General features: G+C 31.0%; 36 protein-coding genes and 8 pseudogenes (2 of these 44 running past the window's edge). 16 read left to right on the plus strand and 28 right to left on the minus strand.

Annotated features, from left to right (window positions below):
* Positions 1-4906 carry the 5' portion of a non-ribosomal peptide synthetase gene (locus ACXKY9_RS31495; RefSeq protein WP_016090564.1) on the minus strand. The gene continues 2693 nt to the left of window position 1, outside the view, so the window shows 4906 of its 7599 coding nt (coding positions 1-4906); it begins with the start codon at positions 4904-4906; its stop codon lies off the left edge, out of view.
* A gap of 365 nt (positions 4907-5271) precedes the next feature.
* Between ACXKY9_RS31495 and ACXKY9_RS31500 the strand changes: the two genes are divergently transcribed.
* The 3 genes and pseudogenes from ACXKY9_RS31500 (at position 5272) to ACXKY9_RS31510 (ending at position 9085) form a co-directional block, all read left to right on the plus strand.
* Positions 5272-6198, plus strand: coding sequence for an aldo/keto reductase (locus ACXKY9_RS31500; RefSeq protein WP_016090563.1), 927 nt, complete (start codon positions 5272-5274; stop codon positions 6196-6198).
* 486 nt (positions 6199-6684) lie between these two features.
* A pseudogene (locus ACXKY9_RS31505) lies at positions 6685-8340 on the plus strand (pyridoxal phosphate-dependent decarboxylase family protein).
* A 100-nt stretch (positions 8341-8440) separates the two neighbouring features.
* Positions 8441-9085: a GNAT family N-acetyltransferase gene (locus ACXKY9_RS31510; protein ID WP_001019438.1), complete on the plus strand. Its 645-nt coding sequence runs from the start codon at positions 8441-8443 to the stop codon at positions 9083-9085.
* 309 nt (positions 9086-9394) lie between these two features.
* Here ACXKY9_RS31510 and ACXKY9_RS31515 read toward each other — a convergent pair whose 3' ends face one another.
* Together ACXKY9_RS31515 and ACXKY9_RS31520 are read right to left on the minus strand one after the other, a co-directional pair.
* Positions 9395-9805 (minus strand): hypothetical protein, encoded by a 411-nt coding sequence (locus ACXKY9_RS31515; RefSeq protein WP_016090561.1) that lies wholly within the window; start codon positions 9803-9805, stop codon positions 9395-9397.
* A gap of 126 nt (positions 9806-9931) precedes the next feature.
* Positions 9932-10150: a helix-turn-helix transcriptional regulator gene (locus ACXKY9_RS31520; protein ID WP_001105580.1), complete on the minus strand. Its 219-nt coding sequence runs from the start codon at positions 10148-10150 to the stop codon at positions 9932-9934.
* Between the two features lie 145 nt (positions 10151-10295).
* Here ACXKY9_RS31520 and ACXKY9_RS31525 point away from each other — a divergent pair, with 145 nt between their 5' ends.
* Positions 10296-10622, plus strand: coding sequence for a helix-turn-helix domain-containing protein (locus tag ACXKY9_RS31525; protein ID WP_016090560.1), 327 nt, complete (start codon positions 10296-10298; stop codon positions 10620-10622).
* Positions 10623-11330: 708 nt separating this feature from the next.
* Here the strand turns inward: ACXKY9_RS31525 and ACXKY9_RS31530 are convergent.
* The 8 genes and pseudogenes from ACXKY9_RS31530 to ACXKY9_RS31565 form a co-directional block, all read right to left on the minus strand.
* On the minus strand, positions 11331-11897 hold the full coding sequence (locus ACXKY9_RS31530; protein ID WP_033679622.1) for an acyltransferase: 567 nt from the start codon (positions 11895-11897) through the stop codon (positions 11331-11333).
* Positions 11898-12036: 139 nt separating this feature from the next.
* Positions 12037-12429 (minus strand): annotated as a pseudogene (locus tag ACXKY9_RS31535) (IS4 family transposase); the annotation flags it as partial.
* Between the two features lie 143 nt (positions 12430-12572).
* Positions 12573-13880, minus strand: a complete 1308-nt coding sequence (gene ltrA / locus ACXKY9_RS31540) for a group II intron reverse transcriptase/maturase (RefSeq protein ID WP_000169371.1) — start codon at positions 13878-13880, stop codon at positions 12573-12575.
* A 513-nt stretch (positions 13881-14393) separates the two neighbouring features.
* Positions 14394-15443 (minus strand): annotated as a pseudogene (locus ACXKY9_RS31545) (IS4-like element IS231C family transposase); the annotation flags it as partial.
* Complete coding sequence (locus tag ACXKY9_RS31550) at positions 15421-16038, minus strand: hypothetical protein (protein ID WP_016090558.1); 618 nt, start codon at positions 16036-16038, stop codon at positions 15421-15423. The pseudogene ACXKY9_RS31545 and the gene ACXKY9_RS31550, both read right to left, overlap by 23 nt.
* A gap of 9 nt (positions 16039-16047) precedes the next feature.
* A complete protein-coding gene (locus ACXKY9_RS31555; RefSeq protein WP_016090557.1) occupies positions 16048-16473 on the minus strand; it encodes a hypothetical protein in 426 nt (141 codons plus the stop codon).
* A gap of 438 nt (positions 16474-16911) precedes the next feature.
* Positions 16912-22551 (minus strand): TOTE conflict system archaeo-eukaryotic primase domain-containing protein, encoded by a 5640-nt coding sequence (locus ACXKY9_RS31560; RefSeq protein ID WP_016090556.1) that lies wholly within the window; start codon positions 22549-22551, stop codon positions 16912-16914.
* Positions 22552-22928: 377 nt separating this feature from the next.
* Positions 22929-23073: pseudogene (locus tag ACXKY9_RS31565) on the minus strand (IS200/IS605 family element RNA-guided endonuclease TnpB); the annotation flags it as partial.
* A gap of 443 nt (positions 23074-23516) precedes the next feature.
* Between ACXKY9_RS31565 and ACXKY9_RS31570 the strand changes: the two are divergent.
* The 3 genes and pseudogenes from ACXKY9_RS31570 to ACXKY9_RS31580 all read left to right on the plus strand — a co-directional run.
* On the plus strand, positions 23517-24608 hold the full coding sequence (locus ACXKY9_RS31570; RefSeq protein WP_016090555.1) for a Rap family tetratricopeptide repeat protein: 1092 nt from the start codon (positions 23517-23519) through the stop codon (positions 24606-24608).
* Positions 24605-24736: a hypothetical protein gene (locus tag ACXKY9_RS31575; RefSeq protein WP_016090554.1), complete on the plus strand. Its 132-nt coding sequence runs from the start codon at positions 24605-24607 to the stop codon at positions 24734-24736. The genes ACXKY9_RS31570 and ACXKY9_RS31575 overlap by 4 nt, the downstream gene beginning before the upstream one ends.
* A 97-nt stretch (positions 24737-24833) precedes the next feature.
* A pseudogene (locus tag ACXKY9_RS31580) lies at positions 24834-25233 on the plus strand (DUF5123 domain-containing protein); the annotation flags it as partial.
* A gap of 394 nt (positions 25234-25627) precedes the next feature.
* Here ACXKY9_RS31580 and ACXKY9_RS31585 read toward each other — a convergent pair.
* From ACXKY9_RS31585 to ACXKY9_RS31595, 3 genes are all read right to left on the minus strand, one after another.
* The gene (locus ACXKY9_RS31585) at positions 25628-25969 is read right to left on the minus strand and encodes a hypothetical protein (RefSeq protein WP_016090553.1); all 342 of its coding nucleotides are present in this window, start codon (positions 25967-25969) and stop codon (positions 25628-25630) included.
* 328 nt (positions 25970-26297) lie between these two features.
* Positions 26298-26453, minus strand: coding sequence for a hypothetical protein (locus ACXKY9_RS31590; RefSeq protein ID WP_153580446.1), 156 nt, complete (start codon positions 26451-26453; stop codon positions 26298-26300).
* A 649-nt stretch (positions 26454-27102) separates the two neighbouring features.
* A complete protein-coding gene (locus ACXKY9_RS31595) occupies positions 27103-29142 on the minus strand; it encodes an ATP-dependent helicase (RefSeq protein ID WP_153580447.1) in 2040 nt (679 codons plus the stop codon).
* A gap of 303 nt (positions 29143-29445) precedes the next feature.
* Between ACXKY9_RS31595 and istA the strand changes: the two genes are divergently transcribed.
* The 3 genes from istA (at position 29446) to ACXKY9_RS31610 (ending at position 33305) form a co-directional block, all read left to right on the plus strand.
* Entirely contained in the window at positions 29446-30741 is a 1296-nt protein-coding gene (istA, locus tag ACXKY9_RS31600; protein ID WP_000275580.1) for an IS21-like element IS232 family transposase, read from the plus strand.
* The gene (gene istB, locus ACXKY9_RS31605; protein ID WP_000798699.1) at positions 30731-31483 is read left to right on the plus strand and encodes an IS21-like element IS232 family helper ATPase IstB; all 753 of its coding nucleotides are present in this window, start codon (positions 30731-30733) and stop codon (positions 31481-31483) included. Before istA ends, istB begins: the two co-directional genes overlap by 11 nt.
* A gap of 997 nt (positions 31484-32480) precedes the next feature.
* The gene (locus ACXKY9_RS31610; RefSeq protein WP_016090551.1) at positions 32481-33305 is read left to right on the plus strand and encodes a hypothetical protein; all 825 of its coding nucleotides are present in this window, start codon (positions 32481-32483) and stop codon (positions 33303-33305) included.
* A gap of 190 nt (positions 33306-33495) precedes the next feature.
* On the opposite strand, the gene ACXKY9_RS31615 is transcribed toward ACXKY9_RS31610, so the two are convergent.
* Positions 33496-34194 (minus strand): HNH endonuclease, encoded by a 699-nt coding sequence (locus ACXKY9_RS31615; RefSeq protein ID WP_016090550.1) that lies wholly within the window; start codon positions 34192-34194, stop codon positions 33496-33498.
* Between the two features lie 780 nt (positions 34195-34974).
* On the opposite strand from ACXKY9_RS31615, the gene ACXKY9_RS31620 reads away from it, so the two are divergent.
* The gene (locus tag ACXKY9_RS31620; RefSeq protein ID WP_016090549.1) at positions 34975-35808 is read left to right on the plus strand and encodes a hypothetical protein; all 834 of its coding nucleotides are present in this window, start codon (positions 34975-34977) and stop codon (positions 35806-35808) included.
* Positions 35809-36127: 319 nt separating this feature from the next.
* Here ACXKY9_RS31620 and ACXKY9_RS31625 read toward each other — a convergent pair whose 3' ends face one another.
* On the minus strand, positions 36128-38839 hold the full coding sequence (locus tag ACXKY9_RS31625) for a KAP family P-loop NTPase fold protein (protein ID WP_016090548.1): 2712 nt from the start codon (positions 38837-38839) through the stop codon (positions 36128-36130).
* A gap of 532 nt (positions 38840-39371) precedes the next feature.
* On the minus strand, positions 39372-40472 hold the full coding sequence (locus tag ACXKY9_RS31630) for a protein NO VEIN domain-containing protein (protein ID WP_016090547.1): 1101 nt from the start codon (positions 40470-40472) through the stop codon (positions 39372-39374).
* 942 nt (positions 40473-41414) lie between these two features.
* Here ACXKY9_RS31630 and ACXKY9_RS31635 point away from each other — a divergent pair.
* A pseudogene (locus ACXKY9_RS31635) lies at positions 41415-41840 on the plus strand (right-handed parallel beta-helix repeat-containing protein); the annotation flags it as partial.
* Between the two features lie 261 nt (positions 41841-42101).
* On the opposite strand, the gene ACXKY9_RS31640 reads toward ACXKY9_RS31635, so the two are convergent.
* Entirely contained in the window at positions 42102-42227 is a 126-nt protein-coding gene (locus ACXKY9_RS31640; RefSeq protein ID WP_000709205.1) for a hypothetical protein, read from the minus strand.
* Positions 42224-43297, minus strand: coding sequence for a Rap family tetratricopeptide repeat protein (locus ACXKY9_RS31645; RefSeq protein WP_016090545.1), 1074 nt, complete (start codon positions 43295-43297; stop codon positions 42224-42226). The genes ACXKY9_RS31640 and ACXKY9_RS31645 overlap by 4 nt, the downstream gene beginning before the upstream one ends.
* Before the next feature lie 507 nt (positions 43298-43804).
* On the opposite strand from ACXKY9_RS31645, the gene ACXKY9_RS31650 reads away from it, so the two are divergent.
* Positions 43805-45223: a right-handed parallel beta-helix repeat-containing protein gene (locus ACXKY9_RS31650; protein ID WP_016090544.1), complete on the plus strand. Its 1419-nt coding sequence runs from the start codon at positions 43805-43807 to the stop codon at positions 45221-45223.
* Between the two features lie 252 nt (positions 45224-45475).
* Here ACXKY9_RS31650 and ACXKY9_RS31655 read toward each other — a convergent pair whose 3' ends face one another.
* The 8 genes and pseudogenes from ACXKY9_RS31655 to ACXKY9_RS31690 all read right to left on the minus strand — a co-directional run.
* Positions 45476-45913 carry a GNAT family N-acetyltransferase gene (locus tag ACXKY9_RS31655; RefSeq protein ID WP_016090543.1) on the minus strand — a complete coding sequence of 146 codons (438 nt, stop codon included), beginning with the start codon at positions 45911-45913 and terminating at the stop codon, positions 45476-45478.
* 32 nt (positions 45914-45945) lie between these two features.
* Positions 45946-46134, minus strand: a pseudogene (locus ACXKY9_RS31660) (hypothetical protein); the annotation flags it as partial.
* Between the two features lie 412 nt (positions 46135-46546).
* Complete coding sequence (locus ACXKY9_RS31665) at positions 46547-48460, minus strand: DNA/RNA helicase domain-containing protein (RefSeq protein ID WP_016090541.1); 1914 nt, start codon at positions 48458-48460, stop codon at positions 46547-46549.
* A gap of 280 nt (positions 48461-48740) precedes the next feature.
* Positions 48741-49793 (minus strand): HNH endonuclease domain-containing protein, encoded by a 1053-nt coding sequence (locus ACXKY9_RS31670; RefSeq protein ID WP_016090540.1) that lies wholly within the window; start codon positions 49791-49793, stop codon positions 48741-48743.
* 21 nt (positions 49794-49814) lie between these two features.
* On the minus strand, positions 49815-50138 hold the full coding sequence (locus tag ACXKY9_RS31675; RefSeq protein ID WP_016090539.1) for a nucleoside triphosphate pyrophosphohydrolase: 324 nt from the start codon (positions 50136-50138) through the stop codon (positions 49815-49817).
* Positions 50139-50660: 522 nt separating this feature from the next.
* Positions 50661-51401, minus strand: a complete 741-nt coding sequence (locus ACXKY9_RS31680) for a hypothetical protein (RefSeq protein ID WP_016090538.1) — start codon at positions 51399-51401, stop codon at positions 50661-50663.
* A gap of 1142 nt (positions 51402-52543) precedes the next feature.
* Positions 52544-53044 (minus strand): hypothetical protein, encoded by a 501-nt coding sequence (locus ACXKY9_RS31685; protein ID WP_411269011.1) that lies wholly within the window; start codon positions 53042-53044, stop codon positions 52544-52546.
* Between the two features lie 396 nt (positions 53045-53440).
* Positions 53441-53544 (minus strand): annotated as a pseudogene (locus ACXKY9_RS31690) (IS6 family transposase); the annotation flags it as partial.
* Positions 53545-53657: 113 nt separating this feature from the next.
* Between ACXKY9_RS31690 and ACXKY9_RS31695 the strand changes: the two are divergent.
* Positions 53658-55493 (plus strand): DNA/RNA helicase domain-containing protein, encoded by a 1836-nt coding sequence (locus ACXKY9_RS31695; RefSeq protein ID WP_016090536.1) that lies wholly within the window; start codon positions 53658-53660, stop codon positions 55491-55493.
* A 170-nt stretch (positions 55494-55663) separates the two neighbouring features.
* On the opposite strand, the gene ACXKY9_RS31700 is transcribed toward ACXKY9_RS31695, so the two are convergent.
* The gene (locus ACXKY9_RS31700) at positions 55664-56089 is read right to left on the minus strand and encodes an HD domain-containing protein (protein ID WP_000936395.1); all 426 of its coding nucleotides are present in this window, start codon (positions 56087-56089) and stop codon (positions 55664-55666) included.
* Positions 56090-56977: 888 nt separating this feature from the next.
* Between ACXKY9_RS31700 and ACXKY9_RS31705 the strand changes: the two genes are divergently transcribed.
* Both ACXKY9_RS31705 and ACXKY9_RS31710 read left to right on the plus strand, forming a co-directional pair.
* A complete protein-coding gene (locus ACXKY9_RS31705) occupies positions 56978-57343 on the plus strand; it encodes a hypothetical protein (RefSeq protein WP_016090535.1) in 366 nt (121 codons plus the stop codon).
* 138 nt (positions 57344-57481) lie between these two features.
* Positions 57482-57671 carry the 5' portion of an HU family DNA-binding protein gene (locus ACXKY9_RS31710; protein ID WP_016090534.1) on the plus strand. It continues 83 nt past the right edge of the window, so the window shows 190 of its 273 coding nt (coding positions 1-190); the start codon lies at positions 57482-57484; the stop codon falls past the right edge of the window.

Consider the following 57671-nt stretch of genomic DNA (forward strand, 5'->3'; position numbering starts at 1 on the left):
TTATAATTCTACATGCCTCACTGTCACGAACTATATAATTTATTCTATCCTTAGGGTATTTTACATCGATTGGTATATAGGCAGCACCGGCTTTTAATATTCCAAGCATAGAAACGATACTATTCATACTTCTATCTAAAAATATGGCTACCTTATCACCTCTTTTTATACCTTTTTCGAGTAAATGTTGAGCTACTTGATTAGAGCACATATTTAATTGTCTATATGTTAAAGATTCCGTTTCAGTCGCTATAGCAATCCGATTGGATTGTCTATCTACTTGCATATAGAATTGCTCCTGTATATTTTGAAAATAAGGATAGGGTCTTTCTGTATGATTTACCTTTTTATATAAAGATTCTTCTTCCTGTGATAGGAATGAAAGATTTTCATATGCTACTGTTCGTTGATGAATAAAGGCGTCCAGTATAGTAAGTAAATTTTGAGTAAACCTATTAATTGACTCTTCCTTGAAAAGATTAATATCATACTCAAATGAAATCCCTACATAATCCAATCCTTCTTCAACAGCTAAAGAAATGTCAAATTTACTAATATCTTGTTTATTAGGTAACAACTGAAGCTTATACGCATCATGTTGCTGCAGAATATCTTTCTGATAACTAAACATAGTAGAAAAGATCGGATTATTTCCATAGCTTCTATCAGGATTTATTTGTTCAATTACTTTATCAAATGGGTATGATTGGTTTTGGAATGAATTCAAACATTTCTCTCTCACTACTTGTAATAGCTGTGTTAAATTTTTAACATCATTCAATTGTGTTCTAATTGCTAGGGTATTTACAAAGAATCCTTGTATTTGTTCAAATTCTTGATGATTCCTTCCAACAACCGGTGTACCTACAATAATATCTTTTTGATCCGTTAGATAATGTAACAATTGAATATACGCTGCTAAAAATAGCATATACATAGAAACATTCTCTTGTTCACATACTTGTTTCAAAGACTCTTTCATTTCATTATCTAACTTCATTTCAAATACTGTACCCTTATTTGTACTTTGACGATTCCCACTAAAATCTAAAGGAAGGTTTAGTATAGGAAGAGGTGCTGCAAGTTCGGCCATCCAATAAGATTTTTCCGTATCCCACCGACCTAAATTTAACTGCTCCTGTTCCCACTCAGCATAATCTACATATCGATTAGAGATAGTTGGCAACTCAGGATTTCTACGTTTTGCAAAGGCACTATATACCTTCATTAATTCATCTAATAAATTCCTTACACTCCACTCATCTGTAATAATGTGATGTAAATTGATATATAAATAAGACTTTTTCTTATCCAGATTAAAAATTCTAATCCTAAAAAGAGGGCCATTTTCTAAATCAAATGGTGTATGATCCGTTTGATTTATTGTTGTGCGTATATATTCTTGTTGTTCTTTTTTAGTCATGTGTTCAATCTCATCGTGAATCAAATCAATCGCTATTGAGTTTAAAATGACTTGTCTAGGCTCCCCATTTCTTTCAATAAACACTGTTCGTAGCATCTCGTGTCGTTCAACTAAAAATCTTATGGTGTCTTGTAAGATATCTTTTTTCAAGCTCGGTTCAATATATATGTGTAGTGGTGTATCATATACTCTATTAATGGCGTTATACTTATTTAAAAACCAGATTCTCTTTTGAGCACTTGATAACTGATAACTTTCCTTATCTGCAACTTTTAATACTTGCATCTCCTGTTCTTCCCTATCATGATTTACTGCCATTAATTTATCGATGTAAGCAGACAGACTAGCAATCGTTGTATACTCAAAAATATCTCTAATTTCAATTTTTAGATGAAACTCTTTTTGAATTTGATTTAACACTTGCACAGCAATTAATGAATGTCCCCCAAGTTTAAAAAAGTCATCATCTCTGCCGATTCTATATTTCCCTAAATTTAAAATTTCTGCCCATGTTTTTGCCAATCTTTTTTCTGTTTCACTTATCGGTGGAACATATTGCTTCTGCATGTTTGAAAGTAAAGATGGGATTTGTAATTCTAATTTTTTTCTATCTAGTTTCCCGCTTGGTGATACAGGAAAACTTTCAAGGTGAAATACATAATTTGGCATCATAAAATCTGGTAAACTTTCACTTAAGAATGTTTTTAATGCCTCTTGTTTTAGTTCTGTATTGTCTTTTGATAAATAAAAGCTAACGATTTTGTCGTTTTGATACGTGAATACTACAGCATCTCTCACTTCTGGATGTTTAAATAATGTTCCTTCAATTTCATCCAGTTCAATTCGATACCCACGTATTTTTACTTGATTATCTTTCCTTCCGATAAATTCTAAATTTCCATTCGGTAAAAGACGTACTAAATCTCCAGTACAATACATCTTTTTATCATGATTATAGGATTTATTGAAAGAGATAAACGCCTCTTTTGTTTTTTCCTTTTGATTTAAATATCCGTTGGCAACTCCATCACCGCCAATAAATAACTCACCTACTACACCTGACGGACATAATGTATTGAACGGACTAACCACGAAAACTTCATTATTAGCAATTGGTTTACCTATTGGGATATTAGAGATTTCTTTTTGTATCTCACCATTTACTTCATACATGGTTGCACATACAGTAGTTTCAGTAGGACCATATGCATTAAGAACTGGAATCTTTAACCCTAATTTACTTTGCCATTTACGAACTGATTCAGCAGGTAAAGTTTCCCCTCCTACAAATACACGTTTTACAGAATTTAATTTAAGTAACATTTCTTTTGGCATATCAGCTATTAATTTAAAAAACGCAGTTGGTAAAACCACATTTGTAATACCATTCTTTTGAATTACATTTATAAATTCCTCTGCTGAACGTTTTTCGATTTCAGAAATTAAATGCATTCTCCCTCCACATAGCAAAATCGGAAATATTTCCATAATGGAGGCGTCAAAAATGATCGTTGCAAATTGTAAAAACACATCTTCTTTTCCTAAATGAAATGTATTGATTACTGAATATGATAAATTAACTACACCTTTATGTGGTACAACGACTCCTTTTGGCAAACCTGTTGAACCTGACGTGTAGATAATATAAGCTGCATCTTCTATGGTATGTGTAGACGCAATATTTTCTATAGAATTAGCGTAATGAAAATCTTCTAGATAAATTGTATGAATCGCAAACCTATCAACCAATCCCCTGTATTCTTTCTTCGTAATAATCATTTGACTTTCGCTATCTTTTAAGATGTATTCTATTCTTTTTTCAGGAAACTTTGGATCAATTGGTACATAAACTCCACCTGATTTTAAGATGCCTAGAATCCATACAATGGTATCAATCTCTCTCTCCATTGTAATACTTACACGTTGTCCCTTTTTCAAATCATTTTCACGTAAATAATTCGCTATTTGATTTGACCTTTGCTGTAATTCATAATAGGTAATGGATTTATCCCCCATTGAAATCGCTATTTGATTTGGTGATTTTAATGATTGTAGATCGATTAATTGATCTAGTGTTTTTGAATGAGGATATGTAAGAGCATTTGAGTTCATTTCTTTGTATAGACGATAATCTTTCTCTACAAGTAAATCCAATGAATGGATAGGTTCGTTCACATTCTTCATTAGTTTTTGTAACAAATATATATATCTTTCGACTAAATCACTAATACTCTCTGGTTTATATAATGCTGAGTTAAAGTCAACCTCAATTTTATTCTCTGTTTCCCCTTCATATCGCATTATTCTCCAAGTCATATTAAAAGGATTTACTCTTTTACAATCTGTTAAAACTGTTGACTCAATATCAGGAATTTTTAATTCCGGTATCTTCATCGTATTAAATGCTGTGGAATATACCATATTATGATTTGTATTTGTATTTAGATTTAAATCTTTTACTATATGTGAGTATGGATTATGTTTATACGTAATAGCTAGATGAATAGATTTATTCACTTTATTAAGTATTCCCTTAAATGTTTCTCCCTTTTCTATTGTTATACGTATAGGTATTGTATTAACAAAGTAGCCAAAAGTATCTCGTTCTTCTGTATGTGGTCTAGTATTAATTGGAATACCAACAATTATCTCTTCAGCATTTGTCATTTGATGAAGTAATGTACAATAAGTACTTAACATTACTCGATAAATACTTATATTATTTTTTTTAGCAAAACATTGTATTTGATAAAATAGATCCGAATTAATATTCTTGCTTATATTTTTATCTGTATATCTCTTTTCATTTATTTTATTAAAATCAATAGGAAACTCTGTAGGAGTTAATTCACCTTGTAAATAATCTTTCCAATACGATGATCCTTCTTTATATATTGCACTATCAATAAAACCCACCTCATACTCTACGAGGTTCTTATAAGGAGATTCAAATTCTACATTCGACTTCCCTTGAAGTAATTCACCATAAGTATTGGATAATTGTCGGATGAAAACTCCTAAACTCCATCCATCGTAAATAATGTGATGAAACATTAAATGTAAAATAAATGTATCTTCACTGAATTTAATGATGTGGAATTTAAACAAAGGCCCCTCTTCTAAACTAAATTTCTCATTAACTATAGATTCTAAGAAATTTTTTAAAATAGATTTTTGTTCTGTGTTTTTAAAAGCAGTTAAGTCCTTAATTGGTATATCAAATTCTACATTCCTTTGAATTAATTGCTTTATCTTTTCATCCCTCTTCTTAAATATTGTACGTAGCGCCGGATGTGATTGTACTATTGTAGTAAGCGTTTTCTTTAAAACCTCTATTTGAAGATTTCCTTTTAACTTTATTATAATCGGTTCATTGTTCATTCCTTTTTCTATTTCCATTTGATGAGCTATCCATAATGCTTCTTGGCCTACTGTTACATCCAATTCTTCTACAATTTCATATTTCTTTTGTATTTCTTTCATATGAATTTCTCCTTTTATAAATATTTAAAAACGGATAATATTTACAGTTACAACTATATGTACACATTCTGCAATTTGTAAATCTATATTTTCCGACTAAATTCAACATTTATTTCGCTTATTGCATAGTTATTAAAATTATGAATAAAACTCATATTTATACTGTATCAATTCATACTTTTATTCAATTTAAGCATAAAAAACCATTTCACTAATAATTCTAATTTCTTTTTATACAGCAATCTTACATATTTTATTAAAGGAAATAGTCTAATTTATACTCCGAAAATAAATTCAAGAATATTCCAACTGGTCACTATATATACTTCTTATAACATAAGCTGCAAAGGAGGAGTCCGTACATAATGGAATATAGATTATTAGGTAACACGGGGTTAATAGTTTCAGAAATAGGATTCGGTTCTTGGGCAATTGGTGGAGATGAATGGGGAGCAGTAAAAGATAATGAATCACTTGATGCAATTGAGAAAGCAATTGATCTAGGGGTCAATTTTATTGACACTGCTGACGTTTATGGACTAGGTCATAGTGAAACACTTGTTGCAAAAGCTATAAATAATCGCAGGCAAGATATAATCCTTTCTACAAAAGGTGGTTTAATTGGTCATCATTATGACCCCAATCAACCAGCCGTTTATGGAGATCCTCAAAAGATCATTGATGCGTTTGAGGCTAGTTTACTGCGGCTTAAAACGGATTATATAGATGTTTACTTTTGTCATATTTGGTGGGATAAACCTGAAGAAACAGAAGCCTTTCTACAAGCTTTCCAAACCTTAAAAAACTCTGGCAAAGTAAGAGCTGTTGGTGTTTCTACTAATGATTTAGATTATATAAAACATTTTAATCAGGCTAATGATTTAGATGTCGTACAATTCGATTATAGTATTTTGAATAAAGAACCTGAAAAAGACATCCTTCCTTATATTGAAAAACATAATTTAGGTGCTGTGATAAGAGGTCCACTTAAGATGGGAATTTTAACTGGGAAATTTAATCATGAAACTCAATTTCCAGACGATGATTTAAGAAAAGATTGGCCAAAAGAAAAATGGTTTAAAGATAGCTTACACACAGTAGAGAAATTACGTTCACTTGTACGCTCAAATCGAAGTTTAGCGCAAGTTGCTTTACGTTATGTTTTAAGTCACCCAGCAGTTTCAGTTGCTATTCCTGGTGCAAAAAATTCTACTCAGGTTGAAGAAAACTCTTCACACTTAACTCGTCCATTATTATTAGACAATGAAATTGAATTCATTAAAAAACTTTGATCGAATAATTATTATTCCATAAAAAAATTATGCTGATTTTTCTACCAAATCCATACTACTACTTCTTCCCAACTAGAACATATCTTTAGCACTTCCACCCTATTTTTTATCTTTCCCCAACAATTTCTACAGTTTATAAGGTAGTTGAACCCTTTTATTCAACTACCTTATAATACGTTTTACATTATATTAAAATATCTACTACATTAGTTAAATACATGCTAGGGCATCATGCAAACCAAATAAACAATTAATTCAGAAATATTTTTAGAAGCTTCATTATCTCACAATTAATTTTTTTGAAATAAATCAAAAAATTTTTCTTTACTTTAAATTCTATAATTCATATAATCTTCTATGGAATTACATTTTTTTCTAAATAGCTCCTCATTTCTAAGTATTCAAAAGGGAAATTACAAATTATTACACTCTTATGTTTAACCAAGTAAAATAAAAATCCAGTTTTTCACAAGGAGAAGTGACTGCATGCAAGATATTTTAAAATTATTTCCGAGCGTTGACGGAAATGAAGAAAAACAACAACTTTTATTAGAATCTATGCAGAAAATAATTAAAAATCTTGACCGATTAAAAAATGAAGAGCGAGCTACTTTAGGTAAATGTGAGGAAAAATCAGAAGGATACTACAATGGCTTAATTCACCAAAGTCATATTCCACTAGCTGGCATCACTATGTCTGAGGTTATAGAAGAGCTAAACCAATTTATGAATGGCCATCCTTATCCAAATAAATACTACTTATCGAACGCCGTACCACTACCAAGTATTCCGTCATTATTGGGTCAACTAACCATGGCTCTTTTAAATGGTAATGGTGTTTGGGATGTCTATGGCCCAGGGGCAGCAGAAGCAGAAGTAAAAGTTGTATCCATGCTTTCAAAACTGATTGGTTATAATCCGCATAATAGCGGCGGTTATACAACATGGGGTGGACAAGGTTGTGTATTTTCGAGCTTACGCTTAGCAATTTCTAAACAATTCCCATTAGCAAAAGAATATGGTGCTCCACAAAATGTATATTGCTTTGCTTCTGAAAATGCACACTATAGTTTATTAAAATCAGCTGAAGCAACTGGCATTGGATCAAATCACTTAATTAAAGTGAAAACGGATCCTTATTCAAATTCTATGGATATAGATGATTTAGAGGCAAAGATGATACAAGTTATTAATAATGGTGGTATTCCCCTTTATATTCTAGCTACTATGGGGTCAACAGATACTTTTACCATTGATGATATAAAAAAAATTAAAGAGAGCGCTGAAGCAATACAAAAAAAATATAAATTAAAACCTATTTATATCCATGCGGATTCTGCAATGGGTGGATTCTATAGTTTCTTTAATAATTATAATTTCGAAGAAAATCCACTTTCATTTGAACCTAACTTAAAAAATGCTTTACTATACGTACAAGATAAAATGCAATACATGGCACTTGCTGATAGTGTATGTTTTGATTTTCATAAATTAGGACAAACACCTTATGCTTCAAGTATTTTAATCGTAAAAAATCATACTGATTTACAACTGATGGACATTGAACAAGATGACACACCTTATCTTGGTAATAGGTCATATGGAAGTTATCATACAGGCTATACCTTAGAATGTTCACGATCTGGTAGTGCTATTCCAATGTATATCAATCTATTAGCCTTTGGAATTGAAGGATATCAAAAAATATTAGCAAATTATATTCGTGTAAATCTATTATTTAGAGAGAAGTTGCGCAAGGCCCTCCCTCAAGTCGCAATCACAAATGATTTTACATATGGACCAATTACAACTTTTCGTTTCTATATGAATGGAGATGGCCAAGAAAATTGGGAAAAAGAACGAATAGGCCTTGCAACAAAGGAAGAAATTGAGGATACAAACCGATTAAATATAGAACTATTTAATTACCTAGGAAAAAATCGCGATCAAGTATTTTTTGGTGATACAACTCGTTCTTGTGTAGTAGATGTAATAAACAGTTATGATAGAAATCCGATTTCTACATTATAATTCTTTTCTATCTCTCCATATACAACTGTTGAATGTATAGATGAGATCGTAGAATTTCTTTATGAACATATTTCGATTGCCACTAAACAGATTCATTCATATGTATCATAACCATATTTGTTAGCGCTTTAATAGTTAAACTTAACTAAATGAAATAAAATTTTTAATCCTTTTAATTACTATTCACTATATCAGGAAAGAGGAAAAACATATGAATATAGAGCTACTTGATACACACCACGTGAAAGATGCAGCACATTTACTTGCACATTCTTTTGTGAATAATGAACCTCTTGTAAGCAGTTTACAAATTCCTTTTGCCCCTTTTCACAAAATGTGCGAAGAAATGATGAAACAAGCTGTATCTCAAGCTATGTCATTTGTAGCAATAGAAAATTTTCAAATTGTTGGAGTTCTTTTAACAAAAAAAGTAACCCAGCCACTAATAGATACAGAGAAAGCGATTGAACTATGCCCGCAAATGGAACCTATTTTTCAACTTTTAGATACATTAGAGACAGAATCTATTGAGTTTTCTCATTTAGATAAAGAAAAATTGGTCTATCTAGATATGGGCGCTTGTCATCCAGATTGGATGGGAAGTGGTATAGTCACTACCCTTCTTTCACATGCCATTCAAGAGATAAGTAAAAAAGATTTTGATTTTATTGCTGCTTGCACAAATAAAATTTCTCAAAAAATCCTTAAAAAACTGTATACGACCTTTGAAATGAATGAAATAGTGTATAGTAAATTTCTTTATAAGGAAGCATATCCATTTGCTAACACAACAACTTCCTTAGCAGCCCAATTACTATATATACCTCAATCCCAATTTGTCATCGAGGCCATCTAAGTTTGTGAAGAAGACTAGCTGTACTTGAGTGCAGCTATTTTTTATACAGAATAGGTTAGTAAAAGATATTCAAGTTAACATAAGTGTCACCTTTCACAATTTTACCAAATCATTAAAGGAATCTCCTTTCCCCTATCGAATTATTGTAGAGGAAAGGAGAGGAATACATGGAAATTCTAGGATTAGATCCTCGCGCATTAGCAACTTTAGGTGCACTTGAATACACCAATCGACGCAATAAATTAATTGAAGACTCGGAGAATAACATATACGAGTGTAAAGAAATAAAAGAAATACTTCAATCACTCCCTAAAGAGAAGCAGATTGAGGTTCTTGAGAATCAAGCTCACTTTGAAGCAGTGGCAAAGATGATTGAACAAAACAATTTAATTCTTTTAGAACAGATGAAAGCTCTACAGCTAATTCAGAAATAACAAACTTATGATTAATTAATTCTACATATGCTTCCATAAATAATGTATCTTTATTTATACCATCAGCCTCTGTTTTTACAGGGGCTTTTGTTCTGCGTTGATTCATATTTTGAATTTGAATCGTTTCTTTCACATGTATGAATAGATCTTCTAATAATCCAGGTGTAGACTCTAACTCCTGCTTTTCAATTTCTTCTGTTACGGCACTTATAAATTCCCATAGTACTTTTGCACCTAGTAGTTCTGCTAATCGTTTTTCACGTATTTCAAATGTTTTCATGTTCATGCAAATACCCCCTATAATTTATATATAATGATAAAAACATTATAATTTTATGTAAAATTGCCTAATACATTTTCTAAGCTTACATTTCTAAAAAATCACTACATTATCTTAAAAATCTAACATTATTCAACACACTTCGTGTTGTTCCGAATCAAAAAAAATTGTTTGGACTGTAACACCATAGAAATTAGCTAATTTTATTTTTATATTATCTCGTGGGATTCTCTGTCCATTTTCATACATCTGTAATGTACTAATACTGATTCCCACTGCTTTTGCCACCTCTTCTCTGGATCTTCCATTTCTTAAGTTAATTAGATTTTCAGCTACTCTTTCATAATTCATACATCCTCACCCCTAAAACCACATTTCGTGTTGTTAATTAAAATATAAACCGCACAATTTGTGTTGTCAATAGATTATAATTATCAACTTTTAAAAATTTTAATTATTTAACACATAATGTGTTAATATATTATCAGGTGATAGAATGAAAACGTTTGGAAATATAATTCGTGATTTAAGAAAACAAAAAGGCATTACACAAAAAGAACTTGCCCAATCGCTTAAACTAAGTGAAAGTACAATTGGTATGTATGAACGCAATGAACGTCAACCTGATTACAATACCTTGATACGTATAGCAGATTACTTTAATGTATCTACTGATTTCCTTCTAGGGCGAGATTCTAATGTTAAAGCGGACAGAAACAATAAAGAACTAGATCAATGGTTAAATGATATAAAACTTGCTCCATCCCAAAAGCGTGAAGAATTAAAACGTTTTTGGAATTTTATAATGCAGGAAGAAAAGTAATAAAATAAACCTCCACCTTCACAGGGTGGAGGTATTGAGTTCGAGCCTTTTCGGGGCCAGGTAATACGGTAAAATGGCGTTCTATTCAAAGTTAGAGCGCTTATTTTTGTCCGATAATTTATTCATTAATTTAGCCGAAATATTTGCGTTACGCCGCCAAACTGTATGAAATGGCAGCCTCCTATAAATTTTTTTCATTTTCCATATTTAAAGTTACTACTCTTCTTTTAACATAAATTACATTAGTTTTTCTATATATATATATATATATATGTGTGTGTGTGTGTGTATTGAATTTACTTCTTATAGTTTTTGTTATTTAAGACATCGTTATAAGGTATTATCTGCAACTAAAAAATAGAAGCTTAAATTATATATATCGCAACACTAGAGGCTGAAATTTAACTCTATACAAATCGAAATAAATTCAAGTAACAAACAATTTTTTATAATTGTTTGTTACTTGAATGATATAAAGTGATTCAATCGAGAAATTCATAAAAAAAACGTTATTCCTTCCTATTTAGCTTATTTAGAAAGAATAACGTTTTTTACTTTGGGATAGCAATGTGTGACAACACCCCTCTTTACTACACAAAGACAACTATAAAGATAGCCCCTTAAATAATACAGTAATCACATAATATCCCCTCATACATGTCTTTTTTTATTTTTTTGAGAAATGCTGCAACAAAATCTTTTAAACACTCAGGAATTAATATTTTTTAAAAATTCATTTTCTAATTCTACTATATTTTTTTTACGAGCTTTTATTTTTCTTACGGGCACCCCAACATATATATACCAATCATCTAAACTTTCTTTTACCATACTCATCGCGCCAACTGCCGCTCCTTCTCCTATTACTACATTTGGAAAGATAATAGAATGCGCACCAACAATGGCATGCTTTTTTAAAACAACTTTTCCAGCTTTCACATTTTTATATTGATGTGGAATAGTCGGTCCCATTAATGTATTTCCGCTAAAATCATCAATTGCTGCATATACAATTGTTTTTGATGAAATATTTGCAAAATCATGCATTTCAATCCCCATTTCTCCTCCAAATAACGCTGTATATGCCGCTATATGCGAATAACTTCCAATTGTAATTTTACCACTTAAAATGCAAAAGTCATCGATTCTTACATTATTTCCAACAGATATAGCACCTGGATTATATATGCTGGTTTTTTTACTTATTAATACATTTTCCCCGACAGATAGAAAGCCAATTTCGCTCAACTCTTCTTGACTATAAAAACTATTCATCTGTGGAAACCCCATGCCCATCAACTTAAGGATAGAAACTCTACGGTTTTCCATTAATTGAAATGAACAAACTTTTAAACAGTATAATCCTCTTAAAAATGAGCATACGAAATAAACCCTAACGGGTTTCATTTTTTTCTTATGCAGCTTTCTTTTGTTTTCTCAATCCATTATACTCATAGACAACACCCATAATATCAAAGATAGTTTTCTTCTCATATCGATGGGATTTCCGGCCATTTTTCTTTAGTAGGGTAAACAGGCGGATTAAAACCTTTGTTATTATACGGGTGTTTCTCTGTATCGCTTGATATAACAGGGATAGATGATCTTGAATCATCCCAATTGCTTTATATTCGCTTAGTTCTCTTTTGTGCTTTTGCAACAGAAGTTGGCGCATCTTAAACATCGTGGAAGAACATATAAAAATGGCAATGAGTTTTCCATACACATGGCATTCTAATCGCTCTTGTTTGATAGTTTGCCAATGATGAATTTGAAATAGAGATTTCCACGTTTTAAATATGATTTGTCGGGTAAAAGACTGGCGCGGTATCAGTTGTGATCCGTTTCCAGCCTCTCCCCATAAGAACTGCTCGTGAGGTTTTCCCTCAAGCAGCTCACCCCATAAACTTCATCAAAAGGGTTATGAGACCTATCAAATGGCAGACACTTTCATCGGAAACTCTCTGCACTTTTCAGGGGAAGGACTTTCCAGTCCCAGTAAAGCCCCAGTACACCATAGAGATATTCGTTACTCCATCTCTGCCATCCGATGCTACGCTTTCGTCGTCGTTTCCTTCTCGTTAACAGTGTGCGAATTTTCATCTCCGTATAATCACGTACTTCACTGAAAGCTTGACTAGAGTTCCCAACCCGGAAGTAGTTCACCCATCCAGTCAGTACGGCATTGATTTGTTTTATTAAGTCTTGTGCTGGCTTCGCTCCTGCGTTTTGAATGAGTTCGCGAATTTTTGCTTTCACTGTCGTGCGAGCTTTCTTCTTCGGGATCATGAAAACGAAGAATCCATTCTTATTTCGGTTCGGTATTCGTCTCAGGTCAAATCCTAAAAATCCGAAGGATTCTCCTTTTAGGACATTGACCATCTGAGTCTTCTCCAGATTCAGTTCAACTCCCAAAGGCTTTAACTGTTCCCACAGTCGTCGTAATGCCAGTTCAGCCCATCCACTTTTACTGGAGTGTCCGCTTACAGCGATAACTATATCGTCGGCAAAACGGTGATAGTTTACAGCTTCGTAATTGCCATCAGCTGTTTTACGTCGAATGGTATCAAATGTCCAATCCACTTCATTGAGGTAAATGTTCGCGGCTAGTGGAGAAAATGGTCCCCCTTGCGGGACACCGATCTTTCCTGTTGCCTTAATTACCTGTTTTACAAGATGCATAACCTGTGGGTCTTGGACACGTTTCGCGATTTTCTCCAATAATATGTTGTGTCGGATTGTATCAAAGTAGCGTGACAAATCAACATCAATTATTATGGTCATACGGCGCAATATACTGCGTCGTACTTCTGCCAATGCCTGATGTGGAGAGCGTTTCGGCCGAAACCCATACGAGTTTGGACAGAAATCAGCTTCAAAAATTGCTTCTAATATGAGTTTTAGCGCTCCTTGTACTACACGATCTCGTATACACGGAATTTGCAGAGTTCGCATTTTGCCGTTTGTCTTTGGGATTTCTACTTTTCGATTGGCTTGTGGTTGGTATATTCCAGCTTGTAATTCTTCTTGAATACCCGTTAAGAATGGGATAACTCCTTCTAGTTCTATATCAGCAAAACTTTTTCCATCAATGCCTGGGGCACCATTGTTTTTCCTCGCCTGTTGATATGCTTCGTGAAGGGTTGTAATTTTGGTAATGTGGGTAAATATCCCCCAAAACCGGTGCGTAGGTTCAGACTTCGCCTTTCGATAGATTCGTTGCCTTAGTTCCTGCAAAGTGATGGGTGTTTTTGTCATAGCACCCTTGCCTCCTTTAGTCATACGAAATGTTTACAGGTTCGGATCCTTTCCTCCCCGCGTGTTTTGCTGCACGCAGATCTCTGGTACTACGATCCGTTCCGCCACCCTGACACCTACCGTTCTCACTTCCCGATCGCGGTTATAGAGACGGTCTCCTCGATGAGATTTCTTCATCGGGTGTCGAGGGCTTCTCCAGTTTCCACATTATCTTTCTCTCCATGTCGCCGCTGATACCCCGCCGGTGAGAACTGCCGTTCCAGACTCGTTTCGGTCAGTTCTTGTTGCTTTCGCACGTTATCGACCGTCTCAGCCACCGGAATTGCGTGTAACGAGGCTACATCTACGTTCACTGTACGTTACAACCTGGAGATTTGCCCACATGCCTTTTGCATGTGATGTCAGAGGGCTTCGCCATGTCGCTTTCACTTCATGGCGCCTCTCAGGCTACGGGAGTGGAGTCTATTCTCCCGATTGGACTTTCACCAACTAGATAATGTGTCCTTATCTGGACACGCCGATCTGCCAGCGGAGGGAGTAAAAATCATGGATTTGTTCCATCGGAACCACTTCCCAAGGCGTATTCGTAACATATATGTTGATACCCGTTAATCGTTTACTCTTTTCTGAAAATGTAATCCCCTTTTTACTTTCGGTATAGCTTTGTTTTTTTCTACGTTCCAGTATTTGTTCCTCTGTTAATCGGTAGATAATTACTCTTGTAAATAATCTTTGATTCTTGCCAATATACGACTCTTTTATTTCATACGTTTGTCCTGGTTTTAACGTGTGCATAATGTTCTCTAAATCAACTTGGATATACTGTGACTGTTTTTTGATTGTCCCATTTCGAAAGTATTCTGGAAATGGATTTTTCGTATAGACGGTATGGTTTAACTTAAGTCTTGATATATAGCACACGCCACGTTGATCCATTTGATCTAAGTCTTCCAATGAAAAATATCCTAAATCACGAATACACAGATCACCCGGCCGTAAGGTATCTAAGCAATCTGTTCCAAATGTTTTATCATTATTTTTTCCAGGACCTACCTGGAAGTTTAAAAACTGTCCGCTGTGTAAGTCATATTCTAATTGAATCTTGATACCTGCAGTTTGTGCACAACCACCTGACCCAGGATATACATGTGCTAAATGTTTCGGTACTTGGAAAATCGTCGCATCTAAAATACGGATTCGTTGAAAATACGTGAGTGCTGCACTTGAAATGGCTGATGTTTTACAAAGTTTACTTTTCCATAATGCAGAAAAAATATATTTCAAAAATTCAACCGCTTTTTTATCAAAGCGTTTATTGAGTCCTTCTGGACTCATAAGAGTGCCTGTGGCGGCGTGTAATTGACTGCATAGTCGAACGAGAGAATCACTCGCTGTACGTTGACTGACCCAGATACATATGGTAGCTAATTCATTTCCTGAAAACTTTCGTTTTCTTTTTACAAAACCTAATTCTTTAGCGAGTTCTTCCAAAAGAGAAGGGGTTAAATGACGATACAGCTCTTCAGAAAATAGTTGTAATTCATCTTGAATTGAAAGATTCATAAAAAATGTCATCCTTTCTAGCTAGCTTTTTAGAAAGAATAACGTTTTTTGACACTTGGGGGTAGTGCAAATTCTTAAGTTGATGGGCATGGGGCGGACCATACAAAATTTGATTTTTAGGTAAATTCATATGTACCACATCCTTTTGATTTTCTGTGTTATTAAAATCAAAACCAATTTTCTTCTTTATATCTGTAAGTAAACTATCACTATTATCTTCTTTTTCATTTAGTCTTGTACTTACACCTTCTTGAAGTTTTCCATCTAGCTCCTGAAAAATCTCTTCTTCTATTTCAACTTTAACAAATTCTTTAGCACGCCATGTTCTCAAGTTTTCAATGAGTTTCTTTCCATTTAAACCAGCTTTATTACACTTTTCCACAATTTTATGTACTAACTGTTTACTAGGCATTTCCCGATAAGTTAGTCGCTCACTGACACCAGCTTCCTTATATGACAAATCTACCGACATATTATCCAACCTAAAAACACTTTCTGAATTATCATTTTTAATAAAAATAGTACCTTTTTTAATAAAAGCTCTTTGGAAGTGAATCTCATCATGATCTAATAAACGCTTAATTATCTTTCCCATTTCAATAGCTTACTCTAACTCTATTTTATTTTCGGTAGAAAATTCCTTCCCCATATATGTATCTAATTGTTTCATCTCTTTGAGAAATTCAAAAGGAAGCATAAATGATTTATCCGTAGTATTACGACCATGTGTATATCGATACCCCATTACAGGTCGGTTATATACCTCTTTTACAATTCCTTTATGCGTAACCATTAGTGCCCCTGTAATCTTTCTCTTTAATATGGAGTCTTTTATGTCATTTTTAACCTTTGTCCCTACAACAATATAAACTGCATCCCCTATATTTTCTTTCATTTGTTCATATTCATTCCCTTTTTGTTGATACTTTGTCTTTTTTGCAAGCGCTCGGGGCCAATAAAAAGTACCTGCCTTTATAAATGCTTCAAATTCTTCGACTGTGTTAGAAAAAAAAGAAAATACTCTTTCCAATTAAACCTTTCCCTATTGCTTATATTTCCAAAATATATCATAACATTTATTCCTAATATATTAATACAATTAACAAAAAGTATGCTTCCTTTAGACCTTTTTATTAACAATTTAAAAAGAAGATTATTAGCAATAAACCATTTACATTCAATCTTATTATGCCATTTTCTTTCGCAATGTAGGATACCACACCATCGCTATCAAGTTACCAAATAAAAATACCCTCAAAACGCACAGGGCCGTGAACTAAAAGGATCTAACATAATAATTTACCTTATAGGTAATCACTGTTAGATCCTTTCATTACCCAAGATATTTAAATAATAACTCCTCAGGTTTCTTTGTTTATATGTTTTGAAAAAAGTTGAATGTTAGGTTTTTATAGGGTTATTTCTTTTAATTACTTTAAAATCCTCCAAATGGACCTATAACTTCTAGCTAATTCTCCGTATGCTCTTTAGTTTTTTCAAAGAGAGAACGAATTGCATCAGATTCAAGTGTAAAGATCTGATGACTTTTCTTTGGAGTGGATCCCTTTCTTAAGATTAGGTTATAATCAGAATTATACCTTGTTCTAGTTTTATCGAGGTCTTTAAGGTATTTTACATATTGTGCCTTTTTCTCCTCACTAAAGTTAAACAATTCCCCAATGTATTCTGTATTCCTAATTAACTCTTCAAATAGGTTCTGATTTCTTGAATCAATGTTAGGATTCGATAGTAAAACTGATTCTTTAAAATTAATAGTATGCTCTTCGGGGAAAAAAGATATTTTTTCCCCTGGACAACCTAATAACGCACATATTTCTTCTTGTAGCTTTTTACGGGATTTCTCTGTGTAACCAATAAAAAACAAGTGTATATTCTTAAAGGATCTCATCTTCTCTTTAAAAGTAATATGCTGACTTAATTGAATAGGATAGTATTTTTCCTTATCAACAAGTTTTTGAGCGGTTTCTTCAACCAAATCACTTGATAGATAGTAACGTTTTAAGGCATTGACAGTTTGGCTACCTGAGATTCCGATTTCAGATAATATTACTAAATCATAATCTGAGGTAGGTTCTGTTAAAACTCTCGATTCAAACTGATCAAGTTTCAATTGTCTTGTATGTGGAAATCCACTTAAAACTAATCTGTGGAACCCGTTATAGTCCTCAGCGGATTTGATATGAAAAAATATTTTATTCGTACATCTAAGAGCAGCTTCAACCTTCACAAAGAATTTTTTTATATCCTCCTCTTTAATATATTGATGGCTTGCAATTACATTTAGAAGAGCTTGATGATATTTTGGGTCAAATCTTCTAATCCAAGCTATTAAGTCGGCCTCAATTTCCTTTAATTCTCTTTCCTCATAAAAAGATTGTTCCTTTATTATGTCAACTGCTCGACTAAAGTACGGAGAGTATAAAATTTCTTTCTCGATTTGGATGTTATTGATGAAACAGTCTAAATTTATTAAATCCTTTTCTTTTTCATACTTTTTATACAATTTCTCCCTAATATTTATACAATCAAGTGTTTTGCTGATAATGTCAGGCATAATAAGGAGTAAATAGCCATCATTAGACTTGTAAGCAAAACAATACTCTGTATTTTCTAATACATTGACATCACTTAATTTAAATTTCTGCATCAAGGAATTACCTTGTTGAAGTTGATATATCTTTATGCTGGGCCAGTCTTCTTCTGGAATGACCCAGGTATCATTGTCTATATCAATCTTAATTTCATTTAAGTTATCATCATAATCAAAGGTGCATTTTTTTAATACATCCACAATCTGAAGATTTTCTTCTACTGATATATGGGTAGAAATTAAATGCTCTAAGAATCGAATCTCCTTTTCCCATATCTGTTCTAATAAAGTGAAATCATAACAGTTAACTGAGCTCATGATACTATTTTTTATTGTTTCAAAAACATGACCGATAGAGTTAGTTTTAATATCAACAGGGGTAAATAAAAGCTTTAGTAAATCAGAGTTTTCCTTGTATAGAGAATGATAATATTCTAGGTAAAGATAGAAGGATCTTTTCTCTTCCCCAAGTGTTTTAGTTATAATATCAATTAAAGATACAATTGTTTTAAACTTACACAGTTCAAAATAAAAGGCATCATCTATTTGATCCTTTTCCAAGATAGTTAAAAATCTTTTCAAATAAAGTATTTTTAACTCTGCATCTTCCTGAATCTTCTTCGGAAAGAAATTTGTATTTATCTCAGATGTTTTTATTGTATAAGGTTTACCCCTGAATAACTCAATGTTGGTATTAATTTTATTAAAGAAGGTTAAATGAAAATTTTTTGTGTTATTCTCAACTACCTCATTTTCCGATAATACTAACTTATTATCATAACTAGAGAATGGTATTAACGGAAAATACGTTTCTTTATTAATTAAATCATAATCACCTAATATACTTGGAAACTTTTCTTTATTTTTTATAAACTTTTTCTTAAAAACACCAATACTTTCAAATACTCTTATTATCTTATCGATATAAGAGTGAAAGTCTTTTTCGTTGCTCAATAACTGATGCAGAGATATATAATCGTGTCTGTTGTATCTGAAAGTTATTGATACATACTCACCGTCTAGCCACTTTTCATCTTTTATTTGAACTTCCTTTAAATAATCAAACTCTAAATCCACAACTTCTTTCCTAGAAATTCGAACTAGTAACTGATTACCACGCTGTAGAACAATTCTATCATTTTCAATAACATTCCGTTGCCCGATTTTTTTATTTGGAAACATTGAAACTTCTTTTTCATTAATAATCCAATTAATAAATTCTAAGTTGTATTTTTTTTGAATATTTTCTAATACATTAATACTTTCTTCATTCAGATAATCGGAGATACTTTCTGAATCTTCTTTTGCTTCCATCAAGAATAGAACAATTCCAGTGTGGAAATGATCATATAACTTAAGTGTATCAATATTACTATTACCATCTACGAAGTTATCATGAACCTTGATAGTCAGTATTGTGTTTAAGTTATTTCTTGTTAATGGTTTGAGCTTTAAGGTGGAAGTTCTTCTTAACCAATTGTTGTAATCTATATTGATGGTAGGGAAATAGGTATTTACATAAGTTATTAAATTTTCCCAAACTCTTTTAATATTAGTGAAATTTTGCTCAGTCAATGTTAATAGACAGCATAAGTGATAATACTTATTGATAGTCTTCCTGCTGTCTAAAAAATTTGATTCGAAGTCTTTAGGATCATTAGTTCCCATGGACTGATTAATCTTATTAAAAAACATTTCAGAAACTTTAATTATAAATTCTGAAGATAAACTATTGTAAAAAATTAAATCATAAGTATTCAATATGAATTCTTTGATGTCACGTTCTTTCTCAAGAGTATTCAGAATCCGCTCTTCTAGGAATTCTGGTATGACTTTTTCGAATTTGAACCTTAAAACTTTTAATAGAGTTTGATCGTGAACTTTTAATATAAATTCATTTTGGACAAATTCATTTTCTAACAACATTAAAGACAGTATTAATTCTGTCTCATAATTATTTACCTCTGACTTTACAAACTCATATATTACATTCTTTGTCTTTTCTTTGTCAGTGTAATTCTTATAGTATATAACCTCAAGTAACGTGTTTAGGAAAACTCCTTTGCCAAGTCCTTTTAGAGCTTTGGTGCTTTCAACTAAGTTATTGAAATTATTATTTGTTGAAAAATAATAACGGAAATAGTTTCTAAATAGTGACCCCCGGCCTATCTCTAAATTAAATAGATAGTGCTCAAGATTTCTTTTTTCCTCCAATAGACGCTTATTATTATTAAAATGAGTGAAATAAAAACTCAAATTTTCTTCATTGACTTCAACAATGGTTGGTTTAACCATTTTGCTGAGTAGGCGTGTAGCTTTTTTATTAATGAAAGATGAATTGGTTTCTTGGCTTTTTGAAGAGTTATCTATAAAGTACTTGTTATCATTAAAATAACTTTCAAAGTCACTTTTAGAGTTCTTCACCTGGGAAATAAGGTGCTTATCCCAATTTAAATGTAAATCTAATGATTCTAAATAAGTTTGTATCTTGTCTAAAGTTTCTTTAGCTTTTTCTTCATTTTCTAGAATTAGAACCATGTCATCAACATATCTAAAGTAAAAGTTAAAGTTCTCTTCAAGCAGACTTTGTATGTATTTATCTAACTCAATTAAATAGACTTCTGCTAAATATCTAGCAAATGCGGGGCCCTGTGGCACGCCTTTGGCTTCCAAATTATCTTTTTCACAAAGTTTTATTAAGTAATCTATCAAATGATTATATTTACTGAGCTGCTCACTTGAGAGTGTATTTATTTTTTCTTTAATTATTTCTGAGGGTCCATGAATTAACTTTGTTTTTAATCTTCCTAAATTAAGACTTGAATAGAAATTTTTAATGTCAAGTTTTATTACGTAATGTTCCGCGAGTATGTCATCGTTAAGCCTTTCCATAATATTATTCCGATAGATTAACCATTGTTGCATCCATGGTTTAAAGATATTGTAGTTAGCAAAACTATTTTCAAATTTATAACCGTAAGATCCATCCGAAAATTCTGTATAATAGAAGGCATTAAGTATTTTTATAAGGTATGTACTTATTATTTTTTCTTCAGCTTGAAGTGCATAAAGACTTCGAACCTTACTATTTTTTTCTAAACGGGAGAATTTATAAGGTTCTCGTACTGTATAGTTACCAACAAGAACATTTTCTATAGCTTCTTTCATATCCTTGACATCGATATTTTCAAGTTCTAACTGAGTAAATAAGAATGCAATTTCATCGTTTTGGTTAGTATACTTCCTTTGCGCTTTAATAATTTTGTCTATTTCTGATTTCTTTACTTCAAAAGCATCGTAAGGTAATAAATCAACATCAAGAAACTTAAGTGGAGATGTTGTCTTTAATTCGAGAATATCTTTATTTTGAAGACTACAACCATTTTCACACTTGCAATTATGTTGAGAGAACTTATTTCTTAAGAAACCACATGTTGGAGGATGCAGGTTAAGATTCTCCAACTTTTTTCTGGTAAGTTCAGGTTTGAAATTATCCATTCTAGAGAAAAAGTCCCAAAGAATTTCTTTCCCATAGTTATCATTTTGAGGGGTCTTCAATTTATTCAGTAGACCAACAAATATTATTCTTTCACTCTCACTTAAATTGTTTGGATATTTCTTTAATATGTCATCTATAATTGTACATTGCTTTATTTTTTTTAGAACATCCTCTAGATTTTCATATGTCTCTTTTAAGGCATTCTTTGTTGGTATGAATGGGTTAGTTTGTATAGTAATCTCTTCTGCTTCTAATTTTAAATTTAACTTTAAGGCTACATCTTTAAAACTTTGCTTTTGATAACGTGATAGCAAAGTAAGTTGAGAAGAAAGAAACTCTTCATCAAATTTATTTTTCCATATTTCAGTTGAATATACGAACGAATAAATGTTATCTATAAAATAAGAATAGCTCTGAGACTTGGTATGAAGAGATAAAGGCAGTTTCACCCCAAATCCTACCTTATTATTGTTATTTTGACCATTCTTAGGAAAAAGATCGACATTGATATAAGGACTCGGATTATTATTAATCTCCTCAACTAACCTCTGTACAAACTGGAAAGCATGTGATTTTTCAACAGGTTCAGTGAATATTACCCAAACATGTATACCTCTATTACCTGAAAATTCTGTAAGATAATCAATTTTATATGAATCAAGAAACTTGCAAATTTCTCTTACTTCATTGATAAGTATATCAATGTATTTTTGTTGATCTTTAGGAAAGTCCTTTTCTAGTATCTTTTTATCTATATCGAAATCCAAACAAATCCATTTTAACCTAGTTTTAACTTGCTGATATGTGAGATAGCTTTTCTGATTAATTAACATATCATTTATTCGCAAAGGATCAAAAATATTATTCTTTGTACTATATTTCCCGTTACTTAGTTGTTCTGCAAAATACTTCTTATTAATGACAAAGTTTTCATATAGTTCTGTTGCAAGACTCTTATATAAATCTCTAATGTCTACTTTAACGTTCCTAGCTAGCACCGACTATTAACCTCCCACGATTTCTTTTACTTACTTCTCTTTAAAATTTTAACAGAATGAAGAATTGTTTGTAATAGTTATAATGGAAATTCTTTCTTCCTAATTTTCAAAAGTATTAAAAGACAGTATTTCATTCCATAAAACATAACTGTACGAGAGCTTTATTAATATGAAGTGTCTGTTTTAAAAAGTGAGGTTGGTTTTCAGGAGTATTTTAGTTAAAGTATAAAATATGGACTTTATTCTGATTCTACTAACTTTATTGCAAAGATACATTATTTTAGATTTCTTATCTTTTCTAAAAATTCCCTTAGTCTTCTGTTTTCACCTTTCAATTCGCTCATTTCGACTAACTGAATAATTAAATTTTGTTTATCTTCTTTGAGCTTTTTTATCTCTTCATATAACCGCTTTATTTTATCTTTTGATGCATCAGCAGGTACACCTTTTCCAGTTTCTTTGTATGCCTGGGAAATGATTGAATACAAAGCGAGATCAATCAATCGTTTTGTTAATTAGAATTGCTTGTGCTTAATTTGGATAGATACGAAACTTATAGACTTTATTAATTATCATTTGATTCACCTCCATTTCGGTATATGACCACTATCTACCGAACGTATATTCGATATATAGCGAAGTAACACTTTAAGTATGTCGAACAATTAAGATGGCTCCTTGCCATCCCTTGTTCAAAGCCAATTCATCTCCCACCTACTCACTTCGCGTTCCTTGAGGAAGGAGTCTTCTTGGCTAAAATGATAAACTTATACCTACAATATCTCCTTAATATATATTTCTTTTTCCTTTTATATAAACTCCAATAACCTCTAAAAATATATAATTTTAGACATAAATTTACTTATAACGATCTTATTTATTTAAATTTTCTGTATTTTTATATAAAACATATCCAAATTCTGTTATTATTAATACATATACTGTAATAGGATGAGGAGAATACAATGGATACTTTAGTCACAGAATATGAAGTAGTCGCTAATATGTTAAATGATTGGTATATTGAAATCCGTGCGAGACGAATTGATAATGCTCATCAGCTAAAAGAAGAAATTGATAATAGAATGAAAGGTGTCTCGGATCAGAGCTTACACTTATATTATTCACTATTAGATTTTCGTTATAAATATATAGTAGATAATTTAAATATTTCAAAGGGTTGCTTCGACAAAGTAGAAACTTTTCAAATTCCAAATGATAATATATTAACCTACTACTATCACTTCTTTAAAGCAATTCATGCAAGTACCGTAGGCAGCTATTCAATAGCAAGAGATCATTATGATAAGGCAGAAGAACTTCTAAATGAGGTATCTGATGAAATTGAGCAGGCTGAGTTTTACTATAAAATTGGTGCCTTCCATTACGATGTTTACGAATCACTCCAATCAATTAAGTATGTTAACAAAGCTAAAGAAATATTCTCAAAACATGAAGGCCACGAACGAAATATTGGATTCTGTGAAAATCTTTTAGGCATGGCATGTACCAATTTAAGAGAATGGGCATTAGCGGAAGAACATCTTGTAAAAGCAATGGATCTGTTCCAAAAAATTGGAGAAGAAAAATTCACTATAATGGTTCGTCATAATTTAGGTTTATTATATGCAGGGCAAAATATGTCTGAATTAGCTATTCGCTACCTCTCTGAAGTATCCGAGAAGAAACCTAACCACTATAAAGCCATTTTCATCGAGGGCAGGGAACACTCTAAACTAGGAAACCAAGAAACTGCTAATACTTTATTTGAAAGAGGATTACAACTCTGTACAGAACTAAACAATGAAGAATATCAGCATCGGTTTAAAATTTTGAGAGACATTAATAATAATATCCCAGCTGAAAAATTAGAAGCTACAGTTCTTGCAGGAATCGAATACTTTGAACGAGAAGATTTATATGAGTATATCTATGAATGCTGTAATGTTCTAGCAGAAAGGATTTTTGAACAAGGGCAGCATGCCAAAGCAGGTACATACTTCTATAAAGCAATTCAAGCTAAGAAAAAAGCCGACGCGAAAGGAGCTTTAAAATGAAAAAACTAATTAAAGTGATGAGTATTGCTACTGCTTTACTATTTACATTGGGAATTACATCTCAAACAGATAGTCACGTAGTAAAAGTCGTTCAAAGTATGATGGCAGACGGAGACCACGGTGGTTGATATTCCTTGACCCAGAATATATTCCTGGGTCTTTTTTTATTGAAACAAGATATAAATCGTCAGTTTTAACTATATAGTTGAGAAGGAATGCTTATAAAAAGAAGGAAGTATTATCTACATAAGAGACGGAGTTTATAACCAAAAGATTCATGTCACTCATTCTGGTGCCTCAGGAGCACCCATTACTTTTCAAAACTTCCAGAATAAAAAGGTCATTTTCGTTGATTCTAAAGTCAAAATAGATAATAATAGATTTATTTACAATAGAAGATAAAAATTATATTCAAGTAAATCGATTAGAGTTTTACAATCTAAAATCAACTAAAGTTAACGAACCCCCTATTGATATTAGAAATAATTATATCAATACCATTGAAACAACTTTAAAGAATGGAAACACATATGATATCGCTGTCTATGGTACTTCATCTAGTGTAAAAATAATTCAAGTGATAGTTTCATTGATATTTGTAAATAACGAATTTATAGCATCTGTAACTCAAGACAAAAATGTTAAAGGGATCTTTAACATTTTTAATTAAATGAACAAAGTTTTATCATTAGGAGTTGCAATTAAAGATTTACCCGGACCAATTGTGGGTTTATTACATATATAATTACAACCTTTTAATCTTATAGAAGCTTTATCTCACGAAAAAATATAAATATAAAATAAAAAGCCCTCTATTGTAAGGGGCTTTTACACTTCAAATAGGTTTTCCTTCAAATAAAGAATAACAGTTAATACGTTTTGTTTCCATTATTTTTAATTAGACCAATATCAACCAATAACTGATGATTTGTACGATCTACGAACAAAATATTTTCTCATAGAATACTTATCCCAGTTACTAGTTATCTATTAAGAAATATAGAATACATCAATTAATTTTAACCTTGTCCAACAATTACTGTAATTGTATGATCTAATACACCATTTCTATAAACATATACTTTTGCTGTTGTGGAAAAATAAGTTGTTAATTTCCCAGTAGAAGAAACCTTTATTAAATCATTACTAGTACGATAAGTCATTCCTGGCTCATGATAAGTAAGTTGATATCCATTAAAAAATGTTGGTAAAGTAACTGTGTAATCCCTAATGTTGAGAGTTTGTGTTAATTTTTTCTGGTCTTCCCTATTAAAATCAGTGGAAGCCTGTGAACCTGTGGTTCCGATACCTAAAATACTTAGAAAAGCAACCGACGTTACAAGAGCATAACGAAGTTTCATAATATTAACTCCTCCCTTTATAAATGATTTAAATAACAATAGGGATTTATTACCCTACTAGCAAGATAACATGAAATATATGTAAATAAAACCATTTGAATGGGAATTTTCTGTGAACATATATTTTATCAACAATTGTACATAAAAATTAATTATTGACTATCCTATAAAAAAAATTACCAACAATTTCTTAAGATATATTAATTTTATTTAATAACGCGCTCCTTCATCAGAATAAAAAAGTTTATCTTCTTTTATTAATTATTTGAAAATCTCATTAGGTATATTATATTGATCCAGAAAATCACTTTCTTGTACTTAACCTTCCCTATTCACCTTGTTGAATAGGGAGATTAATCTCTTTTAAAAATCTCGATCTTTTAGAAGGTTTCCCATTAATTGTTGCTGGGAATGTAATATATAGATTCTTCTTTGGACGAGTTACAGCAAATGGTGATAGGTAACCCTTTGAATTAATCTCCAAGTTTTCCCCCACCCCGCACCGTACGTGCGACTTTCATCGCATACGGCGCTCCATCTTCTTATATATTCTTTACAACTGTTATATAAAAAGACTTGAGACCTTCCCTCCGCCACTTATTATCATGGTTTCATTGGTACTACATCTCTACTGCCATCTCTACTCACAATCCTTTTTACCAGATTATTACTAGACGTTAGAGACTTCAAACGTTCCGATATTGCTAGGTAAATAACTATACTTAGGTTCTACCTTTACCCCGAATTCACGTTATTTAAACTAAAGCAACCCATTAGCTTTATCCATCAAAATCTGTACGATAATTTCTTTGGAGTGAATTTTTTTATTTTATACATTTCTATATAAAGCTTTTCGAGGTGTACATTCAGTAGTTCGTCATCAATTATGTTGAATACTAACCATATATAGCTCCCTGCCCGCATTACTTTCGCAGTGTTGTTTAACCTTTCCTCAGCATTATCTGTTAGGGCTACTCAATGCGTCTTCACCCAGCTTCATACAAAACCGTTACCAGTTATGCATGTGGGAGTATCAGCAGCCATCTTATCATAGGATTTTTTTAAAGGCATCCTACTGTGGTCTCACAATATCAGTTATCATTATAAAAATTTATAATGTGGTTTATCCCTCGTTAAGCGATTTCAAACCAACGTTTCGCACCATACATTAAGCGCCTTTCTTCTTCTATAGTAGTCGGTGGTTCAGCTTTCTCTATGGATTCCTGGATTATTTCTGGAGTAACTTTTGTGGCTTTTTTACTTGGTAATCCTTCATCATATAAGCCTATTAAAAATACATTTTTAAATGATAATCCTTTACTCTTATGTATAGTTAATAAATAAATTGCATTAAATGTACCTTTATGGTATTCATCTAACTTTTTCTTCATCTCTTCTTTTTTTTGGTTTAACTCTTGATACCTTTTGACCATACCTTCCCATGATTGAAACTGTTCTGTTTCTTTTTCTATCCATTTTATTTCATCTTTTGTTAACTGGTTTCTAACGAGTGGAAATTCTAAAAAATTTTTAATAATATTTTCCATAGATACTGACTTCTTATTCTTTAATCGTACTAACTCCTCAAAGTAATCAATAATCTCTTTTTTTCTATCCAAAGATTTATTTCCACAAATAAAATCAGCAATTTTTTGTGGATTTAAATATGATGAACTATCTCCAATAAAGTTAACAACTTCTTGTTTTTTCTTGTAGAATGCATATGAAGTTTCTGCAATTATTTGGTTCCATCGAGTTAATTTATCACTATCTTCATTAGATATTAAAAAAGCTTTCCAATATCTATATGCCCTTTTAAATGCATCCAAGCTAAAAATACCCATTAAGTCGTCATTAGTTTCTATTACAAAAGGGATATTATTAACCTCCAGTTTATGGAGTAATGTTTTAATTTGGGAAGTGGAACGATATAAAATTACACTTTCTCTATAATCTGGGACAGCTTTATTTCCTGATAAACCAATATACTGAGATTGATCTATAATCCATTCAGCTTCTTCCTCTGGAGTAGGTAAACTTCGAATATAGCAATCACCCTCATTTTTATGAAAAGGTTTCATTGATTTTTTTATCCTATTGTTCTCATTAAATGCAATTACCCGATTCCCAGCTTGAACTATTTTTGAAGTAGAACGATAATTTGTCATAAGTTTAAGAGTTTGGGTTTCATACATTTGGTTGAAATCTTTTATGTATTTTGGCTCTGCGCCTCTAAAATAATAGATACTCTGATCATCATCACCAACAATGATTAATTTAGCTCCGTCCTTCAAATCTGGTGGGCAAATAAGTTTAATGATATCCATTTGAAGAGGATTAGTATCTTGAAACTCATCAATAAATATATACTGAAATCTTTTTTGTACATATTCACGCGCTTGAATATCATCTTTTAAAACATGAAGCAAATTTAACATGTAATCGTCAAAAACTACAATTTTATTACTTTTTCGTTTATCATAAAATTCCCGCATCATCTTTTGAAATCTTTGACTTAAAGTTTCATCACTTGTTGGTTCAAGCACATTAAAATGCTTCTCTATATATTTTGTCATCATCTCTATGGAGAATCCCATATTCGTCCAATAACTTATTTTTTCAAATAAATTTTTCTCTCCAGCATTTTCATCTAATTTTTTCAAATTATAATCTCTAATTAATTTATTTAATTCTTTCTTATAGCTGCTCTCATCCGGATTATCTCCAATAATGCCCATTTGCTCTACATATGGAAATTGCTTTTTTAATTCATTATACAGGCGTATAAAAAAGCTATGAAAGGTCCCAACTGCTACTTTAGATTTTTCCTCGTCTAAGAAAAAATTCACTCTTTCTTTCATCTCTTCAGATGCTTTTTTCGTGAACGTAATCATGGCTATTTTTTCCTCAGGGACATTCTTCATCAGTATTAGATATGCAGTTTTCGCACAAATTGTCTGTGTTTTTCCACTTCCAGCACCCGCAATAATTCTAAGATTCTTTTCCATATCATATCTAATAGCCTCAATTTGCTCATTATTAAAATCATTATTATCATTTTTAGGCTTTAAAAAATCAAAAAAACCTTTATCTTCATCATACTCAGAAAGAACATGTTGCTCTTTCCCTTCATCATACTCAAGTTCTCCATAAATACCTTGATAAAGATTCATAACTTTTTCAGCATGCACTGATTCTTTTATTTTGGTATTAATAGAATTTTTAGCATGTTCAAGCTCTACTATACTTCTATCTAATGTTTTATCTAATATTTTCTTCTCTTCTTTTAACTTTTCATTACTTGCATATAAATTTTTTAATGAATTATTTTTTTCCTTAAGTTCCCTTTCTAAAACTTTTATTTTTTCTTGGAATAGTTCTATTTTATAAATGCTAACTTAAATATGTACATTAACGCTTGAATAAATATGTACATTTTCAATTGGATTCTCCATACTGACTCTGAGGTGGTTAGTATGTATATTAAGCTAGATATTCAAACAGAATTTGAGGTTAAAAGTCTTTCAGACTTACCAAATTTTAAAAAACTAATGGGGAACTTAAAAATGAAGATAAATAAAAGTCAATTAGCCAGAGAATTGAATGTGGATCGGCGTACCATAGATAAGTATTTGAATGGTTTTACACCAAAAGGGACAAAAAATAAAACATCGAAAATCGATACATATTATGAAGTGATTGCAGCTCTTTTATCTAGTGATTCTAAACAAATCTTCTACTACAAACGAGTGTTATGGCAGTATCTAACAGACAATCACGGTTTAAAATGTTCACAGTCTGCATTTCGTGCTTATATTAATAGAAAGCCTGAATTTAGAACATATTTTGATGAGGGGAAGCGTATTTTATCAGGTCATTCAGTGGGTGTCCGTTATGAGACACCTCCAGGAGAACAAGCTCAATTAGATTGGAAAGAAAGCATACGATTTGAAACCAAAAGTGGCGAAATCGTATATGTGAATGTAGCTGTACTTTTATTGTCCTACTCGAGATTTAAAGTTTTTCATTTGAATATTTCAAAATCACAAAGTGTTTTAATGTCATTTATGACAGAGGCATTTGAAATGTTTGGTGGTGTACCGAAGGTAATTGTCACGGATAATATGAAGACGGTAATGGATGAAGCTCGAACAGAACACTTTACAGGAACGATTAACAATAAGTTTGCCCAATTCGCTCAAGATTTTGGATTTAAGGTACAACCTTGTATCGCAGGGCGACCAAATACCAAAGGGAAAGTAGAAGCGCCAATGAAACTTCTAGACGAAATTCATGCTTATCAAGGAAGATTCACTTTTGAAGAATTACATGAATTTGTGCAAAAATTATGTGCAAGAATTAATCAAACATTTCATCAAGGGACTGGTAAGATTCCAGTGTTTGCCCTAAAACAGGAAAAGAATCTCCTACAACCACTCCCGAAGAGCGCGATAAGAGATTCCTATATGATTAAGCATAAACTTGTAAAAGTTAATACATCAGGCATGATATCTTACAAATCGAATCAATACTCAGTTCCAGCTGAATATCAAGGTAAAACCGTCGGTTTACAAGTATATGATAATCAAATATATGTTTATCATAACATGAAGTTAATTGTACAACATAAAATCAGCCAATCTAAGCTCAATTATAAAGAAGAACATTATAAAAAAGCATTGGCTAAGTCACTACCTAAATATCCGAACATTGACAATTTGGCGAAACAAAATTTATCAGTAATTGGTGAGGTATATAGAAATGAAGAATAGCTATCAACAATTAACAACAAACCTAGAGTATTTAAAATTAAAACAAATGGCACAACATTTAGGTGACGTAGTCGATTTTAGCATTAATAATGAATTATCCTTCGTAGAGACACTTGTTAAACTGACAAACTATGAGATTGATGTACGAGAACAAAATATGATTCATTCTATGGTGAAAATGGGCGCATTTCCTCATAGAAAGGAGGTTGATGAGTTTGATTTCGAATTCCAGCCGAGTATTAATAAACAACAAATCTTAGATTTTATTTCTCTACGTTTCTTAGAGCAACAAGAAAACATAGTATTTTTAGGACCTAGTGGTGTTGGTAAGACCCATTTGGCCACGTCTATTGGTATAGCAGCAGCTAAAAAGCGAACAAGTACTTATTTTATTAAATGTCATGATTTACTTCAAAATTTAAAACGTGCCAAGATTGAGAATCGCCTAGAATCTCGTTTAAAGCACTATACAAAATACAAATTACTTATTATTGATGAAATTGGGTACTTGCCTATTGATCCGGAGGATGCAAAATTATTCTTTCAATTAATCGATATGCGTTATGAAAAGCGTAGTACCATCCTAACGACCAATATCAACTTCAAGTCTTGGGACGAAGTATTCCAGGACCCTAAACTCGCCAATGCCATACTAGATCGTGTCTTACATCATGCCACGGTGGTCAGTATTGTAGGACAATCCTATCGAATTAAAGATCATTTTAGCAAAGAAAATGATTGATTTTGTACATGCTTAAACAAGCGAAAATGTACATGTTTATCTTGACATTTACACTATTTCTTTTACTAACTTTTTTTTACCGAAAATATCATCTAAGAAACCCATTATTCCCTCTCCTTTCCTTTTAAATGCAGTATCTTTTTATAAAATAATTCACTATAATATCCTATTTATCATACACTAACCAGGAAAATATATCCTTATTAGAAGACCAATTCTTTATTATAAAGAAAAGATCAATCTTTAAAATCAATGTCCAAAACAATTGATAATAAAGTTTAAACTATTCCTAATTTACTAACGCTTAATTTATACTGAATCAGATTCATTACTCCTCTATTAAACTTATAAAAGCTATAAATATTTACATGCTTTCATTAATTTTTATTTTGAAATCTAATGTTTTATTTGTTTGACCTGTTTCTAAAATATCTAAGACATCTCGTTTGAATATCAGTTTTAGGTTTTTAATTATAAATAAAGAATTAATTTTTATAAATTCAAATTCTACATTTAATTATTAAGCATGTAACATACCAAGATAATATCTTCTATTCATGAATATCTTCCTATTATTTATTTTAGGCTTTATTGTTTTTATACATTTTGTGTTCACTTTTTAGAAGTTTTTCACTTCAAAAGAACAATTCTACAAAAACTTCATTTAGTCATTTCATTTTAATTTTATTGAGTCAAAACTATTAAGAATTTTGTGTCTATAACTGTCCACAACAAGAAACTCTATTTCGCTTCATCCACATAAAAACATGATACTATATCAGAAAACTTTATTATTTTCTTGAATCGAAGAGACTACATTATAAATAAACAGTGTTATTATGTCTTGCTTTTTACATTCATTTTCCAATTAATACCACATGAAATTAATAACACAAAATTTCTTATATTGATAATTACCAAAAACCGCTACCGGTTAAATATAATAATTGTTATAATATATTATATTGATAAAAAGTTAAAGGAGTGAAAAAGTGGTATGTTTAGCGAATTATCTATTGAAACCATAAGTAAATTTTCCCCAGTCATCGTGGCACTTCTAGGTGCAATTACAGCTGCTTTCATATACATTATTAATCAATTTATTAATGTAATAACCACAAGCCCGCTTGATAATTATTTTAAAGATAAATCTAATCAATTTAAACTGAAATTTTGGTTTTATACCATCGGTATACTTATGGGAACCATTGTGTATTTTATTTATGGCATTCTTCTTTATCCAGCTTTACATGAATATCGTAATTCTAGCTTATTCATTTTAAATGCACTAATATGTTTCTCTTTATTTATATATTTTTCTATCACACTCATACCAATAAAATTATTTAAAAGAATTATTAAAACCAAATGGCATTTCAATTTATTTATTTTTCATGTATTAACTAGTATATTATTTTTCTCCTCAGCTTCATGGGGATATATTGTAAATGAAAAGTATTTAGATTTCTTATGGAATATGCCACTTGTTGCTTTTCTATTCAGCTTATTTTATTTCTTTACACTTCACAAAATTACTACAGCTAAAGCTACCAAATATGAATATGATATTTGTCCCATTACTGAGGAAACATTTAGAGAGATAGATAACTTAAAATACGACTATCAGATGGATGAGAATAGATTAGTCTTCTACAATGAATTAGAATCAAGCGAAAAAATATTTTACGTATATGATTCTTCTTCGAAACTTTATATGGAGTGTAAAAAATTAGTTAAAACAGAGATAACGTCTGAACCCAAAAAAGTCCCTAAGAATCGCAGGACTAAAATCACAATTAATATAGAAAAAAACTCTATATGACTAAAGAAAGCCGCAATTTTAGAATCGCGGCTTTCTTATTTCTAATTGTCTATTATAATAAAAGAAATATTTATACTACTATCGGCATATATTCCTACCATATTTTATATCATCACAAACCATTATTTAAAATTCCAATTTCTTATTTTTCTTCACCAATAATACAGTCCACAGTAGAATGGGTATTGTATCAATTTTTGATTTTATCAAACTTCCACTTCAATAATTCCTTCGAAGGCCACTCTTTTTGCTGTATTGGCAATCTAATTTTTTCTCTGTTTATACTAGAGTCTTCATAATTAAGAAGAATAGTTCCATCTTCACAGATTTTCAAGTCTCCACGGTCAAATGCTATTTCATGATTCGTACATAAACAAATGCCATTTTCAATGACTTCCTCTCCTCCTTTTGCAGCATCTTTAATATGAGCTGCACGTAAAAAAATAGGATTAGATTGGCCACAAACCGCACATTGATTCTCATACGCAGCTAATACTTTTTTACGAAAAGCTTTCTGATTCCCCCTATAAACTTTCTTATATTTCGTTTCGATCCATTCTTTTCCATTGTAAGGCATTTTTTTACGAATTTCAGATTCTGTAGGAAATTTAATGTCACCATTTTGATCATATACAGCTATTGGAATCGTTGAAAAACGATCCATTGACATATCTAATAAAGCAAAACCAATTTCTGGTCCCAAATAAACTCGAGTTCTAACTTCATCAACAACATTATGTATCATCAGGTACTCAATAGGGAAATTATATCCATCAGGGCAAGAAGCTAAGATTGATGGCTCAATATATTGGTTTCTTTTTTCTCTTTTCGCTGCATTATTGAACTCTATTAAGAGTCTTTTTGGTAAAAATTTTATACCTCGTTTCATATTTCTCCTCCTTATTAACTTGCAGTTTAGATTGGCACAACATACTATTGAAAATGATTCTAACTAAGTTGTTTTTCGGTAGTGGAAAAAATCAACAATCTATTCTAAAGAAAATAAAAAACTAATTTTCACTTAATAAGTATAAGTTCACTTATTTTTATATCCTAAAATCCAATATCGTAATATTGTTTAGGCATCCATCCAGAACCTTTAATAGACGATGCATAATCAAAAATTGTTTTAAAAAAACCCGCACTCACCTTACTATATTACCCTTTTTTCATGATAATTGTTTCCTTAAGAGGATGGTTACTTTCAATTAGATATTCATTCCGTTTATTTAGCCGCTCTAACAGAGCTTCATGCGGTGCTCTAATAAATTTACCATTATGTTCGTCCCTATTACATTTTTGACAAGTTAATACTAGATTCCATACACCATTCAAATCCATGTCTTCAGTTGATAAATATTGCACAGAGAGCGATATAAAACGGGTGATGTATTATCGGGAATATTATAACAATATCTTCAGAAGCTAATTACAACAATCTATGTTTAAATAATATATTCAGTTTAAAACATTTTATATTTTGATTGATTAACCCGTCCAATCTTACATGATATAAAAATTTTAAACTATTAACTACGTTATGTTTGTTGTAAAACCATTAGTATTACTTATCCATTAGAACAATTGTTTAAAAATATAAACTTTCTCTTTGACTAATATAATCGAAAAATTTAATATTTATATATAAATATATACAGGAGGAATTATTTTGAGAAAAAGATTACATCGCAAACGTTTAACATTACTTTCTAAGACAAGGAAATTTGATCGTTCGCCTTCAAGAGTAGAAGAAAGTAAGGATTCATCTATATTTTTGACCCAAGCTGCCATTATAGTGCTATTGTTAACTTTTTTATCTTATTCATTTGCCGCTCTTTTTAAAGGTGGATATCATCAGTATTTTCACTTAAATTCGCTAGCCTTTCTTAAGTGTGACACAAATGACTTAATACATTTCTTTTTAGGTATTTTCTCATACATAGCTGGAGCTTTATTTTGGTATTTTGTTATTCTTTTCAGCTGGGTTTTACCATTCAAATTCACACTACCTTCAAAGGCATTATACAACCAAATACATTCTACAATCATTATATTAATAGCTATGTATATTTCGCTTTCATTAATATTTGACTTACAAAACCATTGGGGTACACAATTTTTATTTTTTGGTTCTTTAATGATCTTTGCTTTCTATGGTCTTTTACCTAAAAAGATTCAAAATGTACTAAGGCATATCGCTACGCCTTTACATTCTTATAAATATTTAACACTTATTACCCTATTCATATTTTTTGGACTCTCAGCCCACCAATTAGGAATAAAAACTGCAAAAGAGCAAAAAATTTATTTAACATTTACCAAAGACAATATGAATTACGTGGTGATTAGTAATAACGATAATAATTTAATATCAGCTCCTCTTAACCCAGATTCTACTATTCGCCCTTATTTTAAAGTATATTCCCAAACCGAGAATATACTTTTTAAAAGCGTCATATTTCCTAATGGAATAAAAGTTGAAACACCCGCAAAAATGAAGTAGTTTAAAGAGGTTCCAAATTCTATTCTAAGAAAGAATTTGGAACCTTTTTAAATAATTTAATAGAGATTGAATATTTTTTAATCCATCTAAAAATTACCAATATAAATGTGATCAAGTACTTCATTTTTATTTAAATAAACTTTCGTTACTGAATAATAAGAAATATTCAACTCACAAATAGAAAATAACTTTAATTAATACTGTCCAATTGATGGAGATAAGACCATTCACAACTTTTTTAAAATATATAGGAATATTAATTTAAATAAACCCTATTATAAATAAATTCAAAATAACCCCTTTACCTATTTTTATGTTCCTATCTTTCAAATTGAAGATCTAATTGTTCTTTTATGAAATCATTATATTCTTTTATTTCCACTAATAAACTTTCTATTTTCATTATTTGTTCATTATTACCAAACTTTTTAATTAGTTTTACTCCCATGGATATATATTTTGGCAGCTCTACCATATAACTATTCTTCATACTTGAAACGTGGAAACCCTCAATAGCACTAAAAATATATTCAAATAAATTGTTTTTACCTAATAGAAACAGTCCAATATTTCCAGCTCCATTTTTTTCAATATATTGTCCCCACTCTACTTCTGTCTTAGGAGAATGATACTGATCAAAATATTCTTGTAATATTTTATCACTTAAATATTGAGTAGATGCAACAAATACATGAATTAAAATTTCCTTGTCTTTTACTATTTTTTCACTGTTTATATCACTAAAATAATAATTTAAAAATTCTTCAAAATCTTCTTTTGTATCAATCCAATTTTTAACTTTCTTTTTTATGCCTTCTTGATCACTAAAGTCTTTCCATTTAGAAAAAACTTCTTTAGCATCAATTTCATCAAACACTTTAAAATAACTAACTTCAGAAATTTTTTCATATGCATTTTTAATTGCTAACTTTAAAATTTTCAAATTATAATTATTATGTAAATAATTATAAATCTTTAACATGAATAGAATATTGGAATTTTCCCAATACTCTACAGGAATTTCGCGCCCTTTCGAATATATTTTTTTTGCTATCAACTGCGCTAAGTAAATTATACTTTCTTTGGCGTTTCTATTCCCACTTATATTATGTAATTCTTGGTATGATTTCAAAAGAAGTGTAAATATTTTTTCTATACACTCATCTACCTCCGACAATCTATGTTCCAACTTCTCATTTACTTCTTTAGCACTATATTCTTTTATTAAATCTAAATATATTGTTTGTATTTCAGTTAGATCTTTTTCTTTAATCAAACTAATGAAATTACTTAATTCATTTTGAGAAATAGCATCTCTAGGGCTACTATACATAAAATAATGGTTAAAATACTTGTCTGAGCAAACCCTCTTTTCCTTTTCCCATTCTTTTTTATTTGCCATTTCTCCTTCAAATGCACCTCCAAATAGACGTGTTGCATAAGGGAAAATTGTGCATAGTATCCCCTGATATTCATTTAATCTGGGTAACGCTTTAAATTCATCGTCTAATTCAAACTTGTAATTATTTATAAACAATAATTTATTAGTATATATATATTGATACAATTCCGGTGAACTAACTTGAATTAAGATTAAATACAGTAAATCCTTAACGTTCACTTCTTCTTTTAAAAATGGTAAATAAAACTTCACCAAATTAAAGTATCTAGATAGGTCTCTTAATGACAATTTTTGCTCTATTAAGCTATCTATAATTTCAGTATATTCCTCATTTAAAATATTATTTTCCTCAATAATGTTATTTAATTGTTTTTTGCATAAGTTATATAAATCAATAAAATCTGGCTTCGGTAAATAAATAGGTATTTGTATAAATTTCTCTATATATTTTTTTGCATCTTCTAAATTCCCTTTTTCTTCAAATTGATAAACTGATGATAAAGATTTTTGGACAACTTCCTCATCTAAAGCTAATATATAAGTTACCTTTGGAAAATCAGCTACCAAACGTACTAGCTTAAAAATCATTCTAATTTCTGACCCCTCTAGTCGATCAATATCATCAATATATACGACTATTCTTTTTGGATAATCTTTAAGCAACATTTCAATTTCCTTTTTTAAATCAGATAAACTATCCGTACTCTGACCTGGTTTAAATCTATCTACTAGTTCCTTAAATGAGAGTGTCGCTCCAAAACCACGCAAACTAACAGAGGATAAGATATCAGCATACTTTTTTATCGCTTTACCAATTTCAGGATTATATCCTTCAACTTTTTTGATTCCTTCCAAAAACTCCAATAAGTAAAGCCGAATAATATCATGATTATTTTCACCAAAATACCATGGTTTAAACTCTATAAATATTACATGATTCTTATCACTTTTCTCTTTAATTAAATTATATACTGAACTTTTACCACTTCCCCAATTACCCAAAATCCCCATCGTTAAGCTGTCTTCTCCACTTTTAACTAATGAATTAGCTATTTTTTCTGCAAAAGACGCTCTATTTAAAGCATCCTGCTCTGTATCATTTATCGGATATTCAGAGTTGTAATAGGCTTCTATTTTGTTTTCTTTTTGAAGACTTTTGGCTATTTTCTCTTTCTTCTCTTGTTTAGATTTTTGTATTCGCGCTAAAATTTCACCAGTAAAATATAAAATTATGCAACATGAAAAAACCATGCTTATATCGAACAAATCTGAAAGAACATTTCCTGTCCACATGCTAACAGGTGTGTTTACAAACCAATAATTTATTATTATGCTCAATGATACGGTGAATATAATATAATCAGATAGCCTAAAAAATGTTTCTCTTCTGATTCTAGCATTAGAAATACTAGTAATAATATATGAAACAAAAAATAGTATTAATGGTATGGTAATAAGAACATATAATACTCCCTTTACCCAAAAACTTAAGTAATCTGACGGAATTTTATCATGCATTTCATTTCTCAATATTGTCAAAAAAATATTTATACATATAAATGATAAAATTACACTGGATACTCTCCAACTATTTTTAATTATTTTTTTTGTATTACTTTCTTCTTCCATTATAAAAGCTCCTCTTTTATATGCTTACCAAGTAGTTTTTCTTATTTCCTTGGATTCCTCTCTCCCTTGTTTTTATAAAATACATAGGGTAATAATTAAGTGTTTATAATAAGAGACATACAATCACTAATAAAGTATTTTATTATTTATTAAGTACTCCTCATGCAAAAACCAAAGGGGAATTTCACCATAGGTATTATACAACACTTGTATTCTATACTTTTTAACACCTTCAACATTTCATTACAAATAAAACCAAGAATTAAAAATTCTTTAATATATCTCAGAATAAATCTTTCTGTTTAATTAAATATTTACTATTTCAATTACCCCAAAAAGAAGGAAATCTAATTGAGGTAATTTACAATATTTAAGTTTAATATAAAGATGACTAGATGTTTGTTTTATAGCCAAAATTAAATTTAAAGTAGTATTAACATGTCTAATTTAAAGTAAACTGATATCAGATTATTACAAACGATGTATTCCGAACAATTATTGTATCCTTTTACTACCAATAATCTCAAATAAACTATTTCAATTCAGCTAAATAATTGATTGACTCAAGATTAAAATTTGCACTAATACTACCTTGATAAATTTTTAGTTGTGGTGTATCTGTTTTCAACCCAAATACTCGATAAATATAAAATGCCTCAGTTTTTTCTTCTGAAAATTGCACTTCGCTACTCGAGATAGGAAATGGAATATTCGCTTCATTAATTGTACCTTTTACTTCAATATACTTCTCTTTCCCATCAATCTCATAAGATAGAATATCATATCCAAGACCATCACCTTCAATTTGAGATATGCGATGTACTTTTTCCGCCAAATGTGAAAATCCCATATTGGTAAGGCTCTCTTTTTCGTATTTTAATACTAATTCTTCAGCAGCGTCACCTATTCTCCCTTTAACATCTGCTTCAGCGACATAATCTCGCTTAACACCATATCGATTTCGAATAGATGATCCTCTCTTTATTATTTTATTAGCTGATATATCAGAATCTGTACTTAGCTCAAGTTTTTTCCCTTCTACTACTAAATCATTATCAGTAATTTTTATGGAAGTAATTGAGCTTTCATATTGGTCATTTAAAGAAACATAAAGTAAAGCCTGCATTCCTTTTACATTCAAAATAGGTACTTGTTTATCATAATGATAAATATGTTCGATATTATTTGTAAGTGAAATAGGCCTTAACCCTTTAATGTGAAAATACGAATAGATTATCATTGGATTTTTAGCTGTTATATGAGTAACCCCTGCTAGATGTCGATAATACTCAGGGATTAATTTTACAAATTCTGGTTGAGCAGCACCGGCATAATCTCTATCATATATTCCCACAAGTTCAGCTTCGTATAATAATTTAGCTTTACGGCTATAGAAGATTACTCTGGTGGTCATATTGTTAGCTAATTGTTGTTCAATGTCTTGCTTGTGCTTCAATGAGATACCCGCTTGATCTCGACTTGTAAATTGCCCCCAAATCAGTTCCCCATTATTGTTTAAACCAGTAATTTCATGTTGTCTGATCGTACTAACAACCTTAGGAAATCCTTCATTAACATCATTGAATTTAATGAATAAATGTTTAACAGGTTTTTGACCATCGTTTTTTTTCATTATTTTTCCTCCTCATCTACTTTTTGTATACCACCTTCTATATCACTCACTATACTCTTTTTAAATTCCCAACGCAACTCTTTTATTAAAAAATAAAAATCTCTTTATAAAAAATAAATACAGATAAACTAATAAAACCCAATAAAATAAACGTTTTTAATAAAATCTGTTATTTTAAAAATAACATTTCCCATAAACTATAAAACAAAAATCCTTTACCGCAATTATATTCAAAACATCGTAGAATCTCCTTCTTAAACTAAAATAAATGCTAACAGAATATCAAACGAATATAAGGGAATTTTTATATCTTTAATTCAGTTGAATTTTTAATATAGATAAAAATACTCAAAAGGGGTTGGGATTAGTATAGTAGACTCGTTCATTTTAAATGTGAAGACTTATCTAGGTGTCAAAGATAAATTACATTCGCTCTTACAACTGGATTTTTTGTGAAAAAAATATAGATTTGATTATGATTATTTTAAAAAATAATATTCCTGAGAAACATAAGGTAAGTTTATTATCACTGAGAATATTTGGAGAACCAAAGGATAGTCTACACGAAAACCATTACAAACCGTTTCATTCGTAATAAAACAGTTATGAGCGTATATAAATCTGCGCTTATAATAACCATTAGATCTTTTAATTTTTCATATACGATTTTATAAATCCCTCAATTCAATAAATTCAAAATACTTAAATCTTTTTATTCAATACGAATCTGCAATTCTTCTCAAATAAAATAGCTGCAGGATGGATTTCCCCTTCATGTAAACTTTAAAAATCACTTTATTTGGAACGATAACACAAGCGAGTACGAACTTTTCACATCATCCCCAGAATATAAATTCATTATTTTTATTGATACAATATATAGATCGTCAGTTTTAACTATATAGTTGAGAAGGAATGCCTAAAAAAAGAAGGAGGATCATGATGAAATATCAAACCTTATTTCCCTTATTAAAAAAATCTCTTTTTATCTTTATCCTTTCTTTCAGTATGTTAATTTTCACACTCCCTCCCTCTACCATTGCACAATCCAATAACAATGTAATTTCTGTTACAAATTACTATGTATCTCCAACAGGAAATGACCTCAATCCCGGTACATTAGATCAACCTTTTGCTACCATTCAAAAGGCTGCTAACGTCACTAAAGAAGAAAGTACTATCTACATAAGAGGCGGAGTTTATAACCAAAAGGTTCGTGTCACTCGTTCTGGTGTCTCAGGCGCACCCATTACTTTTCAAAATTACCAGGATGAAAAAGTCATTCTCGATGATTCTAAGGTCAAATTAGAAGATGATGGATTATTTACAATAGAAGACAAAAATTATATTCAAGTAAAGGGATTAGACCCTATACATACAAAGTTAGCAGTAGTCGGTGATGTAAATAGAAGCGGTTCAATCGTTCTAGCCGCAACTCCACCCTTAAAAGCATTGGGTGTAAAGAAGAATGTATGGTTTGGTATTTAAGAATGTAAATCAGACTGTATTTGGTACTATGGAACATTATCCCTTATATTTTTCATTCCTACTGCTACTTATGTTATTTCTAAATTAATATGTTCATAATTAAAAAAGAGGGTGCTCGCAGCTCCCTCTTTTTTTAGATAATTAAATATGCTCTCCATGATCCATAAACACTTCAATAGTTTCATTTTGTGATACGTCTTTTACATTAGTAAGACCAAAAGTAAAAACAGCGGATAACATCATCATTAATAAGATTGCTTTTTTCATTTTAGCGCCCTTCTTTCTATACTCTTTTTGTCTGCATCTAAAGCGATGTGTAAATACTTGCTGGCTTTTTCGTGATTTTCTGAACCATAGAATATATTACCTAAAAGATAAGCATATTCTTTTACCCAATCATATAATTCTTCTTTTTCAAAATACGAAATACCTTCCATGACCACCTTTTCTAATTCTTCTTGTGGTGCATAGTTATGTACTGCTTTTAAAATTTGAAAATGATGACGATAACATAAGTCACTAATCTTATAGCCATTCTCAATATATTCATTAGCATTATGATTATGACCTAACTTAAAATGTTCTCTTGCTAAAAGAAACATCGTTTTAGCGTTGTTTTCTAGTGATTCCTCTAAATGCTTAATTGCTAACTCTGACATGTTTTGACTTGCATATAAAAGTCCTAAATTATGCTTGACTCGTTTAATAAGAAGTTCATCATTAGATTTTTGGAAGGTACCTAGTGCTGAAAGTAAATATTCCTCTGCACTTTCGAATTCATTTAGTCGAATGTGTGCCATCCCTAAAGTATTTAAGCATGCTGCAGTTTTTAATTCATACCCTGGACTAATTGAAAATACTTCATTCGCCTTTGTAGCCAATTGAACTGCTAGGATTGGTTTCAATATGTGATAGTAATGAACTGCAAGCCAATAATTAAATTCAGCTTTTTCGATTTCATCATGCATGTACTCTAAATATTTTTCAGCTTCTTCAAATTGCATTCTTGCTTCACTATGGTTTGCTGTATTAGTAGCATAAATTGCTTTAAATAAATGATGATAGTACTCTAAAAATGTTTCTGTAGGCTCTTGTAACGGCTCAATTTTATCCAAAATATCTTTTGAACTATCCATATCACGAATTAGCAGATTATACCGTGCATTCAATAAAGCATAGTAGACTAATATTGTTTGGTCTTCCTTAATATTATTGATTTTATCTGCAATCTCTTCTTTTATTTCATTAGACTGTAATACACTTTGTGAAATTATAGCTTGATACCAGTCGTTTAATAATTTTGTGATTTCTTCTTTAGAAATAATTTCAACATTCATATACGCTACCCCCTTTTATTAAAGGTTACCATAACATACTTGTTTATATAAATTATTTTCCGAATATTAAAACTTGATAAATTTTTTCAGACACTCATATTAAACAATGTTAATTTCAGATTTATTGAACCACCCCCACTTTAAATAAATATCTGTTAATCTTACCAATCAAATTAGTACAACAGTTAACATGATACACAGGGAAACTTTAATTGAATAGAAAACATATTTTGAATAACTCTCCTTAAAATTAGTATCAGTATCTCTCATTCCCTCGTCTACCGATTTTAATATCCATATTTCTTTAAGTACACGTATATATGATTTGATTTTATACGAAAAACCATGAATTATTAAAAATTTAGTTTCAGATAGAAGACGTAGACCATAGGAGTTGATGTCCCTTAACCCACAATACATTCCTGTTTTTTTATTGATACAAGATATAAATCGTCAGTTTTAACTATATAGTTGAGAAGGAATGCTTAATAAAGAAGGAGGATCATGATGAAATATCAAACAATATTTCCCTCATTAAAAAAATCGCTTTTTATCTTTATACTTTCTTTCAGTATGTTAATTTTCGCACTCCCTACCTCTACCTTTGCACAATCCAATAGCAATGGAATTTCTGTTACAAATTACTATGTATCTCCAACAGGAAATGACCTCAATCCCGGCACATTAGATCAACCTTTCGCTACCATTCAAAAAGCTGCTAATGTCGCAACAGAAGGAAGTACAATCTACATAAGAGGCGGAGTTTATAACCAAAAAGTTCGTGTCGCTCATTCTGGTGCCTCAGGCGCACCCATTACTTTTCAAAGTTATCAAGATGAAAAAGTCATTCTCGATGGTTCTAAAGTCAAGTTAGAAGATGATGGGTTATTTACAATAGAAGACAAAAACTATATTCAAGTAAAAGGATTAGAATTTCGTAACTTAAAGTCAACGAAAGTTAACGAAACCCCTATTGGTATTTATATCACTGGAAAAGGAAGTTACATTGATATTAGAAATAATTATATCCATCACATTGAAGCGAATGTAAAGAATGGAAATGCACATGGCATTGCTGTATACGGTACTTCATCTAGTGCACAAAATAATTTAAATCATATTGTCATTGATAATAACGAAGTAGCAAATTTGAAATTAGGATTGAGTGAAGCAATTGCTGTGAATGGAAATGTAGATTCTTTTGAAGTTACCAATAACAAAGTGCATGATAACAACAATATTGGAATTGTACTGATTGGACATGAAGGCGTATCTCCAGTAGCTGCTTTAGATCAGGCACGAAATGGAGTTGTTCGTAATAACATTGTCCATCACAATTCATCCATCAATAATACTAGTTATAATGAATATTCAGCTGATGGTATTTATGTGGATGGTGGGAAGCAAATTATCCTTGAGCAAAATCAAAGCTATGAAAATGATCTCGGTATTGAAGTAGCTAGCGAACATGCAGGAAAAAGCGCAAGCCGTATTACTGTTAGGGACAATACAATATCCAATAATATCATGAGTGGCATTGCAATTGGTGGATATGATAGTCAGCAAGGATATGCTGAAAATAATACGATTACGAACAATGTGATTTATAAAAATGATACAAAAGATCAAGAGAGTGGCCAAATCGAATTAAATTACGATACCCGGAACAATGTAATTACCAATAACCAAATCTATGCAGGTAATAGCCGTATTTTTATTAACAATAATTTTAATAAAAACACTGGGAACAAACTGGATTACAATCATTACTATGGTGAATTCGATCAAAGTAATGGCTTATGGCAATGGAAAAGAAAAACGTATAAAGGCTTTACATCTTATCAAGCAGGTATGAATCAAGAAGGAAATGAACAACATAGTGTATTTATCAAATTACCCTCTTCCCTCAAACTACTTTTAAAATAAAGCAAATGTACTAAAACAATTTTATTCCAGCTCACTTCATCTCCCCTCTCCTATAAAAGTGAAATTAAAATTAAAAGTTGTAGTTTCAATTAAAACTACAACTTTTCCGTACTTATATATGAAATTGAAAATATACACGTGTATTTATTCCAAAAATGAAAAGTGTTTTGGGGGCGTATTATATCACAAATGATGTAGAAAAAATCATCTCCTCAAATCCATATAACTACGAATGATTCTTATTCATTAAACTTAATTAATAGGTATATACTTCTTAAACCCCTTACTTATAGTTCCATTATAACCATTTTTATCGAAAAATTTATGTGCTTCTGTTCTAGTTGCACTACTTAATAAGATAATTCTTGTAGATTCCCTTGCAATTGACATCTGCTCTACATGCTCCAATAATTTCCTCCCTATTCCTTTGCCTCGAAAATCTTCATTTACAACCACATACTCTAAAACGGTATATGGTCTAAATTGATATCCAGGGTCCAGACAAAAAGTCATAAAAATACTTCCTATAACGTTACAATTTTCCTCATAAACAAACAAAAAATTATTAGAATCCTTTCTTATTTGTTCAATTCTTTCTGGTAAAATCTTAATGTTTTTACTATGGGGTGCTAATTTCTTATATAGATTTCCAATTACATTACTGTCCTTTGGCTCAGCTTCACGAATCATATAATCACCTATCTTTCTAATAATATTGACGTATCAACAGTTGTTATCTCAGTATCTTCAAGAACATCATGTAAATAAGCAGTAGCTTTCTCTTCGGCCGTATTTACAAAGCTAGCAACTGCCTCAGGATGTTTGATATAGTCCACACCCGCTTTATCTACTTGTCCACCATGTGCTTTTTTAGCTATCTCATGAGCTATCTTTATATAATCAGATAACATCGCAAAATCTCCCTTTCTTCAAACAAAATCTTCCCCTCTAGCAAGCTGTTCTAAAAGTGAAGGAGGAAAATATTGATATAATCCCTCAGCAAATCATTGGAGTTCATCTTGAAACAAAAAATTTATAAAAAATGCCATCCTCTCTGTATATTTCTACAAAAAGAATAGCTTTTTTTGGTTATACGGATACAATTTTATTTTAATTACGCCCTTTTCCTTTACGGGTATATACTGTATTAATGAAGAAAATTAGTCCGCAGATAAAGAATAGAAAAGGATGCACCCATGTTCTAAAATTAACAAGACTTATAATAAGCATTATAATGCAAAGGATACAACCTATAATATCAATGCTAAAAGATAACTTCCTCTGTTAATTCTTTAACTTCATTCATTTTTACACCATAATCCATTAATTTCTTTGACTAAATTGCTGCATAAAATACAATTTTGTTTTTACATCTTTAAACCAAATATACAAACCTTTTTTACCTCTAGATAAAAGCACTCTGTATATGTTCATTACTAATTCACTTACAACATTTGTTGCGTTCACATTTTCTACAAAATTATCGATTTGATATTGTTGTCCATTATAAATGACTGTTCTATTATATTTATTAAATGTACCACCATAAGCTCTTGCTATTTCATTTATAAACGAATTGTCGTAATTATCCTTTAATGTGACTTTCCATAGCTTACTTGTAGAATCGTAATATAGATCATCCCAAAAGATTAGACCTACATAATCAAACTCCAAGCCTTGAGCCGTATAAATACATCCTACTTGCTCTAAATGATTAACAGCTGTTTGTTTATACCATTCATATTGCGCAGCTAACGTCGGATTCCATGCTTTTACAAATTGGGTCTGTCCATCCCAAATACGAATATCATCAATTTTCTTCTTCCAATCCCAACAAAACGGAGCCAGCCATTTTACACTATATCCTTGTGTCATTTTATCTTTAAGTACAGTATCAATGTCATGTAATGAATCAAATACTTGTAAATCATATTTTTTCAAATCTACACTCTTAGATAAGTCTCCTGTTAAAAATTCATCTACATTCTGAATGAATGTACCGCTATTTTTTGCTCGTTGCTGAGTTTGCAGTGAAAGTATTTCGGGAGTATACCCTAAAGCTCTACGAATATTATCGACTGTGCCTTGTTCAGTAATTTTTATACGCTGATTATCATCCTGTAGTAGAACAATAATTTGGAATCTTGAACATAGATTGCTCATTACATCTTGAACATCTGTTAATCGATGTGACTCATCTATTACAACAATATGTCCTCTATTTCTTAACTTTAATATTGCGTTAACCGTTGGCAATTTAGCTGGTTCATCTAATCCATGTTCCATAGCATGATCTTTATTTAGTCCATCAATAACTGTTCTAAGTGTTTGAGGAATTGTACCAAAATAAGTGAACGGATACCTTTTTATGTATTGTCGAATGAGTTCTAAACCTAATATTGTCTTACCTGTGCCTGCATTACCTTGAATGACTAGCACTAGCTTATGGTTGTTTTGAAAAGCATGTTTAATAAGCTCCATCGCTTTAATTTTCACATCTCGTTGTTCATCTAAAAGTGCTACAAATCGCTCTCCTTGTAATGCTTTAGAAATACCTGCAAGACTAGCTTCACTCATTGAATAGATACCATTAGTAAATAACTCATTGTCCTGCTTTGCAACAGGTTTGTTCACAAATGATTCTTTTAAGAACGAGCATAATTTCTTCTCTTCATCTTTGCCAAAACAACATCTCAAATAGTTTGCTTCATAAATGGTATGGGGTGGCTCAAATAGCCGATTTTTTTCAGTTAAGTTCGGTAAATAACTCATTGTACTTAATTGAATAGCATTTTTCTTTTGAAGTTCACTATGATAACATCTCAGAGACGTTACATAGTGATTTAACTGTGCTGCTGGATGCTGTCGGATTGGTTGTCGACTTACACCAATATCAACATGGTGTGGATCGGGTGAACCAATGATTTTTCCCCATTCCTTTAATTCAACAATCATTACATGTAATTGCGATTGAGAATTATAGCCAATTAAAACCGCATCAAGTCTTAATAGATTTCCAGGAATAAAATATTCTAATACGATTGATATTTCTCCAAGATCTCCTTCATTAAGTCGCTGCACAAGTTTTTGGACAGAAATTCCCCAAGTGTCCACTTCTTGCTCACTAAACTCTTCTTTAGCAAAAGCATTTGACTTTAATCCTTCTATTAATAAATCCTTTATTTCATTTGGAGTTAATCTAAATAATTGCTTTACTTGCCCAAAATACAAATGCATTATAGATCTCCTAGTCGTTAGTCAAATTTGGTATTTGTTCTAATAATACTATCCACCTTTTTTAAAGATATAATCATTTATTATATATAGATTATAGAGATATAAAGTACTATTTAGATAATTTGTTCATTACCACTTTCTTAATTGCCCATACATTTCATCTAACTGAGCTTCACCTTACAAATCTCTTGAAGATTCATTAATCCATTCTTTCAATTAAGATTTATAAATGCAGGTTGTCTACATTTATAAATCTTAGAAGTTAATGTATTCATCTATCCTAAAATCCAATATCGTAGTATTTTTTAGGCACCCATTCAGAACCTTTAATAGAAGAAGCATAATTAAAAGTTGCTTTTAAAAATTCTGCTCTTAGCTTACTATTCTTTCCCGTTTTCATGATGATTGTTTCTTTAAGCGGATGATTACTTTCAATTAGATATTCATTACGCTTATATAAGCGTTCTAACAAAGATTCATGTGGTACTCTAGCAAATTTGCCATTGTGTTCCCCCCTATTACATTCTTGACAAGTTAATACAAGATTCCATACACCATTTAAATCCATATCCACCGTGGATAAATATTGAACAGAGAGCGGTAAAAAATGATCTACATCACAGGTATTTGGTTGACCACTCTCAATAGAAATACTTTTATAACAATAAAAACATTTTCCTTTTTGATACCCATTTAGCGGTTTTCTTACAAACGTTAAATTTACACGTTCGTGAGAGTGTAAATACCTCTCTGGTGTAATAGACTTCAAAAAGAAGAATTGCTCAAGCTCCCCATCGAATCTAACTTCTAACTTTGGATTTCTTTCCGTCCAAGCACTTTCTACTAAGTTCCATCTACCTTCAATCTCATTGAACAAATTCGCTCTTTGTTCACTTTCATTCAAGATATAAATACTATCAGTTAATGTGATACCTAACGTTTTTCCCTGAACAGACTTTTCATAGAACACTGTATTAAGCTCCCCATTAGGAATGTTATGAAAAGCATCTATTACATTATTGAATCCTACTTTTTCAGTAACTTGCAACAACTGTTCCCATGTAATTTTCTGTTTATTATACAATTCTAGCGCATTAATAAACTTGGATGATGCACTAGTAATTTGCCTTTTGCCATTCCCAATATGCTCTAACATATACTTAGCAAATATCGGCGACAACTCCTCATGGCTTACAAAACTATTATTACTATTCCCTAGCTCTAATAGTGTCTTTGCAAAAGCAAATTTATATGTAGCTACATTTCTTCCAAACAAGTAAACAGATCGAAATTTAGATTCTAATGTTTGGTCATTCTCAAGGAAATTATTCATGCAATGCCCCCTTAGTAATTATTAGTCCTGTACATCAATAAGGTAGATAGCTTTCTCAAAACCACCTCGCTTTTCTTTTTTCTCCTTACGAATCACTTCCAACTCTTCAAGCTTTACTCCATAAGCTCCCAATGAAGCATGAATTAATTCTAAAATATCTGCAAGTTCTTCAACAGCTTCCTTTTTCTCAACAGCTTCCTTAAACTCATGTGCTTCCTCTATCATTTTTGTTTTTATTTCCATTAGTAACTCATCAGGTGTGAGTATTCTTGCGTTGTAGCTTAGACCCTCGGCTTTGATAATTTCTAAAATATTATCTCTTACTAATTTGTTATAGATAGGCATGTTTACTCTCCTTTATATATATTAATTATTTAAAGTAATCGTATCATGATAATTGCCCCATCCACCACATAAAAGAGCATGCTACTATATTTAATCATTCTGGAGGAACTTTAAAGATTAATGATTATGTTTCTCTTATTGAAGAAGATGCTTCTGAAGGCAAAAAATTTTATATTGTAGACGAGATCAAATCATAACTAATGATAAATACAAACCTTTTTGTTTATCGACACAGCATATAAAGATTTACGAAGACTTTGGAATCGTAAAAAGATGATTAGCTGACTATCCTCCTGCAGACTTTGGTCCTCTACTAAGTGCACATTATGATTATCTAAAGACATATGAAAAAATACGATGAATTACAAGGGGTTTTATACACTCTTTCCTTTCACGAATCACAAAATTGCACAGAAACACAGACTACCATTCAAAATAAATTAAAGGAATTAAAAAAGAAAATTGATACAAAAACACAATGCCTTTCTTTCAAGAAAAATAAAAAGACCGAAATTGGTCTTTTTATTCTTCCTCACCGAAAAACTTGATAAATCTTTTTCCAAAATTACTCAATTTATATTTTTCTATATTTATTTCATATTTATCAGGTACAGGAGACTGCCACTGATAAGGCATACCTGTTTGTATGTAATCATCCTGAAATGGTTCGTCAACCCGCTCCTTTACATATTGGAGGATTCCAAGCCTAAATAACTTATTATCCATGTACCTCTTTAAATCTTCCCTTTCTTTTTCTGCTTCTTTTTCTTCTTCCGTGTAGTCCATTTTTAATTGAATATTTAACTTCATCTTTTCCGGATTTTTCATCATTTCCATTGGGACAACATATTTTTCAGTAAGGTGAACAATCTCACTTAACCTCATTTCAGCTAAGACATCATAGTAATGAAATATTTTATCAAAATCTAGAATATCATTATCAATTATGTATTCGAAGCCATTCAATATAATCTTTATCTTTTCTGCTTGTTCATCATTCATTATTCTATTAAGAACAATAGGGAAGACTTCCTGTTTCAAAAATACTTCATTTTCACTTTGATCTAACTTTCCTGCAATTTTTTCTATTTTTCCTTTTAGATTATTTAATTCTTTATTTATCTTTTTAAATTTAAAATGATTCAATATGGACCCAATGACAGGAGCAGCTCCACCACCGATTTCAACCACCTCTTGCACAGGTTCTTGCAATGAATCTGGTAAATTTTCACACATTATATTTATTAATTCTTTTATATCCATAAACGAACCTCCTAAATATCCATTCAATTATTAATATAATCATATAGTATTTCAATTCAAATAAAAAGAACGCTATAAGCCGATTAATTTAAAAATAATTCTTCCAATAGCAATTTTCATTTTCCATATTAAGAAAAATTAGAATTCACTCCGTCTTGAATCTTTGATACTCTTAAACATTTAATTTAGACTAATATTTTAAATCCAATACAGAGCTTTTCCAGTCTCCTAAAAGCTATTCTTTATTCTCTTCAATATGGTAACTTATTGTTATTAAATTCAATACGTTTATGTAATCCAGAATTTAGTTTATTTTCATTAATTCCACTACTTGAAAATTCCCCCATCACCTCTTGATACGCTGAGAATTCCTCAGACCGCTTATAATCTGAGTGATCACAAATATTTTCTAGTGATCTATAAACATATCCTCTAATCTTATCCTCTGGGATATTTTTATATCTTACATTTTCAATTGTTTCTTCTGCAAATTTTTTTATAAATCTGTTTCATTGCTTTTATTCCATCTACCAACAGTAAATTGAGTATAAAATTCATTAGCTTCATTAAAGACTTAAATTGATTAAATTCCAATGATTTGGTAATTGTTCCTTGATAATTATCAAAATTATCTTTGTTCTTTTTTATTTCTCTTTTTAATAGTTGATCCCTTTTGTACAGGCTTGCTGTTATCTTTGTATAAACCTAGGGTTTCCCTTTTGGAAAGGCTGGATTCACTTTCTTGCTTTGCTGTCTCTGGATTTGTTTATGTAAAAAATAAAATTCACAAACAAAAAATCATCAGAATTCCCAAGGGGCTTGCTGTTACATTCTATCAACTTTAAATACAAATATATTAACCACACTCTTAAAAATTGATACAAAACAATCTGAGAACCCATTTTTTGATAAGTGAGATAAAATCAATATTTTATTTAATCAAAACAAAAGGACCATTTAGGTCCTTTTTGTTATAAATAAAAATTAACCATTTTTACTAATTCATGAACATCAAAGTCTATTTCAGTCGGTAAATATTTACTATTATGTACAATAATATTTAAAAAAAATACTGGATATTTTTATTTAATCTTATAAATAAAAAGCACCTCTAATATATAGGAACTTTTTATTGATTTAATCTATAAATTCTTTTTAACAGAACATTTCTTCTCATTTTCAAGTTCGTCAATACACATATCGATTACCTCTTGTATTATTCTAACCCTAGTTTTATCAGTATGACTCATAAGATATGCAATCATAATACCAATGATAAAGAATACTAAAGCAGTACCTAGTCCATAATAGAATACTTGAGAAAGTCCACTATCCATTTTTGGAAGGAGGTATTTTGTAACGTCAACAATTCTTCCTGTTACTACCATACTAGCAAATGCGGATGATAATATTGCGAATATAAATGTTTGAAATACTAGCACTGTACTATCTTTTTCCACTACATTTAAATATGCTCTAAATCTTTTTAATTTATTTATATCTCTATGAAAATATCGTTGTATTCGTTTTTTAATAATACCAATATTATCAATAATATCTTTTGAAACAATAGAATTTCCTATTATTAATTGCAATTCAGCTTCAATATCTTGTATTCCCCCTGTCCATGCAAATAACTCCATTTCTTTTGTTTTCTTATTTAAAATTTTTTTACGTATCCATTTGATTGTCTTTACTAGAAAATTAGCTATTATTATGTCCAATAAAAGACTAATGATGCAGTATAAAATTAGTCTAATATAATTAATCCCATTTCCTATAAATCCTCTTAAAGGGTCTAAAAAAACAGAGAATACTATTAGTATTACAAACAAAACAAATGTGACTAAACACAGTTTTTTCATCATTAAAACACACTTCCTATATATTTTAAAAATATATATTTATATATAACATATAACAAATACATAAATATAATCAATATTTCTTTCCGCTAAAAAATCGTTTAAAATAGACCAAATTCGTCTCTATATAAAGCGAAGATCCTTTTCTACTATGCTATTCAAGTACTTCCGTTACCTAAGTTGCATCCCAACATTTATACTTTTTCTTTTTTAAGCTGTTCGATTGCTATAAAATAAGTTGAATTCTTATCGATTGTAATAATACAAAGCTTTGAAACACAATACTTTAGGAAAAATATATTTTAACTCTTTTCTTATTCCAAACTATTTATTTTATTTTGTATAATATAGATATTCATATATAAAACCATATTACAAGGAGGCCTTTATCTTGAACTATGGCTGGACTGGAACTATTGAACAATTTAAGCAATTAGATGTACAGTTTTTTATTAAACAATTGTTAGCTCATGTTTATAAAAACAATACAAATGATCCAAAAATAGATTCTCAAAAGAGAGCATGGATGGATAGTTATAATAAACTACAAGATTTATTTAATCGATTTTCTAATTTAGATGCATCACTTATTTTTGAATATGAGATTTTACGCGGAGGCGGTCGTCGCCCAGATGTACTTTTACTGATCAATGGTTATCTGATAGTCCTCGAATGTAAAAGTTATAATAGCGTTTCACCTTCTGAATATATCCAAACATCTCTTTATATGCGTGATCTTGAACATTATCACTCAGCTATTCAACAATCTAACATGCAAGTCATAGGTGTTTTACTGCTTACAAACTATGAAGGCGAACGCTGGATTTTCCAAAAAGAGTATCAAGTAACTCTTTCAACAGTTGATGGATTGGAAAGTATTATTAAACGAATATTAAATAAAACAGAAACACCAACTTTAACGCTAGAGGAAGTAATCAATGGTGTCTATGAACCCTCACCTTCTATGCTAGAAGCTGCTCGTTCTATTTTAAATAATGAACCGCTCCCTGACATTAAAGCTGTATCAAGCAGTAACTTTCCAGAAGTACAACAAACTGTACGCTCAATTATTGAAGAAGCTCAACGTACAAATACCCATCATCTCATTTTAGTATCTGGTGAGCCGGGAGCAGGTAAAACATATTTAGGTCTGATCATTGCACACGAGATGAAAAATACAGTTTATTTATCTGGTAATGGACCATTAGTAGACGTATTACAAGACACGCTGAAAAATAGAACCTTCGTACAAGGTCTATATGGATATAAAATGGATTTCCTTGAAAAGAGAATGATTCCAAAAGAACAAATAATCATTTTTGATGAGGCCCAACGAGCATGGGATGCAAAAAAAGTCGACCAATCACTCACTCGAAGAAATCGAGAACCTCAAAACTTAAGCGAACCGGATATTATAATGAATGTCACAACAAATAATAAGCCGTGGAGTGTAACAATTGGTTTAATTGGTGACGGACAAGAGATCTATTCTGGTGAAGAAGGCGGTCTCGCTCTATGGAATACTGCGATCGCTGGAAAAAACGTGACTGTTCACTCTAAACATCCTAATTCTTTATTTACAAATGCAGCACATTATAGAACTCATTCTCAGCTACATTTAAACTCATCTTTCCGTGCTCATGCAGCTTTAAAATACTATAAAATTATTAATACCTTATTAGATGCTAATTTTGAACAAACAAAACAGCTTATTCATAAGCTACCAAAAGAACATTATCAACTTTTTATTACGCGTGATTTAGCCAAAGCCAAACACACTTTACATCAGCTTTATCAGGATGATACAAAAACAGTTGGCGTTGTCTGTGCTGGTGGCGCTGATCATCAAAAAGAAGTCCCTGTTCTACCAAGAGATGAACGATATGAACGCCCTAGTAAGATCGCTCAATACTTTAACTATGCCGAATCCCAATACTATTGTAGAGCGCTCAACTACAGCTCAACTGAATTCCAAACACAGGGTCTTGAACTAGATATGACGCTTGTTCATTGGGATGATGATCTATATCTACAAAATGGGAATTGGAAGGGGCAACACTATCAATGGGGTGTTGAAGATCCATTCCAAATTAAACTCAATGCATATAGAGTTATTTTAACAAGAGGTCGGGATGGAACAATTATTTACATACCACCAAAACCCATTCTAGATGAGACTTGGGACTTATTAAAAAACCATTTACATATTCCTGAATTAACGTTTTAAGGCTTATAATAAGAGACGATATTCTAGACTCCTTTAGAATATCGTCTCTTATTTTTTTATTTTATAACAACCAGAGAATTGTTCTTACATGCCTTAAAACATTGCAAGAAGGAGTTTCTTTAAACAACTAGTATTATAAGAAATTGTCACTTAAGAAGTTGCTGTTTCTTTTATTCCCCTAAATACTGAATCGCTTTGCGATACTTCTCCAATCGTTTTAGGTCTTTATCTGTTATCCTAGCAAGTCTTGAGCGATCAGAATTATGTTTTAAGTCTGCAAGTTTAACTGTACGGGCAAGAGAATTTTCTTTCACTCTGCACAAATACTCAAAATAAGGTGTGTATTTCTCTTTTGTCAGTACCTGCACTGCCTCAACTACGTTATGAGGTATACCAGCACTTAACAGATCATTAGCAGTTATCTCTGTATCTTCCAGAACATCATGCAAATAAGCAGTAGCCTTCTCTTCGTTCGTATTTACAAAGCTAGCAACCGCCTCAGGGTGTTTGATATAATCCATACCTGCTTTATCTACTTGTCCAGCATGGGCTTTTTTGGCTATCTCATGAGCTATCTTTATATAATCAGGTAACATCGCAAAATCTCCCTTTCTTTAAACAAAATCTCCCTCTCTAGCCAGCTATTCTAAAAGTGAAGGAGGAAAATATTGATATAATCCCTTAGCAAATCATTGGAATTCATCTTGAAACAAAAAATTTATAAAAAATGCCATCCTCTCTGTATATTTCTACAAAAAGAATAGCGTTTTTTGGTTATACGGATACATTTTTATTTTAATTTGAATTACACCCTTTTCTCTTACGGGTATTTACTATATTAATGAAGAAAATTAGTCCGAAGATAAGGAATAAAAATGGGTGTACCCATGTTCTAAAATTAACAAGACTTATAATAAACATTATAATGCAAAGGATACAACCTATAATATCAATGCTAAAAGATAACTTCCCCTTTATTTTTTTCATTTATAACTATTCCCTTCCAGATGCCACCTTTAATTTATAATTCTCAATATAATAATAACATACGTTTCGATTTTTAACTTTTTACATTTAATTACTTTTTTGGTTCTGGTGCAACAAATACCTTTATTGTGTGCACCAGGGTAGCAAGATAGCAATTACCGATGAAATTAAAAGTAAATCTGAACAGGTTGAAGAATCCATTACAAAAAAGCTAACGAAGCAAAAATAAACAACATATAGATTTGAATTATATTTCTCAACAACCAAAATTACTTAATGTGGTAAAATAATAATTGGATTGGCATCCAATACCATACTACGTTGGTTCAAGTCGCAGAAAGGCACCTTAGGGTGTCTTTTTTTTGTTTGAAACACATTCTGCCAAAATACCTGTATCTTTTTTGAATTACGACTCATATAATCCAACAAACTTCGTATATATAATTTGTTACCCTAAATGGGTTGACAATACGAACAGTTATAGGAGGATTTTGTGAATGGTAAAAACAGCATGTGTAAGTATGATTACTGGCATTCTTTTAATATGTTCAACAGGATGTGCCACTCAAACTGATTCTATTACAACTAAAACTCAATCAGTAGATGATGGCGCATATACAACAAAAGAAATCACAGACGCATTTCCTGTAGGAACCCCCATAACTACTTACATTCAAAAAGAAGATAAACTGAACGTAAAACATATCACCAGTATTACACTTACAGATGGTGGCGTCGGTAGAGTTTTGGAAGCAACAGATGGTTTTGTTGTTGTATGTGGGAATGAAAAAGGAGTTTTTGATGTGTTAACATTTAAAACTCTGGAAGATGTAAAGAAATATGAACAGAGTTTAAAGCGATAATTAATATCCTCCTTATGCCTTTTACACAGACATTGTCCTCTTGCTCTTGCTATGGCCTTTTCTAAGTACAGTATAATTGCGTCATGAATACACACACGTTATAATAGTCACCTAATTACATATTAAGAGGTGCAGAAAATGAATAAAACTGAATTAACAAAAGTAGTAGCAGAAAAAGCTGAACTTACACAAAAAGATGCTGCAGCAGCAACACAAGCATTATTAGATACAATAACAAATGCGTTAGCAACTGGAGAGAAAGTACAGATTCTTGGTTTTGGTACATTTGAAATACGTGAAAGATCTGCACGTACAGGACGTAACCCAC

The organism is Bacillus sp. 2175, from assembly GCF_057812155.1.

Bases quoted from the DNA above. Each gene is read 5' to 3' on its own strand.
- ACXKY9_RS31500 (WP_016090563.1), top strand. From the start codon at position 5,272: ATGGAATATAGATTATTAGGTAACACGGGGTTAATAGTTTCAGAAATA.
- ACXKY9_RS31510 (WP_001019438.1), top strand. From the start codon at position 8,441: ATGAATATAGAGCTACTTGATACACACCACGTGAAAGATGCAGCACAT.
- ACXKY9_RS31515 (WP_016090561.1), bottom strand. From the start codon at position 9,805: ATGAACATGAAAACATTTGAAATACGTGAAAAACGATTAGCAGAACTA.
- ACXKY9_RS31520 (WP_001105580.1), bottom strand. From the start codon at position 10,150: ATGAATTATGAAAGAGTAGCTGAAAATCTAATTAACTTAAGAAATGGA.
- ACXKY9_RS31525 (WP_016090560.1), top strand. From the start codon at position 10,296: ATGAAAACGTTTGGAAATATAATTCGTGATTTAAGAAAACAAAAAGGC.
- ACXKY9_RS31530 (WP_033679622.1), bottom strand. From the start codon at position 11,897: ATGAATAGTTTTTATAGTCAAGAAGAGTTGAGCGAAATTGGCTTTCTA.
- ltrA (WP_000169371.1), bottom strand. From the start codon at position 13,880: ATGACAAAAACACCCATCACTTTGCAGGAACTAAGGCAACGAATCTAT.
- ACXKY9_RS31550 (WP_016090558.1), bottom strand. From the start codon at position 16,038: ATGGGAAAGATAATTAAGCGTTTATTAGATCATGATGAGATTCACTTC.
- ACXKY9_RS31570 (WP_016090555.1), top strand. From the start codon at position 23,517: ATGGATACTTTAGTCACAGAATATGAAGTAGTCGCTAATATGTTAAAT.
- ACXKY9_RS31575 (WP_016090554.1), top strand. From the start codon at position 24,605: ATGAAAAAACTAATTAAAGTGATGAGTATTGCTACTGCTTTACTATTT.
- ACXKY9_RS31585 (WP_016090553.1), bottom strand. From the start codon at position 25,969: ATGAAACTTCGTTATGCTCTTGTAACGTCGGTTGCTTTTCTAAGTATT.
- ACXKY9_RS31595 (WP_153580447.1), bottom strand. From the start codon at position 29,142: ATGAATCTTTATCAAGGTATTTATGGAGAACTTGAGTATGATGAAGGG.
- istA (WP_000275580.1), top strand. From the start codon at position 29,446: ATGTATATTAAGCTAGATATTCAAACAGAATTTGAGGTTAAAAGTCTT.
- istB (WP_000798699.1), top strand. From the start codon at position 30,731: ATGAAGAATAGCTATCAACAATTAACAACAAACCTAGAGTATTTAAAA.
- ACXKY9_RS31610 (WP_016090551.1), top strand. From the start codon at position 32,481: ATGTTTAGCGAATTATCTATTGAAACCATAAGTAAATTTTCCCCAGTC.
- ACXKY9_RS31615 (WP_016090550.1), bottom strand. From the start codon at position 34,194: ATGAAACGAGGTATAAAATTTTTACCAAAAAGACTCTTAATAGAGTTC.
- ACXKY9_RS31625 (WP_016090548.1), bottom strand. From the start codon at position 38,839: ATGGAAGAAGAAAGTAATACAAAAAAAATAATTAAAAATAGTTGGAGA.
- ACXKY9_RS31630 (WP_016090547.1), bottom strand. From the start codon at position 40,472: ATGAAAAAAAACGATGGTCAAAAACCTGTTAAACATTTATTCATTAAA.
- ACXKY9_RS31640 (WP_000709205.1), bottom strand. From the start codon at position 42,227: ATGAAAAAAGCAATCTTATTAATGATGATGTTATCCGCTGTTTTTACT.
- ACXKY9_RS31645 (WP_016090545.1), bottom strand. From the start codon at position 43,297: ATGAATGTTGAAATTATTTCTAAAGAAGAAATCACAAAATTATTAAAC.
- ACXKY9_RS31650 (WP_016090544.1), top strand. From the start codon at position 43,805: ATGAAATATCAAACAATATTTCCCTCATTAAAAAAATCGCTTTTTATC.
- ACXKY9_RS31655 (WP_016090543.1), bottom strand. From the start codon at position 45,913: ATGATTCGTGAAGCTGAGCCAAAGGACAGTAATGTAATTGGAAATCTA.
- ACXKY9_RS31665 (WP_016090541.1), bottom strand. From the start codon at position 48,460: ATGCATTTGTATTTTGGGCAAGTAAAGCAATTATTTAGATTAACTCCA.
- ACXKY9_RS31670 (WP_016090540.1), bottom strand. From the start codon at position 49,793: ATGAATAATTTCCTTGAGAATGACCAAACATTAGAATCTAAATTTCGA.
- ACXKY9_RS31675 (WP_016090539.1), bottom strand. From the start codon at position 50,138: ATGCCTATCTATAACAAATTAGTAAGAGATAATATTTTAGAAATTATC.
- ACXKY9_RS31680 (WP_016090538.1), bottom strand. From the start codon at position 51,401: ATGGATATAAAAGAATTAATAAATATAATGTGTGAAAATTTACCAGAT.
- ACXKY9_RS31685 (WP_411269011.1), bottom strand. From the start codon at position 53,044: ATGGAGTTATTTGCATGGACAGGGGGAATACAAGATATTGAAGCTGAA.
- ACXKY9_RS31700 (WP_000936395.1), bottom strand. From the start codon at position 56,089: ATGTTACCTGATTATATAAAGATAGCTCATGAGATAGCCAAAAAAGCC.
- ACXKY9_RS31705 (WP_016090535.1), top strand. From the start codon at position 56,978: ATGGTAAAAACAGCATGTGTAAGTATGATTACTGGCATTCTTTTAATA.